Here is a 54,251-nt window from a genome sequence, read left to right as displayed (position 1 = left end):
CCCGCCGTGCCTGCCGTCGTGGTGCCGGCGGCCCGGGCGGCGCTCACGGTGAGCGCGGCCGGATCCGTGACGGCCGCGCCCGACGCGTCGAGGAGCGTCAGCGTGTGCGCACCCGCCTCGGTGCCCGCGGGGATCGTGACGGTGCCCGCGACCAAGCCGTCGGACGCGGCGGTGAGGGTGCCCACGTCGGTCGGCGTCGAGTGGAGCTCGACCCGGTACGCGGCGCCCGGGGTGAGGCCGGACGCGCGGACCGCGACCGTCCCGCCCGCGACGGGCGCGGATGCGCCCGGCAGCTCGATCCGCGCGAGCCCGGCGGTGACGCGGTACGTGCGCGTGCTGCGCCCGTCCGCCGCGGTGACGACGACCGTGACGACGCGACCGGCGACGGTGACGGCCGCGCGGCTGCCGGCGTCGGCCAGGGCCACGTGCACGTCGGCGGGGGCGATCGACGCGCGGCCGACGGGCACGGTGGCGCCCGATGAGCCCGCCGCGTCGGCGACCGGCACGTCCACGCCGCCCACGGTGATGGACGTCGCGGCCGCGTCGTCGGACACGAGGAACTCCGCGCGGAGGGCGCGGATCTCCTGGTCGTCGACGCCGAGCGTGGTGCGGATGTAGGAGTCCATGCCCGCGTAGCGCGAGGCGATGCCGGCCTCGAAGGTGCCCTGGAGGAGCGCGGGCTTCGCCCAGTCCACGCCGAGCTGCGTGTTGGAGAGCAGGTAGTCGTGGAGGATGTCGGAGCTGCCGACGCCGAGGATCCGGTCGAGCAGGTCGACCACGGTGCCCGTGCGGTCCATGCCGTGCGAGCAGTGGATGAGGATCGTGCCGTCGCCCGTGTGCGACGCGATGGCCTGCAGCACCTGGCGGTAGGCGCTGATCATGACACCCGGGTGGGCGGCGTCGACGCGGCCCTTGTCGATGAGGTCCTGGTACATCACGGTGTCGTCGGGGTAGTCGCCGTCCGCGCCGAAGAGCGAGATCGCGACCGTCTTCGCGCCGGGGATCGGCACGTCGGGCTTCTTCTGGATCTGGCCGGGCGTGCGCAGGTCGATCACGAGGTCGACGTGGTGCGCGGTCGCGAGGGTCGCGGCGCCGGCCGCGGTGATCTTGTCGAGCGACTCGGTGCGGATCAGGCGGCTCGCGTCGACCGTGCGCCCGTCGAGGCCCCGGAAGGCGCCGAGCTCGCGGCCGTTGACGAGGCCGGGCACGTCGGTGATGAGGTGGTCGCTCGCCGTGGGAGCCGGCTGGAGCGCGGGGTCGGCGGCGGCGTGCGCGGGCGCGCCGATGCCGACGGAGAGCACCACGGCGGCGGCCGCCGCGGTGAGGGCGCCGATGCGCGCGGGAGCGGCACGGCGGGCAGGGGGGATCGTCACGTTCGTCCTTCTGTGATGGGATGCGCGCGGGGTCGCGCAGGCCGGCGTGCGCAGGCGCGCGGGAGCTCGGCATCAGGATCATCGGCCGTGGCGCGACCCCGTGCGTGAACGCGATGTTCTGCTTCCGTGAACTCCCGGGACGGGGGCGGATCGCTCCTCCGCGCGCGCCGTCCGAGCCCGACCGGGGATCGCGGGGTGCGTACGCTCGGGCCATGACCGACATCGACTGGGACTCCGGCACCTGGACCACCGCGTGTGGACCAAGGCCGGCGTCGAGCGCAGCGACGGCCAGGACGGCCTCGGCGCCGTCGTCACCCGCGGCATGTCCGACTGGTCGCTGGCGCCCGTCCCCGACTGGCACGGCCGGCTCGTGACGATCCGCGCCAGCCGCTCCGGCGACGCGCTGACGGTCCGCGCGCGGGTGGACGACGAGCCGTGGCGCCTCGTGCGGGTGTCGCCGCTGGATCCCGACGCCGCCGTGACCGCGGGCCCCATGTGCTGCGCCCCGACGCGCGACGGCTTCACCGTCCACTTCACCGCGTGGCGGACCGGGCCGGCGGACGCTGGCCTGCACCCCGGCGACTAGGTGGCGACGGCGCTCGCGTCCGCGTCCGCCGTGCGCTGCGGCCAGGACACGTTCACTCCGCGATCGGCACCGTCGCGCGGAACATCGGCCCGGCGAGGCGTGCGCGGAAGCGCGACTGCCCCTCGTCCAGGCCGCCCGCGAATGCACGCTCGCTCCCGATCTCGAAGCCGGACGGGTACGCCTCGCCCCCGGGATCATCGGCCGCCCCGAAGAACTCGACGGCGAGCCCCCGCAGCATCAGCCCGACGGCGTGCTCGACCTGATCGAGGTCGAACTCCCCCTCGCTCGTCTCCACGAAGCGGACCAGCAGGCCGGAGCCGGCCATCGCCCAGAGCTCGTCTCCGCGCAGGGACAGGCGGACCGTGATCTCCGACGACTCGTCCCAGACCATGGCCTCCGTCGGCGCTCCGGAGCACGCATGAGCTCGCGCGGACCTCCCCAGACGATCGAGCAGCACGGCGAACCCCTTGTCAGGTCCAGACTCCATAGACGCCTCCCATCAGGATCACGTCGGCCACGAAGTGGACGGCGCCGATCCACACCACGGACCCTCGGCACATCTCCCGGAGCACGCACATGGCGGCGCCGAACAGGCCTGCGAACAGCATCCCGACGCCGGCCGTCCCGTCACCACCAGAACGGCGGCTGCGTCACGTAGGGGCTCTCGAGCCGGGCGACCTCGTCGTCGGTCAGCTCCAGGTCGAGGGCGGCGACGGCGTCGGTGAGGTGGTGGGGCTTCGTCGCGCCGATGACCGGCGCGGCGACCGTCGGGTTCCGCAGCACCCACGCAAGCGCGACGCGCGCCATGGGCACGTCGCGCTCCGCGGCGACCTGCTCCACCGCGTCGATGACGGGGCCGTCGGCGTCGGTGTCGAACGCCTCGGCGACCTCGTCTGTCGCCGATCGCGCGGTCGTCGCGCCGCGAGGCCGGGTGAGCCGGCCCTTGCCGTTGGGGGAGTACGGCGTGAGGGCCACGCCGGTGTCGGCGCAGAGCGGGATCATCTCGCGCTCCTCCTCGCGCTTGAGGAGGTTGTACTGGTCCTGCATGGCGGCGAAGCCCGTCCAGCCGTTGACCGCCGCGGCGCGCTGGAGCTTCGCGAACTGCCAGGCGTGCATGGACGAGGCGCCGAGGTAGCGGACCTTCCCCGCGCGCACGACGTCGTCGAGCGCCTGCATCGTCTCCTCGACCGGGGTCTCCGGGTCGAAGCGGTGCAGGTAGTGGACGTCGATGTGATCCGTTCCGAGGCGGCGGAGCGAGGCGTCGACCTGCTCGAGGATCGCGGCGCGGGACAGGCCGGATCCGCCGGGTCCGTCGTGCATCCGCCCGGAGACCTTGGTCGCGAGCACGATGTCCTCACGCCGGGAGAAGCGGCGGATGGCCCGCCCCACGTACTCCTCGCTCGTGCCCTGCTGGTACACGTTGGCGGTGTCCCAGAAGGTGATGCCGAGCTCGACCGCCTGGCGGAAGAAGGGCGCCGACGCCTCCTCGTCCATGGTCCAGGAGTGCATGCCCCGGGCGGGATCGCCGTACGTCATGCAGCCGAGGGCGAGACGGCTCACGCGGAGGCCGGTGCTGCCGAGTCGAATGTGCTCCATGTTCCTGCTCCTTCGCGGTCTTCCCTCCACGTTACGACTGCGCGGATGCCGCGGGTCGGGCCGGCCGCGCTGGCCGTCCAGCTAGTCACCCTCCTCGGGCGCCTGCCCAGGTGGCCTCGACCCGGGTGAGGTCTCCGGGCGACCCACCACGCGAGATCGCGACCTCATGCGCGAAGGACCGTGACGTCGATCGAGGTGGACCCGCCGGCCGGCGTCTCGAGGACGACCGCGATGTCCTCGTCGCACGGGAAGACCTGCTCCGTGAGGACCACGGCCCCCTGATCCGCGAACACCTCGACGGATGAGACGTCGACCCAGATCTCGAGCGACACCGCTCCGTCGGCGTCGGCCGGGACGCGTGCCGAGGAGACGCTCGGGAACGCCGGCGAGAAGCCCACCTGTCCCGAGGCCCGCCGGTCGACGGTGAGGACGTCGCCGTCGATCCGGATGGTCGTGCCGCGGGAGCCGTCCGCCGCGGCACGGACCACCAGCGCGACCGCGCCCTCCCGCGGGACGCATCGCAGCCGGATCCGCAGCGCCCGACCGTGGGCCGCCGCGGGGAGGGGACCGGAGGGCGCCTCGCCCTGCGCCGCGAGCCAGTCGGGAGGGCCGGGGTCCGGGACCGCGGGGAGCTGGAGCACCTGCTCCCCGCGGAGCGCGAGGCGCCGGGGCAGCGCCATCGACCCCCGCCACGGCGAGGTCGGCACCGCGTCCGCGTAGTCCCAGTTGCCCATCCAGCCGATGAGCGTCGGCTCCGGGGCGTCGGCGACGGTCACGCCCGCGTAGAGGTCGCGCCCGTGGTCGAGCGGGCCCCAGGACGTGGCCGTGAAGGCGGTGCCGTCGAAGTCGCCGACGAAGCGCTGCATGCCGGATCCGCCGGCCGGGTTGCCGGGGTTGGTGGAGACGAGGAGCACCCACCTCCCGTCCAGCGGGAAGAGGTCCGGGCACTCCCAGATGCCCTCCGTCGATCCGGTGGGGCCGAAGACCGACAGCGGCGTCCACGACCGGAGGTCGTCGGAGCGGAACAGGTGCACCTGCCGGTCGAGCGCCTCGACGGCGACCATGATCCAGTGGTCGCCGTGCCGGAGCACCTTCGGGTCGCGGAAGTCCGTGGTCCCGCGGTCGAGGACGACGCCGTGCTTCGTCCACGTCCGGCCGCCGTCGGCGCTCGACGCGAGGGCCTGCGCCTGGCTGCCGGGGCGCGCGGAGGTGTAGAGGGCGACCAGCGGCGGGCGATCCGCCGTTCCGAGACCGGACGCGTTCCCCGCGTCGAACACGACCGAGCCGGAGTAGACCGCCTCGTCGTCATCGTGCCGGAGGGCGACCGGATGCTCGGTCCACGTGCGGAGGTCGACGCTCGAGGCGTGGCCCCAGCTCATGTGGCCCCAGTCGATCCCGTGCGGGTTGTGCTGGAAGAACAGGTGCCATCGTCCGTCGTGGTGGATGAGGCCGTTGGGGTCGTTCATCCAGTGGCGGGCGGGCGTGAAGTGGGTGACCGGTCGCGCGGAGGTCGTCATCGTGGGGACGTCCCCTTCGTCGCCCGGGGTGCGGCCGCGGGGTCGTGGCGCAGCGCCACCAGCCACACGTCCACCGCATCCTCCCGCTCGACCCGGAACCCGGCCCGCTCGTAGAGGTGACGCGCGGCGCTGCCCTGGAGCACGTCGAGGCGGTACGGGCGGCCGTCGTCGAACCGGGCCATCAGATCGCGGAGCACCTCGCCGCCGATGCCGCGGCCCTGCACCGCGGGATCCAGGTAGAAGTGCTCGATCCAGCGCGCGTCGGGCTCCTCGCGGCAGGCGATGAGGCCCGCGTCGCGGCCGGCGACGCGGATCACCGAGGTGCGCTCGGCGGCCCATCCGTCGAGGAAGCGGCGGCGGACTCGCACCGGATCCCATCTCCCCAGCCGCTCGAGATCGGGCCGGAGCGCGACGGCGCGGAGCTCCGCCATCCAGGTCGCGTCGTCGGGCAGCGCGGGGCGGAGGATCCAGCGGGGGAGCGGCCCGGGCGCCACGCGCAGGTCGCGCTCCATGCAGACGCTCGTCGGATCCGCGCCGTACGGCCCGAAGCGCGGCACGTGCCGGTAGCCGCCGCGCTCGTACATCGCGATGGCCGCGGTCTGGGGCAGGCCCGTCTCGAGCCGCATGACGTGGGCGCCGATCTCGCGCGCCCGCTCCTCCGCGGCGACCAGCAGCGCGCGCCCGACGCCGAGGCCGCGCGCCGCGTCGGTCACGAACACGCGCTTCAGCTCCGCGGATCCGTCGCCGCCGTCCACGACCGCCGCCGTGCCGAGAGCGCGGCCGTCGTCGCGCGCGACGAGGAACGTGACGCCAAGCCGGTCGAGGGCCGCGACGTCGAGGCCGTGGTAGTTCTCGGCCGGGTAGAGGGCGAGCGCGAACTCGTCGGCCTGCCGCAGGAGCGGCAGCACGTCGGCGGTGCGGGGGGACTCGGGGTCGACGGTGAGCACGCCCCAGCGTAGGACGGCCCCGGCGGTGGATACGCTGGACCGGTGCCACGCGGACGAGGCCCCGAGCCCTCCGCGACGGTGCCCCGACCGTGAGGAAGAGCATGCAGATCCACCGCGTCCGCGTCCACCGCAGCGACGAGGCCCTGCCTCCCGGGGAGCAGCTGGCGGGGCGCATCGCCGCCGTCGCCGCGGATCCCGTCGAGGTCGACGCCGAGGTCACCGAGATGATCGTCAACCGCATCATCGACAACGCGGCCGTCGCGACCGCCTCGCTCACCCGCGCGCCCGTCGTCGCGGCGCGCGCGCAGGCCCTGGCGCACGGGCCGTCCACGGGCGGCGCGGGCGCGACCGTCGTGGGCGCGGATCCCGCCACCCGCGTCAGCGCCGAGTGGGCCGCCTGGGCGAACGGCGTGGCCGTGCGCGAGCTCGACTACCACGACACCTTCCTCGCCGCGGAGTACTCGCACCCGGGAGACAACATCCCGCCGATCCTCGCGGCCGCGCAGCACGCCGCCGCGGCCGGCCGTCCCGACGGCCGCGCGCTCACGGGCGCCGACGTGATCCGCGGCATCGCCACCGGCTACGAGATCCAGGTGGACCTCGTGAAGGCCATCAGCCTGCACGCGCACAAGATCGACCACGTCGCGCACCTCGGCCCGTCGGCCGCGGCCGGCATCGGCACGCTCCTCGGCCTCGACGAGGAGACCGTGTTCCAGGCCGTCGGCCAGGCCCTGCACACCACGACCGCCACGCGGCAGTCGCGCAAGGGCGCGATCAGCACGTGGAAGGCGCACGCGCCCGCGTTCGCCGGGAAGATGGCCGTCGAGGCGATCGACCGGGCGATGCGCGGCCAGACCAGCCCCACCCCCATCTACGAGGGCGAGGACGGCGTCATCGCGTGGCTGCTCGACGGCCCCGCGGCCTCCTACGACGTGCCGCTGCCCGCACCCGGCGAGGCCAAGCGGGCGATCCTCGACACGTACACGAAGGAGCATTCGGCCGAGTACCAGGCGCAGGCGTGGATCGACCTCGCCCGCCGCCTGCACCAGGCCCACCCGGTGCTCGCCGACGCGGACGCGATCGACCGCGTCCTCATCCACTCGTCGCACCACACGCACGTCGTCATCGGATCCGGCGCCAACGACCCGCAGAAGTACGACCCGCGCGCCAGCCGCGAGACGCTCGACCACTCGATCCCGTACATCTTCACGGTCGCGCTGCAGGACGGCGCGTGGCACCACGTCGACTCGTACGCGCCCGAGCGCGCCGGCCGCCCCGACACGGTCGACCTCTGGCGCCGCGTCACCACGACCGAGGACCCGGAGTGGACCCGCCGGTACCACTCCATGGATCCGGCCGAGAAGGCGTTCGGCGGCCGGGTGGAGATCCGCCTGACCGACGGCTCGACCATCGTCGACGAGATCGCCGTCGCCGACGCGCACCCGCTCGGCGCCCGGCCGTTCGCGCGCGCCGACTACGTCGCCAAGCTCCGCACGCTCGCCGACGGCGTGCTCGAGGACAGCGAGGTCGACCGCTTCCTCCAGCTCGTCGAGCGCCTGCCGGAGCTCACCGCCGACGAGCTCGCCGGCCTCACCGTGACCGCCCGGCCCGGCCTGCTCGACGGCGCCGGCTCCCCGAAGGGACTCCTCTAGTGCTGCACTCCACCCTCACCTCCGCCGCCAAGCGCCGCGCGTTCCGCGAGCGGCTGGCATCGGGCGAGCTGCTCCGGATGCCCGGCGCGTTCAACCCGCTCTCGGCCCGCCTCATCCAAGACAAGGGCATGGACGGCGTCTACATCTCGGGCGCCGTGCTCTCGGCGGACCTCGGTCTGCCCGACATCGGCCTCACCACGCTCACCGAGGTGGCCGGGCGTTCGCAGCAGATCGCGCGCGTCACCGACCTGCCCTGCCTCGTGGACGCGGACACGGGCTTCGGCGAGCCGATGAACGTCGCGCGCACGGTGCAGATGCTCGAGGACGCCGGCGTCGCGGGCCTCCACATCGAGGACCAGGTGAACCCGAAGCGCTGCGGCCACCTCGACGGCAAGCAGGTGGTGGACGAGTCGACGGCGCTGAAGCGGATCCGCGCGGCCGTCGACGCCCGCCGCGATCCGGACCTCCTGATCATGGCCCGCACCGACGTGCGCGGGGTCGACGGCATGTCCGCGGCGGTCGATCGCGCGAAGGCGCTGGTGGACGCGGGCGCCGATGCGATCTTCCCCGAGGCGATGGCCGACCTCGCCGAGTTCGAGGCGATGCGCGCCGCGGTGGACGTGCCGATCCTCGCCAACATGACCGAGTTCGGGAAGAGCGAGCTGTTCACGACGCAGCAGCTCGCGGACGTGGGCGTCAACATCGTCATCTACCCGGTGTCGCTCCTGCGCCTCGCGATGGGCGCCGCCGAGCGTGGCCTCGACGCGATCCTCGAGGAGGGCACGCTCGCGTCGAAGGTGCCCGAGATGCAGACCCGCGCCCGCCTCTACGAGCTGCTCGACTACGCGGGCTACAGCGCGTTCGACGAGGACGTCTTCACGTTCACGCTCGAGGGGAACCGCGGCGGGGCGTGATCCTCACGCGTCCGTGACCGAGGGGCGCGACTCCTTCCGGCGTCGGCGTCGCGCGTGGCGGGCGACCACGATCGCCGTGGCCCCCGCGGTGATGGCGGCGACCACGCCGGTCGTCCCGAGGGTGGGCGCCAGGGGGAGCGGCTGCCATTCGGCGAGCACGGCCAGCCAGGCGAGGGAGATGACGGCGGTCAGGATGACGACGGCGAGCGCCGACGTGCGCCGCCGGAGCTCCGGGCGGTGCCGCGCGAGGTGATCCGGCAGGCCCGCCAGCGCGCCGGCGGCCAGCCCGACGACGAAGGCCATCACCGCGGCGAAGAGCATCGCCTGCAGCACGACCGGGAGGAACCTGCCGTCGTCCGAGCCGGCCCGGCTGGTGATGCTGCTGAGCGCGACCAATGACCCGGGGATCAGGAGCACCGCCACCGCGCCGCCCACCGCGGTGGTCCACGGGAGCACGTGGAGGAGGGTGCGGGGTTCGTCGTCGTGCGAGGTCGCGTGCGGCATCAGGCGCGCGCCCCGGGCGCGTGCTCGTCGAGGCGCCGGAGCGATCCGTCGAGCGCGAGTCCCCGGGTGAGGACGCCCATCGCGTGCGACGCGAGGACCTGGCCCACGCGGGAACCCGCGCGCACCCCGCCGGATCGGGCGGCGGGGGCGGCGGGCATTCCGCGAGGCTAGCCGCGGGGCGCTGCGGGCGCTGCGGCGTGTGCACAGTGGGACGCGGATCCTCGTGCCTCGCGGCGTGCGGCCGGCGCGAGGTGGCGGACTGCGCGCTCCTCGGTGGGATCCCGGCGTCGGCGCGTCAGAGCCGGACGACGCGGTACGTCTCGTCCACCGCGAAGCCCGCGCGGGCGTAGACGGCGATCGCGCGCGGGCTCGAGTGCACGCGCACGTACCGGCAGCCCGCGGCGCGGGCGTCGTCGAGCAGCGCGGCGACCAGCCGGGAGCCGGTCCCGGATCCGCGCAGCTCGGGGACGACGTAGACCGACTGCACGTCGCCCGCGACGCGGCTCAGGTCGTCCGGCGTCGGCGGCCGGTCCGTGAGGGCGAGCCAGGCCAGGCCCACGACGACGCCGTCCCGCTCGGCGACGACGCAGCGGTGCGTCCCCGCGTGCGCGTCGGCGAAGGCGGTGGTCGCGGCGACGTAGCCGGCGGGATCGGTCACGGGCGCCGTGCCCGACTCGTCGACGGACCACCGCCAGCGCAGCTCCGCGACCGCTCGCATGTCCGCGGGCTCGGCCGCGCGGATCGCGATCTCGTCCGCACCGGGGACGGCGCGGGCCTCGTCGCCGGGACGGTCGGGGAGCGGATCGTCGGCGGTCATGCTCCGACGCTAGGCGACGCCGGATGGCCTGCGCGGAGGGCCCGCCGGATCAGCCGACCGCCGCCAGCACCTCGGCCACGGCCCGCTCCACCTCGGCGTCCACGGCGTCGCGGTCGCCCGACTCGGAGTCGTGCACGACGGCCGTCGCGCCGCGGCGCGCGCCGCAGTAGTCGAGGATCCCGTGGCCGATCTGGGTCTCGAACGACGCGAGGTAGCCGTGCCGGGCGAACGACTCCCGGCTGGTGCCGGAGACGGGCACGAGGTGCACGGTGAGGCGCTGGAGCCGCTTCTCGACGCGCCCCTCGTCGTCGATGCCGAACGCCCAGCCCGCGATGAAGGTGCGGTCGATCCAGCCCTTGAGGAGGGCGGGCATCGACCACCACCACACGGGGAAGACGAGCACGACGTGGTCCGCGGCGTCGAGGCGCGCCTGCTCGGCGACGACGTCCGCGGGCGCGGGGGAGTCGCCGGCGTACGCGGCCCGGTCGGCCATGCCGAACACCGGGTCGAAGCCCTCCTGCGCGAGGTGCGCGACCTCCGTCCGGTCGGCTCCGAGGGCGGCGACGACCCGGCGGGCGACCTCGTGGGTGAGGGAGTCGGGATCGGGATGGGCCGTGACGATGAGGGCGGTCATGCGGTCATCCGACCACGCGCCGCTGGGCGGCCCCGACCGCGCGTCAGTCCAGCTCGCCCGGGCGCTCCTCCTCCTGGAGCAGCCGCCGGGCCGCGATCCCGATGATCGCGCTGTAGGTCGGGTACGCGAACCGCACGTGCGCGAGGGTGGACACGTCGACGCCCGCGGCCATCGCGGTGGTGACCGACTGGATCACCTCGACCGCGTTCTCGCCCACGGCGTGCGCGCCGAGGATCAGCTCACGGCGGCGGTCGGCGATGAGGAGCAGGAAGCCGGCCTCGCGGTCGTCGATCACGGCGCGGTCGACCTCGGCGAACGGCACCCGCGCCACGACGCACGCGCCGTCGCGCTCGCGCGCCTCCGCCTGGGTGAGGCCGACGCCCGCGTAGTCGGGGTCGGTGAAGCCGCCGGCCGGGAGGAGCTGCAGCGGGATCCGCCGGTTGACGCCCAGCACCGCGTTCTCGGCCGCGGCCTCGCCCTCCGACTGCGCCGCCTGCACGAGCATGTCCTTCCCGTTGGCGTCGCCCACCGCGAGGATGTGCGGCACGCGCGTGCGGAGGTAGCGGTCGACCGGGATCGCCGAACTCTCCACCTCCACTCCCGCGTGCTCGAGCCCCAGGTCCTCGACGTCGGCGGGCCAGCCGGTGGCCATGATCACGGCGTCGAAGCTGGAGGACTGCGGGCGGTCGCCCTCGCGCCAGAGCAGGGTGATGGATCCGTCGCCCGTCCGGGTGAGGCCCGTCACCGTGTCGATGCCGGTGCGCACCCGCACGCCCTGGGCGACGAACGCCGCGGCGACGGCCTCCGAGATCGCCTCGTCGGACGCCGTCAGCACGCGCGGCGCGACGTCGAGCAGCGTGACCTCGGAGCCGAACGAGCGGAACACCGTGACGAGCTGCGCGCCCGTGTTGCCCGCGCCGATGACGGCCAGACGGCGGGGGATCCCCGGCAGCGCGAGCACGTCCTCGGGCACGGTCGCGAGCTCGGCGCCGGGCACGGGCAGGCGGCGCGAGTGGCCGCCGACGCACACGATGATCGAGCCCGCCGTGATCCGCCGGCCGCTGTCGAGCACGAGCGTGCGGTCGTCGACGAAGCGCGCGCGGCCCTCGTGGATGAGCGTGATGCCCGCCGCCTCGAAGCGCGCCGCCTCGTCCTTGAGCGAGCGCACGCGGTCGACCTGCGCGTGCACGCGCGCCACGATCGACGGCCAGTGCGGCGCAGGCTCGCTCACGCCGATCCCGCTCTCGCCCGCCGAGCGCACCTCGCGCACGAGCCGCGCGGTCTTCGCGAGCACGCGCGTGGGCACGCATCCGGTGTTGACGCACGTGCCGCCGAGGCGGCCGGCCTCCAGCACCACGACGGATGCGCCCAGCTCGGCGGCGCGGAGGGCGGCGGCGGTGCCCGCGGGCCCGGCGCCGATGACGGCGACGTCGTAGCGGTCGGGCTCGGCCGCGCCGCCGGGTTGCGCGTCGCCTGCGGCTGCGGCATCGCCTGCGGCTGCGGCTGCGGCCTCGGCGGCGCGATCGGCGTGGTCGGTGCTCTCGGGCATGGCGTCCTCCGGGTCGGCGCGGCTGCGCGGCGGCGCCTCGGGTGCGCCTGCTCGTGAGGCTACCGAGCGGATCCCGCGGCGACCCGGGTGCGGAGGAGGTCGTCACCGGCCTGTCGTCCGGCGGCTCCTCCCCAACCCGCCGTCGCGCGTCCACCGCCTCGTCGTCGGCGCCCCTCGCCGCCGCGCCGCCGGCCCCGATACAGTGACGAACGCACCCGGAGGCGACCCGATCCGCCCGACCACCGCGGGTGCGGCATGCCGCGAAGGAGCACCATGGCCGACATCCGCAAGGGCCTCGCCGGGGTCGTCGTCGACACCACCCGCATCAGCAAGGTCGAGCCGGCCACCAACTCCCTCCTCTACCGCGGCTACCCCGTGCAGGAGCTCGCCGCCGAGTGCTCCTTCGAGCAGGTCGCGTACCTCCTCTGGCACGGCGAGCTGCCGACCGACGAGGAGCTCGCCCACTTCGAGAACCAGGAGCGGTCGGAGCGGCAGCCGTCCGCGGCCGTGCTCGGGATCATCGACGCCCTCCCCGTCGACGCGCATCCGATGGACGTCCTGCGCACCGCGGTCAGCGCGATCGGCACCGCGGATCCGACGCCGGAGGACCACTCCGCCGACGCCGACCTCGGGCGGTCCGTGCGTCTGCTCGCGCAGATCCCCGTGCTCATCGCGTACGACCAGCGGCGCCGCCAGGGCCTCGCGCCCGTCGAGCCGCGCGACGACCTCGGCCTCGCCGAGAACCTGCTCCTCATGGTGCACGGCGACCGGCCCACGGAGGCCGACGCGAAGGCGATGGAGGTGTCGCTCATCCTCTACGCCGAGCATTCCTTCAACGCCTCCACGTTCACGGCCCGGGTCATCACCTCCACCCTCGCCGACCTGCACTCCGCGGTCACGGGCGCCATCGGCGCGCTGAAGGGCCCGCTTCACGGCGGCGCGAACGAGGCCGTGCTCGAGACGCTCGACGAGATCGGCGACGCGTCGCGCGTGGAGGCGTGGCTCGATGCGGCGCTCGCCGCGAAGCGCAAGGTCATGGGCTTCGGCCACCGCGTCTACCGCGCGGGCGACTCGCGCGTCCCCACCATGAAGGCGGCGCTCGACGACCTCGTGGCCGCCCGCGTCGCCGACGGCGGGCCCACGGGGGAGTCCGCCACCCGCACCATGGAGCTGTACGACGCGCTCGAGCGCGGCATGGCGGCGCGCACCGGCATCCTGCCGAACCTCGACTACCCCTCGGGCCCCGCCTACGCGCTCCTCGGCTTCGAGACCCGCGCCTTCACGCCGCTGTTCGTCGCCGCGCGCGTGGTCGGCTGGACCGCGCACATCGTCGAGCAGCGGGCGGCGAACTCGCTGATCCGGCCGCTCTCCGAGTACGACGGACCGGCGGAGCGCCACCTCTCCTGACCGGCGCGCGTGGCCCGCTCGGCGCCCCCGTCACACGATCGGGAGCGCTCCCGCCGATCGTTAGGATGGAGCCCATGTCCCGCGGCGAGCCCTTCTACATCACCACGCCGATCTTCTACGTGAACGACGTCCCGCACATCGGGCACGCGTACACGGAGGTCGCCGCCGACGTCCTCGCGCGCTGGCACCGCCAGCGCGGCGACGACACCTGGTTCCTCACGGGCACCGACGAGCACGGGCAGAAGATCCTCCGCACCGCCACGGCGCACGACACGACCCCGCAGGCCTGGGCCGACCGCCTCGTCACCGAGAGCTGGCAGCCGCTGCTCGCCGCCGTCGACATCTCCAACGACGACTTCATCCGCACCACCGACGCCCGCCACGAGGAGTCGGTGAAGGTGTTCCTGCAGCGCCTCCACGACGCCGGGTACATCTACACGGGTGAGTACAAGGGCTCGTACTGCGTCGGCTGCGAGGACTACAAGCAGCCGAACGAGCTGGTCGAGGGCACCGGGCCGTTCGAGGGCCAGCTCGTCTGCGCCATCCACTCCAAGCCGGTCGAGCAGCTCGAGGAGAAGAACTACTTCTTCCGCATGAGCGACTTCGGCGAGCGCCTCCTCGCGTTCTACGAGGAGCGCCCCGACTTCATCCAGCCCGAGAGCGCGCGCAACGAGATCCTCTCGTTCGTGCGCGGCGGGCTGCAGGACCTCTCCATCTCGCGCTCCAGCTTCGACTGGGGCATCCCCATCCCGTGGGACGAGAGCCACGTCGTGTACGTGTGGTTCGAGGCGCTCATGAACTACGTCACGGCCATCGGCTACGGCGTGGACGACGAGCGGTTCCGCCGCCGCTGGCCCGCCACGCACCTCGTGGGCAAGGACATCCTCCGCTTCCACGCGGTCATCTGGCCCGCCATGCTCATGGCGCTCGGCGAGGAGCCGCCCCGCCGCGTCTTCGGCCACGGCTGGCTGCTCGTCGGCGGCGAGAAGATGTCCAAGTCGAAGCTCACGGGCATCGCGCCGGAGACCATCACCGACACCTTCGGCATCGACGCCTTCCGCTACCACTTCATGCGCGCCTTCGCGTTCGGGCAGGACGGCTCCTTCAGCTGGGAAGACCTGTCGGCCCGCTACCAGGCCGAGCTCGCCAACGGCTTCGGCAACCTGGCCTCCCGCGTGATCGCGATGGTCGGCCGCTACTTCGACGGCCGCGTCCCCGAGGGGAACGCGCTCACCGAGGCCGACGAGCGCGTGCTCTCCGTGGCGCGGTCCGCGGCGGCCACCGCCGACGAGGCCATCGAGCGGCTCGCGATCCACGAGGCGCTCGCCGCCGTGTGGACGCTGGTCGACGAGCTCAACGGCTACATCACGAGCCAGGAGCCCTGGGCCCTCGCCAAGAGGGACGACGGCCGCGAGCGCCTCGAGACCGTGCTGCACACCGCGGTCCGCGGGCTCGGCACGCTCGCCGTGCTGCTCGCGCCCGTGCTGCCCGGCGCCACCGCCAAGCTCTGGACCGCGCTCGGCGGCACCGGCACGGTCGGCGGGCAGCGCATCGACCTCGCCGACGAGTGGACCGGATCCGGCCTCGTCACCCCGCTCGAGGCGCCCCTGTTCCCGCGCATCGAGCAGGAGCCGGCGACGCCCGTCGCCTGACCCGTCGCTCGATCGTGCCGCCTCCCGGTCGGCGTCGGCACGCCGGGTGGGGGTCGCGCGGGGCGGCGCCAACGCGGGACGGGTGAGCGGGGCCGGTCCGTCCGGCACCCGCCCACCCACCCGAGGGCTGCTCTCCGCGGATCAGTTGATGCGGAACGTCTGCCACTGCGTGTTGTGGTTGCGGACGCCCGGGGGCAGGTCGTAGCAGGCGCCCGTCGACGCGGCCGTCCACGACGGGCTGTCTCCTCCGTCCGTGTAGATGTACACGCGGGCGTTGCTGACGTAGATGGATGCCGCATCCTCGCGGACCGGCTGTCCCAGGCCGACGGTGCCCCACTGGCTGCTGGTGAAGGTGTCGTTGACCCAGCCCTCCTTGGCGTTGAACCCCGTGTAGACGCGGGACGCCGTCCCGCCGCCTCCGCAGCCGGGCCCGTAGAAGATCTCGAACGCCGGCGTCGCCGCCTGCGCCGGGGTCGCTCCGGCCAGCGTCGCGAGCGCAGCTCCCGCTGTGACGGAGAGGGCCGCGATGACGCGCCTGCGCGTCGTGCTCCGTCTGCCCCCTCGTCTCGTTCCCGTGCTGGTGATCTCCGTCGATCCGTTCATCTTTCGCCATCCTGTCGTGTGTTCATGGTGGTGGGAGCGGGCATGGGAGACCCGCGGCACGGCGGCGTCCGACCGCCTGTAGCGCGGGACGCTAGCAGCCGCATCGGGCCCGGAACGGCTTCGTCCGAAGGCCCCCGGATCGCCCATCCCCGTGGTATTTGCGGGGCGATGCGCAGGCCGATGCGTCGCGTCCCGGCCCCGGGCGACGCGGACGCCGTCGGTAGAGTGAGCGCGATGTCCGACTCCAATCACGTGCGCCAGCGCGACACCTCCTCGGCCCACGGCCAGACGCGCGATCTCTCGTACCCGCCGCTGCCCGAGGCGCTCACGGTCCCGGTCTACGACAACCACACGCATCTCGAGATCGCGGACGGCGAGTCGCCCCTCGACTTCACCGAGCACCTCGACCGCGCGAGCTCCGTGGGCGTCCGCGGCGTGATCCAGGTGGGCGGCGACCTCGAGACCTCCCGCTGGTCGGCGGAGACGGCCGCGCACGAGCCGCGCATGCTCGCGGCCGTCGCGATCCACCCGAACGAGGCGCCTGCCTACGAGGAGGCGGGCACGCTCGACGACGCGCTGGCCGAGATCCACGAGCTGGCCGGGCGCCCGCGCGTGCGCGCCGTCGGCGAGACCGGGCTCGACTTCTTCCGCACGGGCGAGGAGGGCCGCGCGGCCCAGCAGCGCTCGTTCGAGGAGCACATCCGCATCGCCAAGGAGCGCGGAATCGCCCTCCAGATCCACGACCGCGACGCGCACGACGAGGTCGTCGCCACGCTGCTGCGCGTCGGCGCCCCCGAGCGCACCGTCTTCCACTGCTTCTCCGGCGACGAGGACCTCGCCCGGATCTGCGCCGAGAACGGCTGGTACATGTCGTTCTCCGGCACGGTCACCTTCAAGAACTCGCACGACCTCCGTGAGGCGCTCGCGTTCGCGCCGCGCTCGCTGCTGCTGGTGGAGACGGACGCCCCGTTCCTCACGCCCGTGCCGTTCCGCGGTCGGCCGAACGCGCCGTACCTCATCCCGCACACGCTCCGGGCGATGGCCGCGCACCTCGGCACCGACGTGTCGATGCTCGCCGCGCAGATCTCCTCCAACACCGAGCTGGTCTACGGCCGCTGGGACGACGAGCCCGTGACGTCGCCGTCGAAGGACCCGGCCGAGCTCGACCCGGCGGGCCGCGCGTGAGCGACGAGGCGTCGACCGCGCCCGCCGCCGCCCCGGCGCCCACGCTCCTCGGCCCCGCCGAGATCCGCGACCTCGCCGAGCTGCTCGGCGTCGCGCCCACCAAGAAGCTCGGCCAGAACTTCGTCATCGATGCCAACACGGTCCGCCGCATCGTGCGCGTCGCCCGCGTCGAGGCCGGCACGCACGTGGTCGAGGTCGGCCCCGGGCTCGGATCCCTCACCCTCGGCCTCCTCGAGACGGGCGCGAGCGTCGTCGCGGTGGAGATCGACGGCCGCCTCGCCGAGCAGCTCCCGATCACGGTGGGCCTCTACCAGCCGGACGCCGACCTCACCGTCGTGCACGAGGACGCGCTCCGCATCCAGGACCTGCCGGGCGACCCCGCCGCGCTCGTCGCGAACCTGCCCTACAACGTCTCCGTGCCCGTGCTGCTGCACCTGCTCGAGCACTTCCCGTCGATCCGCACGGGCGTCGTCATGGTGCAGGCCGAGGTCGGACACCGCATCGCCGCGGCACCCGGATCCAAGGTCTACGGATCCCCGAGCGTCAAGGCCGCCTGGTACGGCGCGTGGCGCACGGCCGGCCAGGTCAGCCGCCAGGTCTTCTGGCCCGTGCCGAACGTCGACTCCGTGCTCGTCGCCTTCGAGCGGCACGCGGAGCCCTTCGCCTCCGAGGAGCTGCGGAAGCGCACCTTCAAGATCGTCGACGCGGCCTTCCAGCAGCGCCGCAAGATGCTGCGCCAGGCCCTCGCCGAGCTGCTCGGCGGGAGCGAGGCGGCGTCGGCGCTCCTCGAGGCCGGCGGGGTCGCCCCCACTTCGCGGGGCGAGCAGCTGAGCGTCCACGACTACCTCCGCGTAGCCCGTGCCTGGGCGGATCGCGACGGGGTCGGAGTGCCTCCCAGCCTCCGCTAGGTTGGATCACATGACCTCCGCGGCCACCACCTCAGATGTGGTGCACGCGCGGGCCCCGGGCAAGATCAACGTCTCCCTCACGGTCGGCGCCCTGCAGGAGGACGGCTACCACGACGTCGCCACCGCCTACCAGGCCGTGAGCCTCTACGAGGACGTGTACGCCACCCGGTCGGACGGCTTCTCGGTGGAGTTCGGCGGATCCATCGACACGTCGCACCTCACGGTCGGCGCCGACAACCTCGCCATCCGCGCCGCGCGCCTGCTCGCCCGGAGCACCGGGTACCGCGGCGGCGTGCACCTGCGCATCGAGAAGGACGTGCCCATCGCGGGCGGCATGGGCGGCGGATCGGCGGATGCCGCGGCCACCCTCCTCGCCTGCGACACCCTCTGGGGCACCGAGCGCACGCGCGACCAGCTGCTCGCGCTCGGCGCCGAGCTCGGCGCCGACGTGCCGTTCGCGCTCGCCGGCGGCACCGCCATCGGCACCGGCCGCGGCGACCGCCTCAGCCCCGCGCTCGCCAAGGGCACCTTCCAGTGGGTGCTCGCCATCGCGGAGTTCGGCGTCTCCACGCCCGACGTCTACGGCGAGCTCGACAAGCACCGCGAGCGCCACGCGCAGGACATCTTCCCGGCGCAGCAGGTCCCGCAGGTCGACTCGGGCGTGCTCCAGGCGTTGCGCGCGGGGGATCCGCACATGCTCGCCGAGGTCCTGCACAACGACCTCCAGGCGCCCGCCCTCCACCTCGCGCCCGGCCTCGGCGAGGTGCTCCAGCTCGGCGAGGAGAACGGCGCGCTCGCGGGCATCGTCTCGGGATCCGGTCCCACGGTCGCGTTCCTCGCGGCCGACCTCGACAGCGCGCTCGAGCTGCAGATCGCGCTGAGCGCCGCCCGCCTCACGGTCATCCGGGCCACCGGGCCCGTGCACGGCGCCCGCATCATCACCGGCTGACCCGGCCCGCTCCGCACCATGCGCACGATGCTGCCCCGCGCCGTCCGGCCCACGCGGCCCGAGTGGGCCCTCCTCGGCATCACGGCGATCTGGGGCGGCACCTTCCTCGCGGTGCACGTCGCGATGGAGCACAGCGGGCCGCTCTTCTTCGTGGGGCTCCGCTTCCTCGCGGCCGGGCTGATCAGCGCGGTCGTCTTCCGCCGGACGCTCCGCGGCATGCGCCGGGTCGACCTCGGCGCGGGCGCGGCCATCGGCGTCATGATCTTCCTGGGCTACGGCCTCCAGACGTACGGCCTGCAGACCATCCCGAGCAGCACCTCCGCCTTCATCACCGCGCTCTACGTGCCGCTCGTGCCGCTCCTGCAGTGGGCCGCGTTCCGGAAGCGGCCGAGCGCTCTCGCCCTGGTGGGGGTGGCGCTGGCGTTCGTCGGGCTCCTGCTCGTCGCGGGTCCGCAGGAGGGGGTGGCGCTCGGCGCGGGGGAGCTGGCGACGCTCGTGAGCACGCTGCCGATCGCCGCCGAGATCATCCTCATCGGCCTGTTCGCGGGCCGCGTCGACGTGGGCCGGGTGACCGTCGTCCAGCTCCTCGTCGCCGGCGCCCTGTCGCTGGCGTGCATGCCCGTGGCGGGCGAGGCGATCCCGGCGTTCTCGTGGGTGTGGCTCGTCGCGGCGCTCGCGCTGGGGGTGAGCAGCTGCCTCATCCAGCTCACGATGAACTGGGCGCAGCGCTCCGTGTCGCCGACGCGCGCGACCATCATCTACGCGGGCGAGCCCGTGTGGGCGGGGATCGTCGGCCGTGTGGCGGGGGAGCGGCTGCCCGCGCTCGCGATCCTCGGGGCAGCCCTCATCGTCGCCGGCACGCTCGTCAGCGAGCTGCGGCCGCGCGGGGCGCGTGAGCCCGATGCCGCGCCGCGTCCCGAGCCGGGTGAGGAGCGCCGGACCGTCGGCTGACGGGTGCGGCCTCGCGGTGCATCGGAGCGTCCCGGTGCCCGTCTACCGCGCGGCGCCCGTCGCGCGGAGGTGGCGGATCAGGTCCTCCGGCCCGGCGCACATCGCCTCGAAGGCGAGGTGGAGGGTCTCCCTGCGGTCGGCCGTGCCGACCGCGACGCAGCGCTTCCCGAGCCCGTAGGCGATCCCGGCCTCCATGTGCGCGGCGGCCCCCGCCGGGAGGACGAGCACGAACCGATCGGCTGCCCGGAGCGCGGCGAGATCCTGCTCGAACAGCCGGCGGATGCCCGGGTCGTCGAGGTCGGCGTGGTCGGCGCCACCCGGGGCGGCGAACGCGGCGGCGTCCGGGTCGTAGGCGGCGCGGACGAAGCAGTAGGACCGGGCGCCGATGCCGTCGAGCGCGTCGAGGACCTCGGCGACGCCCGGCCTGTTGCGCCAGCTGCCGGCGACGAAGTACGTGATCACGGAGGCGACGGTACGGGGTCCACGGTCGGGATCGTGGAGAACGCCCGCCCCGCGCGGAGCGGTGCCCCTACCCTCGGCGGCGCGTGCGCTCTCGCGCGTGGCTCCGATCCCGCTCGCCATCCTCCGAGGAGACATCATGCACATCATCACTCGCGCCGCCGCGGCGGTCGCCATCACCGTCAGCGCCGGGCTCCCGCTCGCGCTCGTCGCGCCGGCCGCGGCGCAGGCCGCCACCGAGTCGCCCGTCGCGGCGACCGGGCCGGCTGACTCGACCGCCCGCGTCGCGCTGCCCGACCCGCAGCGCATCACGGGGACGGGTCCGCTGACCGTCCACGGCACGCAGCGGGCCGTCTGCGCCGGCACGACCAAGTGCGTGGAGTTCCACGGCACGGGCGTCCCCGGCGAGATCGTCACCGTCACCTACGCCGTCACCCGCGACCCGGCGTACCGGAACCGCGGCGTCGCCGGGCTCACGGTGGTCGCGGAGAAGGCGCACGTCGACGGCTCCGGCGACTGGGCCCTCACCACCGAGTTCCCGAACCCCGTCATCACGACGGACGCCGGCCACCGGGGGCTCGCGTACCACGTGGTCGAGACGCCCGACGGCACGGCGGTCACCGCCCGCTTCGCGGGGACCATCGCGGTCCGCTGATCCGCGACCGCTCCGTCCGCTGCATCCGCTCCACCGCGAAGGGCCCGACGCCACGGCGTCGGGCCCTCGTGCGTCCGCGGGGCGCATCCGCGGGCCGGTCCGCGGGCCGCATCCGCGAGCCGGGTCCGCGGGGCGCATCCGCGAGCTGCACCCGCCCGGAGGGGACGGGGCTCTCGCGACCCGGGTCCGAGCGGGACCGTGGCGACGATCCTGCCGCCGTGGGGCGCGGTCGACGCGACCTCAGCCGAAGGACGCGATGGCGTCGCGGACGGCCGCGGCGTACATCGCGGCGGCGCGCCTGCCGGGGTGGATCCCGTCCTTCGCGAGCAGCCCCGGGTTCGCCGTCGCGATGGCCTGCCAGCGCGCGATCCGCACGTTCGCGTGTGACGCGGCCGCCTGCTGGATCGCGTCGTCGACCCGCGAGGTCCAGGACATGGGGCCGGACACGTCGACCAGGACCACCTTCCGGCCGCCCGCGGCCTGGATGGCCTGCTCGAGGTCGTCGACGCCGCCCATCCCGTTCGTGCCGAGCGCGATGACCACGGTGGTGGCGTCCGGCCGGGAGTCGAGGTGGCTGCGGACGAGCTGCGCGGCCGCGGGCATCTGCCGGCTGACCACCGCGTCGATGGTGATGCCCGGGAGCTGCTGCTGGAGCGCGCGTCCCGAGGCGAGCATGACCGAGTCGCCGATGGCGATCGTCGAGGAGCCGTCCATGGTCGGGGCGTGCGGTGCCGGGGCGGCGGGCGTCGGCGCGGGGGTCGACGTGGTGGGCGGTGATGCGCCGGGCGTCCCGGGGGCGTGGGCGGACGGACCGGGGGTCGCGGTGGGGGTCGGGGTCGCGCGTGGCGCATCCGCGTCCGGGGTGCCCGCGTCCGGCGCGCGGTCCGCGCCGGGAGCGCCCGGGGAGGCGTCGGGGGAGGAGGAGCCGCCCGGATCCGCCGCGACACCGGGGTCGCCGGGGCCGCCCGGGTCCCCGGGGGCGTCGGCACCGGGATCAACGTCGTCGTCGCCGGGGAGGTCGGCGCTGCCCTGCTCGACGAACCGCTGGGCCTCGGTCTCGCCGGGGTCGGCGCGCTCGGCCGCGGTGACCGACGTGCCGAGCCCCAGCACGAGCGCGACCGCCGCCGCGAGAGCCACGGGCTGCCGCAGGAGCCGGCGGAACCCCAGCCGGAGGACGGGCAGCTCGACCCACCGGTGGCTGGCGGCCGCGGCGACGACGGAGATCCCGAGGGCCAGCAGCAGTCCGGGCACGGGGCCCAGGCCCCCGACGTCGGGGAGCGCTGCCGCCGCGAGCACGAGCATCGGCAGGTGCCAGAGGTAGAGGCCGTAGGAGCGGCGGCCGAGCCAGCCCGTCGGTCCGGCGTCGAGGCGCGCGAACGGGGATGCACCGCCCCGGCTGCACGCGAGCACCATGACGCAGCCGAGCCCGGCGCCCAGCACGGTCACGAGGGAGCGCGAGCCCGGATCCGCGGCGTCGGGCGCGAGGGCCAGGAGCCCGAACGCGACGAGCGACAGGTACGAGACGACCGCCCACGCCGTCGCGTGCGCGTCGGCCGCGGGATCCGCGCGCGTCCGTCGCCGCTCGGCCGCCACCGCGAGGGCGGCGCCGAAGAGCAGCCCGAACGCGTGCGCGGGCGTCGCCAGGTAGGCGGCCTCCGTGAGCCCGGCGGCCGTGAGCGCGAGCGGGATGACGGCCGCCACCGCGCCCGCCGCCCACAGCCAGCGGAGCCGGATCGTGCGGCCGCCGCGCGTGAGGACGAGCAGCACCATCGGCCAGACCAGGTAGAACTGCTCCTCGATCGCGAGGGACCAGAAGTTGTCGAAGAGGCCCGTGGTCGAGTGGAGGAAGTAGTCGCCGCCGGCGATGAGCATCTGCCAGTTCGTGCCGAGCGCCGCCATGCCCACGAGCTGGGCGGGCAGCCCGACGAGCACGTCGCCGCCGATCATCGCGGCGACGGCCGTGGCCGCGGTGACGACGATCACGGCGGCCGGCAGGAGCCGGCGGACGCGGCGGACGGCGAAGGCGCCCAGGCGGATCGTGCCCGTCGCGCGTCGCTCGCGCAGGAGCAGGCCCGTGATCAGGAAGCCGCTGATGACGAAGAACACGTCGACGCCGGCGTACCCGCCCGGCACCGCGTCGGGGGCCGCGTGGAAGAGCACGACCGCCAGGAGCCCCAGCGCGCGCAGGGCGTCGAGGCCGGCGTACCGCGCGTGGGATCCGGCGGCGGCGTCGTCCGCGGGACCCGGGTCGACGGGTCCACGCGGATCCGGGGCGGGCTGCGATGGCACGGTGGCGCTCTCCTCGTGCTGGTCGGCGCGTGCGGCGGGATCCCCGCGGCGCGCTGCGGCCGCCCGCCGCGGTTCGCGTGGCGTGCGGTCCCCTCGTGTGGGGGCGCGGCGGGGCGACCGGATGGACCGGGCGTCGCCGAGCCCGTCAGGACCCTAGCCACTCGGGCGTCCGCCGTCGCGGAGGACGGCGGACCGGGGAGGCGCGTGTCGTGCGGCCCGGGCGCGCCGTGGCCGGGCGGGAGCGCTGTGGCGGGCGCCGGATCGGCCGCTCGGCTCAGCGCGTCCGCTGTGCGTGCGCGCGGGCCTTCATCCGGTTCCCGCAGGTCGCCATCGAGCACCACCGGGCCGTGCCGGGGCGGCTGCGGTCGAGGAGGAACAGCCGGCACTCGTCGTTCGCGCACGGGCGGAGACGGCCGGGCAGGCGTGCGGTCACGTCGGACCAGGCGAGGACGACCTCCACGGCCAGGCGCTCGTCCCGCGGCGCGCGGAGCTCCCACGTGACGCCCGCGGCGGTGACGCGCGGCGTGCGGACGACCCCGTCGACGACGTCCGCCAGCGCGGCGACGGGATCGGGATCCGCGATGCCGCCCGCGCCGGCATCGGCCCGGACGACGGCCTGGATCGCGTCGCGCGCGCGGCGGAGGCGCTCGAGCTCGGCGGCGGTGCCGATGCCGCCCCAGGTGCGCGCGAGCTGCCGGCCGGATGCACCGTCGAGGTGGTCCTCGCGCCCGCCGTCGACCACCGGCGCGCTGTTCAGCACGGCCAGCAGCAGCTCCTCGTCCGGGTGCACGGCTCCTCGATCCTCCGCGCTCGGGTGGCGCGATGGATCCATGCTACCGTCTCGCTAACCACCAAAACAACTCAAAGGGGTTAGCCATGGTCACCGTCCACCACCGCACCGTCTCGATCGACGGCCTCGACGTCTTCTGGCGCGAGGCCGGACCCGTCGACGCGCCCGTCCTCCTGCTCCTGCACGGCTACCCGTCGAGCTCGCACATGTTCCGGCACCTGATCCCCGCGCTCGCGGGCCGCTACCGCGTCATCGCGCCCGACCTGGTGGGCTTCGGCCGCTCGTCCGCGCCCTCGGTCGACGACTTCGCGTACACGTTCTCCGCGCTCGCCGACGTGACCGGGCGCTTCCTCGCCGCCATCGGGGTGTCCCGGTACGCGATCTACGTGCAGGACTACGGCGCCCCCGTCGGCTGGCGCCTGGCGCTCGCCGACCCCGGGGCCGTCACGGGCGTCATCACGCAGAACGGGAACGCCTACGAGGAGGGCTTCGTGCCCTCGTTCTGGGATCCGATCTGGGCCGACGGCGCGGAGCGCACCGACGCCACGCGCGATGCGCTCCGCACGGCTCTCGGTCGTGACGCCGTCGAGTGGCAGTACACGCACGGCGTGCCGGACCCGTCCGTCGTGGATCCCGACGCCTGGGAGCACGACCTCGCGCTCCTCGCCCGCCCGGGCCAGGACGACGTGCAGCTGGCGCTGTTCCGCGACTACGCCACCAACCGGGAGCTGTACCCGGCGGTGCAGGCGTGGATCCGCGAGTCGCGCGTCCCGCTCCTCGCGATCTGGGGACGCCACGACGAGATCTTCGGTGCGGCGGGCGCGGAGGCGTTCCGGCGCGACGCCCCGCACGCGCGCATCGAGCTGGTCGACGGCGGGCACTTCCTGCTCGAGTCGCAGCTCGACCTCGTGGTGCGGACCATCGGCGAGTGGCAGGACGCCTCGTGATGCGCGGCCGGGCGGATCAGCCCGCGTCGACCCGCTCGTAGCGCTCGACGTTCGCGTTCATCACGTGCCAGTCGTCGGTCTTCGCGAAGCCGCGCGGCGTGAGCGCCTCGGCGACCTCGGGGCGGATGTCCTGCCTGTCGCTCGTGACGAGCCACACGACGTCAGCGCCGTCGACCTCGTCGACCCGGTCGGCCAGCGGGTGCGTCTGCTCCCAGAGGCCGTCGGTGTCGCCGGGCGGCGTGCGCAGCAGGATGTCGTCCATGCCGCGGAACGCGTCCGGGTAGGAGTACGCGACGATGCGCGAGGTCGCCTTGGGGTGCCGGCGCACCGGGCCGAAGATCACGGCCTCGCTCGTGCCGGGGGCCTCCTGGGCGCGCTCCTCGGAGACGATCCGCGCGATGGCGGCCCAGTCGGAGTCGGCCTTCCGGGTGGTGGTGCGGTCGTGCACGAGCTGCATCACCGAGAGTGCGACGAGCGCGGCCGTCACCGCGGCGACGAGCGGCTTCCACCTCAGCGCGAGGATCCCCACGGCCATGAGCATCGCGAACGCGGGCGCCGTGTAGGCCATGTAGCGCGGCGAGTAGAGCGGCGACATGAGGGTGGACGCGCCGATCAGCAGCAGCGTGGGCACGGCGCACCACACGACCGCGAGCTGCAGGATCGTCGGCGACCATCCGGCGTGCAGGTACGCCGACTCGTACTCGGCGAGGTCGCCCTCGGGCTCGACGCGGGAGGCGCGGCGGGCGCGCACCAGGCGGATCCCGCGGCGCACCAGCAGCGCGAGGCCCAGGAGCGCGACCGCCCAGGCGACCAGCGCGAACACGTCGTTCTCGGAGAAGAGCTGGGTGGACAGCACCTGCATGACGGTGTTCGGCCCGATGGGCTTGATCCAGCCGACCTGGCCCGACTGCTCCGTCACCACGCGCACGAGCGGCAGGCTGAGGAGCCCGGCGGCGATGGACGCGGAGGCCCACCCGAGCAACGACACGACCATGGGGCGGCGGCTGCGGCGGCCGGCGCGCGCGGAGGCGACGGCCCACAGGATCACGACGCCGTGCGCGCCCACGAGCAGCGCCAGGTACACGAACGTGGAGGCGCCGAGCCACGCGAGCAGCCCGTACAGCGCCCACCACCTGGCCTGCACCTGCCAACGCGCGCCCGCCCGGCGGGCCGCGAGCACCAGCGTGATCGTGAGCGCGACGGCGATGAGCGTGCCGAGGGCGAAGGACCGGCCCTCGGTGCCCATCCAGGCCGAGCGGGGGATCACGACGAAGACGATGCCGGCCACGATGCCGGTGGCGCGCGTCGAGACGGTGCGGGTGAGGAGCACGACGCCTGCGGCGGCCAGGCCGATGAACACGGCGCTCGGGAACCGCAGCGACGTGGGGGAGTAGCCGACCAGCTCGAACCACACCTTCATGCCCGCGTAGTAGAGGCCGTGGACGGCGTCGACCGTGCTGAGCTCACGGAGCAGGTCGTCCCAGCCGCGCGTGGCGGAGATCACGGTGGCGGCCTCGTCGTACCAGACCGACGGCGCGCCGGCGAGGGGGAGCGCGAGCAGGAAGCCGAGGAGGCCGATGATCCAGGCGTCGCCCCAGCGGCGGTGGTGGAAGCGGCCGAGGGGGCCGGAGGGGCGGCCGCCGCGGGTCCCGTCGGCGGGCCGTCGTACGCTGGGTCCGGTCGACGCGGGTCCGCGTCCGCCGTCCGTACGGAGGTCTGTCATGGGGTCGTCTCTGCCGCTCGTCGATCGGGAGGGCACCGACCCCGGAGGGCGGGGCCCGGGTGGTCAGGGCTCCGGGCAGGATGCGCACGAGCGGCGCGAACGGCACTCCCGGCACCTCGCCCTTCCCGGCATCGGGATGGGGGGTCAGTCCCGCATCGACCAGGCGCGCGTGCTCGTGATCGGCGCGGGCGGGCTGGGCTCCCCGGTGCTGCAGTACTTGGCCGCAGCGGGGATCGGGACCCTGGGAATCGTAGACGACGATGCTGTGGACCTCTCCAACCTCCAGCGCCAGACCATCCACGGCACGCCCGACGTGGGCCGGCCGAAGACCTCGTCAGCTGCGGATTCCGTGCACCGCACGGACCCCGGCATCGAGGTGATCGAGCACGCCGAGCGGCTCACCAACGACAACGCCCTCCGGATCCTGGGCGGATACGACGTGGTCGTCGACGCCACCGACAACTTCGCCACGAGGTACCTCATCAGCGACGCGGCGGCGCTCGTCGGCGTCCCGTGCGTGTGGGGATCCGTGTACCGGTTCGACGCGCAGGTCACCGTCTTCTGGGACGCGGCGCCCGACGGCCGCGGCATCGACTACCGCGACGTGTTCCCCGAGCCGCCCGCCGACGGCGCCGTGCTCTCCTGCGAGGAGGCGGGCGTGTTCGGCGCGGTGTGCGGCACGGTCGGGTCGCTCATGGCGACCGAGGTCATCAAGCTCGTCACGGGCGCGGGACAGCCGCTGCTCGGCCGGGTCGTGGTGCTCGACGCGCTCGCCGGCACCAGCCGCACCATCGGCGTGAAGCGCGCGAAGGGCCGCCAGCGGGTCACGGCGCTCGCCGACTACGACCTCTTCTGCGGTGTGGGCGCGGCCACCGACGGCACCGAGCTCGACGCGGAGGAGGTGGAGCGGATCCTCGCCTCCGACGAGCAGGTCGTCCTCCTCGACGTGCGCGAGCCCGACGAGCGCCTCGTCGACTCCATCCCCGGCCACGTCGCGGTGCCGGTGCGCATCGTCACGGTGGATCCGGGCGCGGTGCCCGGCGAGATCACCGACCGCGTCATCGTCTACTGCGCGTCGGGCGTGCGCTCGCGGGCAGCCGCGGCGGCGCTCCGCGAGGCCGGGCGCGACGCGGTGAGCCTGCGCGGCGGGATCCAGTCGTGGCGGAGCGTGGCGGGGCGGGCGTGACGGACCCCGTCGACGCCGGTCCGACCTTCGGCCTCGACGACGACGCGTTCCTCGAGCACGTCGTTGATGCGCTGGCCTCCGTGCCCGGCGTGCGGGGAGTGGCGCTCGGCGGATCCCGAGCGCAGGGGGTCGCGCGGCCCGAGAGCGACTGGGACGTGGCCGTCTACTACCGCGGGTCCTTCGATCCCGACGGCCTCCGCGCGCTCGGCTGGCCCGGGTCGCTCAGCCCGCGCGGCGGCTGGGGCCGGATCTTCGACGGCGGCGGCGCGCTGCACGTCGACGGGCGCACGGTCGACGTCCACTACCGCGATCTCGACATGATCGACGCCGTGCACGAGGAGGCGCTCGCCGGCCGCTTCGCCATCGAGCGGCTGCTCTTCCACCAGGCGGGCCTGCCGAGCACGATCCTGCTGGCCGAGCTGGGCGTGAACCGCGCCCTCCGGGGCGAGGTGCCCGCGTTCGAGTACCCGGCCGCGCTGCGGGCGTCCGCGCCCGGCATCTGGTGGGAGCACGCCGCGCTGACCCTGCACTACGCCCGCGAGGGCCACGCCCGCCACGGCCGGATCGCGCAGTGCGCGGGGCTCCTCGCGGAGGCGTCCTGCCAGGCGGCGCACGCGATCCTCGCCCACCGCGGCGAGTGGATCACGAACGAGAAGCAGCTGCTGACACGTGCGGGGCTCCGCGGCGTCGACGCGGTCGTCGCGGGCATGGGCGCGGAGTCCGCTGACCTGCTCCGCGCCGCCGACGCGGTCGAGGACCTCCTGCGGGACGCGGTGCGGCGGGAGGGGATCGCGGCCGGCTCCTGATCCGAGGATCAGGGCTGCGGCTCGTCCGCGGCCTCGAGCTCGCCCGATTCGTCGCCCTTGCCGCGGCGTCGGCGCATGGCCCCCGCGGCGAGCTTGAGGGAGAGCCCGTCGGCTGCTGCGCGGCCTCGACCGAAGGCCGCGGCTCCGAGGCGGCGGGCGGCGTCCACGCCCTCGGCGCCCTGGTCGCGCGCCGAGTCCCAGGTGTCACCCACTGCCGCGAGCCAGCGGCGCGCCTCCAGCGACTCGCGCTCGTCGGCGACGCCGAGCAGCCCGTTGAACCGCACGACGCCGGACGCCACCTGGTTGCTGGATCCCACGACCGCCCGCGAGTCGAACGGGTTGAGCAGCACCTTCGCGTTCGCGGTGCCGGCCGCGGCGTCCATCCGCTCGAGCAGGCGGTCGGTGGTGCGGCCGATCACGGCGAGGCGGTTCTGACGGACCGTGCGCAGCCCGACCCGGTGCTCGTCCAGCTCCTCCGGCGAGGCGTCGAGCACGCGGTCGAGCTCGAGCACGGCGACGGCGTCCTGGAGCTGGAAGCACCGCGCGAGCACGGCGAGCCACTCGCGCACGGTCGACTCCGCGTCCTTCGTCACGCGCACGAGGTCGTCGACCTTGGTCGTCTTCTCCATCTTCTCGGCGAGGGCGTCGAGCTGGCGGAGGGCGTAGCCCTGCGTGCGCGCGAGCGTCTGGGTCGTGCCCTGCACCTTCGACCAGGTGATGTCCGAGACACGGCCCACCTGGGCGCGGATCATCGTGCCCTCGTCGATGACCATCTCCGCGCCGATCATGTCGGCGAGCACGGCGTCCTTCTGGCCGCGGAGGATGTCGTCGACCTTGGCGTCGATGACGGCCAGGTAGTCGCTGATCTCGTCCATGGCCTGCTCCATCGCGAGCTGCGCCATGATGCCGGCGGCGCCCGCGAGGACCGCGGGATTGGCCAGGATCCGACCCGGCCCGGCCGCGAACTCCACGACGTCGACGAAGCGCCCGCCCTGCCCGCGGATCACGCCCAGATCGAGACCCGACTTCGTGCTCTTCACCAGGCCGACGTTGTCCTTGATCAGCTTCACCGACCTGTCGGACAGCTTCACCCACCGCCCGTGGTTCTCCGCGACGACGGATCCCGCCTGCATCGCGGCCGCCGCCATGCCGGCGACGGGCTTCAGCCGCTCGAGCCCCAGATCCCGCCCCTTCGGCAGCTCGTTCGCGGCGAGGAAGCGCTCCACCGCGCTCGGCTCGCCGATGACGGCCAGGCCGTCGCCGTCGCTGATCAGCTGGACGTCGTCATCCACGGGGACTCCTTCGGGTGGGCCGGCCGGCTCGGTCGGGTACGGCCTGAGCCTCTCACCGTGCGCGCCGCGCGGGACGCCCCCGATCGGGGTGGATCACGCGACCGACGCCCGCAGCGACTCCGTCTCCCGCAGCTTCGCGCCCCACCGCTCCGGCTCGCCCTCCGCCGCCCGGACAGCGGACCGGTCGCATGCCCGCGAGGCGAGCGCATCGCCATGCCAGGCTCGTCGCATGACCCACGACCCCGTCATCCTCCGCTCCGACGACCCGCGGCTCGGCGGCCTGCTCGCCGCAGGCTGGAGCGTGGGCGCCCGGTCGTGGGGCGCGCAGCTCGACGCCGACCGCGTCGATGAGGCGCACCTGCGCGCGTGCGTGGCCGGCATCGCGCCCGGCCTGCGGATCCGCGAGCTCGGGCCGGACGACCGGGACCGGATCCTCGAGCTCGACGCCGCCACGATCGACGACTACCCGGGCGGCCCGGCCACCCGGCACGCGCCGTTCACGCCCGAGACCGCGCTCGTGGGCACCCCGGCGCGGCGTGCCTTCGGCGCCCTGGACGCGGACGGGCGCCTCGTCGCCCTCACGGTCGTCGACGTGGACGCGGCCGGCGCCCGGGCCGAGACGGACGTCACCGTCGTCGCGCGGACCCACCGCTCGCGCGGGCTCGGCCGCGCCGTGAAGGCGGCGTCCGTCCTCGCCCTGCTCCACGCCGGCATGCGCGCCTTCCGCACCGGCGGCTCCCGGGACAACGCGGCGATCATCGCGGCCGGCGCCGCGCTCGGCTACCGCATCGACGAGGAGTGGCTCACCCTGCACGCGCCCGATGCCGCGCTTCCGTCGTGAACGTTCACGAGCCCGCTGCGCCCGCCCCCTTGACCGCGCCGGACGCCGGCCCGTAGCGTCGTCGTGAACGTTCACGCCGACGACGCCGCGAAGGGCTCCCCATGACCGACCCCACCCCGACCACCCCGACCGCTCCCGGCTGGGCGGTCCTCGGCCCGGGCAGCATCGCCCGCCGCTTCCTCTCCCAGCTCCCCGCGAGCACGCGCGGCGCCCGCCTCGTCGCCGCCGGCAGCTCGAGCGCCGAACGCGCCGGGGCCTTCGCCGCCGAGGCCGCCGACCACGGCTTCGCCGACGTCACGGGCGGCGACTACGACGCCGTCCTCGCGGATCCGACCGTCGACGCCGTCTACATCTCCACCGTGCACACCGGCCACGCCGACCTCGTGATCCGCGCCCTCGACGCCGGCAAGGCCGTCCTCTGCGAGAAGCCGCTCGCCGTCAACCACGGCACCGCGATGGCGCTCGTCGATGCGGCCCGCGCGGCCGGCCTCCCGCTCGTCGAGGCGTACATGTACCGCTTCCACCCGCAGACCCAGGCGCTCCTCGAGCTGATCCGCGACGGCGAGATCGGCGAGGTCGCCCACGTCGACGCGTCCTTCTCCTTCCGCACCGGATCCCGCACCGGCCGGCTCTACGACACCGCGACCGCGGGCGGCGGGATCCTCGACGTCGGCGGCTACACGGTCACCGCCGCGGCCGCCGTCGTGCAGGCCGCCACCGGGATCGCGGTCGCCGAGCCGCTCACCCTCGAGGTCGACGGCACGGTCGGCCCGACCGGCGTCGACGAGTGGTCGGTCGCGCGCCCCACCTATCGCGGCGGCGCCGGGCGGCCAGGCATCACCGCCACGCTCCGCACGGGCGTCGCGCTCGACGAGCCGCAGGCGCTCACGATCCACGGATCCCGCGGCCGCATCCACCTCAACGACCCGTGGACCCTCGGCGACGCCCCCACCATCGAGATCTCGGTCGTCGGCGAGGAGCCGCGCACGCTCACCTTCACGGGCGCGAAGCCGTACGCGATCGAGGCCGACGCCACGACCGACGCGCTCGCGGCCGGTCTCGGCGAGGCCGCGCAGATGACGCTCGACGAGACGCTCGCCACCGCGCGCACGCTCGACCGCTGGCGCGCCGCGCTCGAGCTCCGCTACCCGTTCGAGGCGGAGGACGCCGACATCCCCACCGTCTCGGGCCGGCCCCTCCGGGTGCGCGACGACAGCCCGATGCTGTACGGCGAGATCCCCGGCGTCGGCAAGCGCATGTCGCGCCTCGTCATGGGCGTCGACAACCAGCCCGACCTCGCCCACGCGTCGGCGATCTTCGACCACTTCGTCGAGCAGGGCGGCAACGCGTTCGACACGGGCTACATCTACGGCGGCGGCGTGCTCGAGGGGCGCCTCGGGAGGTGGATCCAGAACCGCGGCATCCGCGAGGACCTGGTCGTCATCACCAAGGGCGCCCACACCCCGCACTGCGACCCCGATTCGCTCACGCGGCAGCTGCTCGAGAGCCTCGAGCGCCAGGGCACCGACTACGCCGACATCTACCTCATGCACCGCGACAACCCCGACGTGCCGGTGGGGGAGTTCGTCGACGTGATGGACGAGCACCAGCGCGCCGGGCGGATCCGCTCCTACGGCGTCTCAAACTGGACCCCGGAGCGCTTCGACGAGGCGCAGGCCTACGCGCAGGCCAACGGGCGGGCGGGCTTCCAGGCGCTGAGCGACCACTTCGGCCTGGCCGAGGCGTACGACGTGCCGTGGGCGGGGTGCGTGCACGTCACGGATCCGGCCTCCAAGGCCTGGCTCGAGGAGCGGCAGATCCCGCTGCTGCCGTGGTCGTCGCAGGCCCGCGGCTTCTTCACCGGTCGCGCCCGCCCGGACGACCTGAGCGACCCGGAGCTCGTGCGCTGCTACTACGGCGACGACAACTTCGAGCGCCTCCGCCGGGCCGAGGAGCTCGCCGCCGAGCACGGGGTGCAGGCCACGGCGATCGCGCTCGCGTACGTGCTCGCGCAGCCGTTCCCGACCTTCCCGCTCTTCGGACCGCGCACCATCTCGGAGGTCCGCTCCTCGATGCAGGGCCTCTCCGTCGAGCTCACCCCGGAGCAGGTGGCGTGGCTGGACCTGCGCGGCTGAGCGGAGCGGATGCGTCCGGCCGGGAGCCCGCGAGGGACCCGGCCGGCCGCGCCACGATCCACGACGTCGCGTCCGCCGCCGGGGTCTCCCGCCAGACCGTGACGCGCGCGATGAACGCCATGCCGGGCATCAGCGAGGAGACGAAGCGGCGGGTGCTCGACGTCGCCGACCAGCTCGCCTACCGGCCGTCGCGCTTCGGCCGCGGCCTCGTGACGGGCGGCGACCACCAGCTCGGCCTCGTGGTCGACGACCTGCGGAACCCGTGGTCGCCGGAGCTCGCGTCCGCGGTCGTGCGCGTCGCGGCGGCGCGCGGCTGGAACGTGTCGCTCGCCGACGTGGGCCTCGCCGCCGACTCCGACCGCATGGTGGAGGCGCTCGGCGCGCAGACCGACGCGGTCATCGGCACGCTCGGCTCCCGCGCCGGCGAGTGGATCGCGCGGCTCGGCTCCGTGCCCGTCGTGGAGCTGGATCCGCGCGGCGAGCCCCTGCGCGCCGCCGTCCTCCTCGATCCCTCGGGCGCCGTCGAGGCGCTCGCCGACCACCTGCGGGCGGCGGGCGTCGCGCATCCGGTCGTGCTCGACGCCGCCGTGGCCGTCGGTCCGAGCGCGCGCGCCCGGCTGCTGGTCGACGCGTTCGCGGCGCGCGGGATGGAGGCGTCCGTGGTGCGCGCATCCGCACCCACCGCGGAGGCCGCGGCCGAGGCGACCGAGCGGATCGTCGCCCGGCCGCGCACCGCCGACGCGATCGTCGCCTTCAACGACGTGTGCGCCCTCGGCGTGCTCTCCGCGTGCCGCCGCGCGGGCGTCGACGTGCCGGGCGAGGTGCGCGTGGTCGGCATCGACGGCCTGTCGATCGGCCGCCTGCTCGCGCCCACGCTCACGACGCTCGCGGTGGACCTCGACGAGCTCGCCCGGAACGCGCTCGATCTCGCGGTCGCGATGATCGCGGGGGAGCTGCCGCGCTCCGGCCCCGAGGTGATCCGCACGGTGCGGCATCAGCTGGTGGTGCGCGAGTCGGCGTGATGCGCGCCCTCTGGTGCGGACATGCATTGTTCGCATATAATGCGAACATGCTCATCACTGTGGATCCCGCGGCGAAGGCGTCGCTGGCCGACCAGGTCGCCACGCAGATCCGCTACGCCATCGCGCGCGGGGAGCTCGCGAGCGGCGAGCGTCTGCCGTCGGCGCGCGATCTCGCGGCCTCGATCGACGTGAACATGCACACGGTCCTCCGGGCGTACGCGAGCCTCCAGGACGACGGGCTCATCGAGCTGCGACGCGGTCGCGGGGCCACGGTGATCCGCTCGGGCAACGCCTCGTTCGACCGGATGCGCTCGCTCGTCGAGGAGCTGCGCGCGCAGGCCGACACCCTCGGGGTGCCCCTCGACGACCTCCTCACCATGATCAAGGGAGCACGATGACCGCCACGACGCCCCCGTCCCTCCCCCTGTCCCTCGGCGCGCGCGTGGCGGTCGTCGCCCCCGCGGCCGTCATCGCGCTGGTGCTCGGCGTCGCGGCCGTCCTGCTCGCGCCGGAGCTGCCCGCCCGCATCGCCGTCCACTTCGCCGCCGACGGCAGCCCCGACGGCTGGAGCTCGCCGTGGCCGATGCTCGCCGCCGCGCTCGGCCTCGCCCTCCTCGGCACGGCGCTCGCCGTCGCCGCGCTGCGCGTGCGGGACCGGCGCACCGCCGCCACGGTGCTGCTCGTCGTCAACCTCCTCGCGGGGAGCCTCGCCACGGGCTGGATCGGCATCGCCATGGCCGGCTCGGTCGGCGACGGCACGTTCCCCATGTGGTGGAGCGTCGTGTTCCTCGGCGTCGGCGCGCTGGCGGCCGCCATCCCACTGATCGTGCTCGTGCGGCACGCGTCGCCCGTCCCCGCGCACGACGTGCCGGCGCTCCCGGTGACCGCCACGGCCCGGATCGCCTGGCGAGCCCATGCGGGCAGCGCGTGGTTCGCGGGCATCGGCGCGGCTGTCGTGGTCACCGGCATCGTGGCGGGCATCAGCACGTCCGGCATCGACGTGGGCACCGCCGCGCTCTCCTCCATCCCGCTGGTCGTGTCGGGTCTCGCGGTCCTCGTCCTGGCCCGGGTCGACGTCACCGTGGACGCCCGCGGCTTCCGGGTCACGTCGTCGTGGACGCGGATCCCCGTCATGCGCGTGCCCCTCGACCGGATCGAGTCCGGCGGCTGGGAGGACGTGTCGCCCGGCGAGTGGGGCGGCTGGGGTCTGCGGCTCTCGGGGCGCGGCGTCGCGTACGTCACGCGATCCGGATCCGGGCTCGTCGTCCGGCTGCGCGGCGGCCGGGCGCGGCTCGTGACCGTGGCGGACGCGCACCAGGGCGCGGCCGTCCTCGGCGCCCTGCTCGCCGCGCGCGACGCGGCCTAATCCGCAGCCCGGCGCCCCCGTCCTCCTCCGCGGAGCGCCCCCGTTCCGGATTCCGACGTCCGCGGCCCGCCGCCGGGACCCGTCTCCGCGGCCGTGCGCGGCCTGCACGTGCGCCTGGGGAGAATCAGTGCAGCACCTTCGCATTCGCTGGTATTTTCCGGCTGCACCGCCGGGTGCATCAGCGGGCACGACCCGTCGGTGCCCCGGTCTGAGTCGTACAGCAGCCACGCAGAGGAGCACCACGTGTCCGAACCCACACCCGACCCGTCCGCGACGGAGCCCGCCACACCGGAGCCGGTCACGCCGGAGCCCGCCACGCCGCCTCCGGCCTCCGAGACGGGAGCCGCGGCCGGCGGCCCGGCTCTCCCGCCGCCGGCCGCGGCCTCCGCGGGCGTCCCCCCGATCGGCGTCCCCCCGATCGGCGTCCCCCCGATCGGCGTCCCCCCGACCGTCGGCCCCGCGACCGGCGTCTCCCCGACCGGCGTCTCCCCGACCGGCGCCGCACCGCATCGGCCCAACCCCGTGGTCGACGCCCTCCGCGGCCTCACGGTGCGCGATCGCATCGTGGCGGTCGTCGCCGGCGCCGGTGCCTACGTGGCCGCCTACCTGGTGGGCGTCGTGTGCCTCCTCCTCACCATCGCGGTCGCGATCGCCTCGAACAGCGGCTCCGGCTCGGGCTCGGGCGCGTCCTCCGGCTCCTCCGGCGGCATGTCGACGCCGAGCATCCCCGACGCGCTCGGCGCCATCGGCAACATCTTCGCCGGCCCCGCCCAGCTCATCTCGCTCGCCGACCTCGGTCGGCTGGGGGTCTCCGGAGCCCTCCAGGTGATCGTCCCCGTGACCGGATCGCTGTCGGTCGGCGTCCTGCCCGTCACCGTGGGCCTCGCGCAGCTCCTCGCGCTCGTGCTCGTCGCCCGGTACGCCGGGCGCCGTGATCAGCCGTTCCGCGTGCGCCTCGCCGGATCCGTCATCTCGGGCCTCGTGCTCGCGGTCATCAGCCTCGTGCTCGGCCTCCTCCTGGCCTTCCGCATCCCCGCGTCGAGCGGAGTCTCCATCGGCGACATCTCCGCGACCACGGTCGGATCCGTCTTCGTGGCCTTCCTCGTGGGCGTCTCCGCGACCCTCCTCGCGCGTCCGGGATGGCTCACCGGCCTGCACCCCGTGATCGCCGCCGGCCTCGGCACCCTGCGGGTCGCGGCCAGCCACCTCGGAGCGCTCGTCGTCGTCTCGGCCGTCGTCATCGTCATCGGATCCGCCTTCGCCGGCTCCTCGGGACCCGGCGCCGCGCTGCCGCTGTTCCTCGGGAACCTCGCCGTCGTGCTCGCCGCCGTGAGCATGTTCGCCACGGCCTCCCCGTCCGACTTCCTCGTGCAGGTCGCGCAGTCGGCCGCCGGTTCCCGCTACCAGGCCGGCAACACCGACCTCTCCGTCCTCAGCGGCCCGGCGTCGATCTGGCTCCTCGTGCTGCTCTCCGTGCTGCTCGCGTTCGTCGCGGGCATCGCGCTCGCCATCCGCCGCGGTGCGGTGGCGCGCCGGGGCGTCGACTGGGCCGCGACTCCCGCCGCCTACTTCGTGCTCGGCATCCTCGGGCTCGTCCTCGGGACGGCCGTCGTCAGCGTCCACGTCGCGACGGTCAACGGCGACGGATCGATCGGCCTCACTCCGTGGCTGCCGGTCATCCTCGCCCTCTGGGGAGGGGCCATCGAGACCGTGGCGCGCTTCGTGGCGCCGCGGGTCCTCGCCGTCACGCCCGCCCCGCTCACGGGGCTCATCGCGCGACTCGTGGGCAGGGACGCCGCGGCCGTCGCCGCGTGGACCCCGCGTGCGCGTCCCGTGAACGCGCCCGGGGTCGGGGCGGCCACCGCCGCGTCCGCCGCGGGAGCGGTGCAGGCAGGCGACGCACCTGCGGGCGAGCCGACCGACACCGCGCCGGCCCCGGCCGTCGCGGGTCTGCCGGCGCCGCGGGCGCTGTCCCCGCGGGGGCGCCGCATCCTCATCCGCTCCTCCATCGCCGGCGGTGCGGTCGTCCTGCTCATCGTCGCGCTGTCGATCACGGGGGGCGTGCTCCGCTCCACCGTCTGGGGTCCCGGTTCCACGGCGCAGCGCTTCGTCCAGGCCATCGCCGACGGGGACGCCAGCACGGCGGGCACCCTCGCCCAGATCGACGGGATCGGCTCCGGCATGCTCACCGACCAGGTGCTGCAGTCCGCGAAGACGCGCATCTCCGACGTGCAGCTCGGCCTCGTCCACCAGGACGGCGACACGGCGACGGCGACCGTCACCTACAAGCAGGGCACGGATCCTCGGACGACCCAGGTGGGTCTCACGCGCGTCAGCACGTCGTGGCTCATCCAGGACGAGTGGCGCGTCACCTCCTCCCTCGGGGGCAAGGTCGTCGTCCAGGCACCCGCCGCTCTGGAAGGGGCGAAGATCACCGCGGACGGGATCCCCATCGGCCAGGTCGCGCACGCGTCCGGCTACGGCGGCGGCGTCCAGTCCTTCGCGGCCTTCCCCGGTGACTACACGATCGCCGTCGAGGGCACCGACTACTTCGCCGCGCCGACCGCCGACGTCACCGTCGCGGACGCGGGCACGGTGCCCGTCTCGCTGTCGCTGGCGGGTACGGACAAGCTCACGGCCGACGCCTCCAAGCTGGTGCAGGACACCATCACATCGTGCGCGGCCCGCACGGACGCGAAGCTCCCGTCGGAATGCCCCTTCAGCGGTCCGTACTACTACTCGAACGTGTCGAACGTCTCGTACACGGTGACGCGCATGCCCGAGCTGAAGGTGATCGTGCGGGACGACGGCTCCATCGGGGTCATCTCCACCACGAGCGGCCAGGTGGAGGAGAAGTACCAGACCAGCTACTCCTTCGAGCCGACCCCCGAGCAGCACGACTACCAGGACACGTTCCAGGTCGCGCAGCGGCTCAAGGTGGTGAACGGTCAGCTCACGGTGACGGACAGCTACTGATCGACGTCAGCCGCCCGAGAACGGCGGCAGCACGTCCACCGCGCTGCCCGCGGTGAGGGGGGCGTCGCGATCCGTGGTCGCGACGCCCTCCAGGAGGTAGGTGCAGCGGGCCAGCACGGCCGCGGCGTTCGCGGGATCCTCGGACGCCGCGGCCCGGGCGCCGAGCGCGTCCACGAGGTCGCCGAGCACGGCGCCGTCGGGCAGGTCGAGCGCGTCGGTCGTGCGGCCGAGCGCGGCGGACGCGGCGGCGAAGAGCTCCACGGGCACGATCACGTCAGCCGCCGATCGCGCTCATGGAGCGGGCGGGCTGGATGAAGTCGGCCTGGTCCATGCCGTGGCCCTTCGGCTTCGCCCACATCGCGCCGCGCCAGAGGTCGGCGACCTCGGCATCCGAGGCGCCGGAGCGCAGCGGCGCGAGCAGATCGGTCTCGGTGTGCGAGAAGAGGCAGCTGCGGACGCCTCCCGTCGCGGTGAGGCGGGTGCGGCGGCAATCGGCGCAGAACGGCTCGGTGACGCTCGCGATGACGCCCACCCGGCCGAGCATCGCGGTGCCCGGGCCGCCCTCGCGGGAGTGCACGCGCCAGAGCTCGGCCGGGGCGCCGTCGCGTGGATCGTCGTCGGGCACGAGCGTGAAGCGCTCCGACAGGCGCCCGCGGATCTCGGCCGCCGTGATCATCTCGGCCCGGTCCCACGCGTGGTCGGCGTCGAGCGGCATCTGCTCGATGAAGCGCAGCTGGTGTCCGCCGGCGACCGCCCACTCCAGGAGGTCGGCGGCCTGGTCGTCGTTGACGCCGCGCACGAGCACGGCGTTGATCTTGATGGGCGCGAGCCCCGCGGCCGCCGCGGCGTCGATGCCCTCGAGCACGCGGTCGAGGAACGGGCGGCGCGTGATGAGGCGGAACGTCTCGGCGTGCACGGAGTCGAGCGAGACGTTGATCCGGTCGAGCCCCGCGTCACTCAGCGCCTGCGCGCGGGACGCCAGGCCGATGGCGTTGGTGGTGAGCGAGATCTCGGGCCGGTCGGGGAGGGCGGCGCACGCGGCGATGATCTCCAGCAGGTCGCGGCGCAGCAGCGGCTCCCCGCCCGTGAACCGCACCTGCCGCACGCCGAGGTCGCGCGTGCCGATGCGCACGAGCCGCTCGATCTCGGCGAGCTGCAGCGCCTGTCGGTCGGGCGTGAAGGGGAGGCCCTCGGCCGGCATGCAGTAGGTGCAGCGCAGGTTGCAGCGGTCCGTGAGGGAGATGCGGAGGTCGGTCGCGCGGCGGCCGTGGGTGTCCAGGAGCGCCGGGTCGTCGGGCCGGGCGGGACCCGGCGCGGCGGCGGGACGCGGCATGGCCGGCATCCCCAGCGAGGTGCTCATGCGTCCAGGCTACGCGCGCCCCGCCGCGGACCCGACGCGCGGCGGATCGGGCGTCTCGTCGCGCGCCGCGTGCGCGGTCCGTAGGATCGATGCATGACGCAGAACAGGGACAGGACGCCCCGTCGAGCCGCGGATGCCGACGAGGCATCCGGATCCCGCGACGCGGACGCGCCCACCCGCTACCGCGTGAGCGAGGCTGCCGCGCTCATCGGCGTGAGCGACGACACCCTCCGCCGCTGGGCCGACGCGGGGCGGCTCGACCTGGTGCGCGGCGAGGGGCGGCTGATCCTCGTGGACGGCGTGCAGCTCGCGCACCTCGCGACCGAGCTCGCGGCGGACGGGGCGCTCGCCGCGTCCTCCTCGCGCGCGCCGCTCGCGTCGGCGCGCAACCGGATGCCCGGCATCGTCACGCGCGTCGTGCGCGACGGGGTGATGGCGCAGGTCGAGATCCAGGCGGGGCCGTTCCGCGTGGTGTCGCTGATCAGCCGCGAGGCCGCCGACGAGCTGGGCCTCGGGGTGGGCTCGCCCGCGGTCGCGACCGTGAAGGCCACGAACGTGGGCGTCGAGGCCCTCGCGCCGGAGTCGCTGACGGGCGGGCGGGCCTGATGCGCCGCGTGCGCGCGGTCGTCGTGGGGGCGCTCGCCACCGGGGTCCTGGCCACCGGGCTCCTCCTGGCCGGCTGCTCCGCCGGCGGATCCACTCCCGCCGGCGTCCCCGATCCCGCTCCCGACTCGATCTCCGGCGCCCTCGTCGTGCAGGCCGCCGCCTCGCTCACCGGCAGCATGGACCAGGTCGTCGCCGACTTCGAGGCGCAGCACCCGGGCGTGACCGTCACCGTCTCGTACGGCGGCAGCTCGACGCTCGCGCAGCAGATCGTGCAGGGCGCGCCCGCCGACGTGTTCGCGTCCGCCTCCACGGCGACGATGCGGACGGTGGCCGACGCGGGGGAGACCGCGGCAGGCCCGCGCGTCTTCGCCCGCAACGCCCTCGAGATCGCGGTGCCGCCCGGGAACCCGGGACGCATCACGGGCCTCGCCGACTTCGCCGACGCCGGTCGCACGCTCGCCCTCTGCGCGCCCGAGGTGCCGTGCGGCGCCGCGGCGGCGCAGGCGTTCACGAAGGCGGGCGTCGCGCCGCAGCCGGACTCGCTCGAGCAGGACGTGCGCGCCGCCCTCACGCGCGTCGAGCTCGGCGAGGTGGACGCGGCGGTCGTCTACGAGACCGACGTGCGCGCCGCGGGCGATCGGGTGCAGGGCGTGCCCCTGCCGGACGAGGCGAACGTGACGACCGACTGCGTCGTCGCGCCGCTCGCCGGATCCGCGTCGCCCGCCGCCGCCGCGGCCTTCGCCGACTTCGTGGCCGGCGATGCCGCCCGCGTCCGCTTCGACGCCGCGGGGTTCCGTGCGCCCTGAGCGCGTGACGGCCCGCGCGCGGATCCGAACGCGCGTCCACGCCGGCGAGCGCGCCGACCGCGTGCCCGCCCTCCTCTGGATCCCGGCCGGCGTCGCGCTCGCGTTCCTCGTGCTGCCGCTCGCGGCGCTCGTGGTGCGCGCGCCGTGGGCGACGCTGGGGGAGCGGCTGGCGGATCCGGGCATCGCGCGCGCCCTCGGCCTCTCGCTCGGCAGCGCCCTCGCGGCCACGGCGCTGAGCCTCCTGCTCGGGGTGCCGCTCGCGTTCGTGCTGTCGCGCTCGGCGGGCCGGCCGCCCGTGGTGCAGCGGATGCTCCGAGCGCTCGTGACCGTGCCGCTCGTGCTGCCGCCCGTGATCGGCGGCGTGGCGCTCCTGCTCCTGCTCGGGCGCCGCGGGCTCGTGGGCGGACCGCTCGAGGCGCTGACGGGCATCACGATCCCGTTCACGACGCCGGCCGTGGTGATCGCGGAGACCTTCGTGGCCATGCCGTTCCTCGTGCTCGCGGTGGAGGGGGCGCTGCGCGGCGCCGACCGCCGGTTCGAGGACGCCGCCGCGACGCTCGGCGCGAGCCGCTGGACCGTGCTCCGCCGGGTGACCCTCCCGCTCGTCGCCCCCGGGATCGGCGCGGGCGCGGTGCTGTGCTTCGCCCGCGCGCTCGGCGAGTTCGGCGCCACCCTCACCTTCGCGGGCAGCTTCCCGGGGGTGACCCAGACAATCCCGCTGTCGGCCTACCTCGCGCTGCAGACGGATCCGGACGCCGCCGTCGTGCTGAGCCTCGTGCTGCTCGCGGTGTCGGTCGTCGTGCTCGTCAGCCTGCGCGACCGGTGGACCTCGGGGGTGCACGCGTGAGCGGCGCCGCGCACGACCGGGGGCTCGACGCCCGCGTCGTCGTCGAGCGCCCCGCCTTCCGGCTCGACGTCGCGCTGCGGGTCCCGGCCGGATCCACGACCGCCGTCGTCGGCCCCAACGGCGCCGGGAAGTCGACGCTGCTGCGCGCCCTCGCCGGGCTCGTGCCGCTCACCGCGGGGCGTGTCGCGCTCGACGGCCGCGTGCTCGAGGACGCGGATGCGCGCGCCCCGCGGATCCCCGCCGAGGGCCGCGGCATCGGCGTCGTCTTCCAGGACCACCTGCTCTTCCCGCACCTGTCGGCGCTGGCGAACGTCGCCTTCGGTCCGCGCGCGCACGGCGTCCCGCGAGCGGAGGCCGAGGGCCGCGCCCGCGCCCTCCTCGACCGGCTCGGGATCGCGCCCCTCGCCGACCGGCGGCCGGCGGCTCTCTCCGGCGGCCAGTCCCAGCGCGTCGCGCTCGCCCGCGCGCTCGTGCTCGAGCCGCCGCTGCTCCTCCTCGACGAGCCCATGGCGGCGCTGGACGCGGGCACGCGGCTCGACGTGCGCGACCTCCTCGCCGAGGAGCTCCGCCGGTTCGGCGGCGCGGCCGTGCTCGTGACGCACGACCCGGTGGACGCGCTCGCGCTCGCCGACCGGATCCTGGTGCTGGAGGACGGCCGCGCGGTGCAGGAGGGCGCGCCCACGGAGGTCGCGACCCGGCCCGCGACCGCGTACGTCGCCCGGCTCGTGGGCATGAACCGCGTGGAGGGCCGGGACGCCGTGGGGCGCCGGGTCGTGCTGCTTGCCGCGCCCGCCGACGTGCGACTGGCGCGCGGATCCGACGCCGGGCCCGAGCGCGCCACCCACGTCGAGACCACCCACGTCGAGACCACCGACGTCGAGACCACCCACGTCGAGATCGCCGGCGTCGTCCGCCGTGTGGAGGCCGCGGCCGGGCGGATCCGCGTCACCCTGCGCCTCGCCGCGACCGACGCCGCCGAGCTGATGCCGGACGCGGGCGCCGAGGTCACCGCGGAGCTCGACGCCGCCGCGTTCGCCGCGCTCCGACCGGCCGCCGGAGAGCGCCTGCGCGCGCGGATCCCGCGCGGGAGCTGAGTCAGCGCGCGGGAGGTCCGTCGGCCGGCACGCGATCCCGGCCCAGCCGCCGCCGCACGGCCGCCGGGACGAGCCGCCGTCGCCCGTCCGGCCCGAGGCGCACGAGCGAGCCGACCACGACGATCGCCAGCGCGGCCCCGAGCGCGATCTGCCACGCCTCCTCGTCCGGCGCGAAGAGCCGCAGCGCGAGCGCCGCCACCACCGCGAACCACTCGCCGCGGCCCGTCATGGCGATGAACGGGATGAGCAGCAGCGCGTACCAGGGGTAGCGCGGGCTGACGGCGAGGAGGGTGACGCCGATCATCACGAGCTGGCCGAGCCAGGGATCGGCCGGGTCCGTCCGCCGCCAGACGAGCCCGGCGGTCACCGCGAGGATCAGCGCGACCGCGATCAGCCCGAACCGCCCCGGCACCACGAGCTCGATGAGGGGGAAGCGCCCGCCGTCGTCGTAGCCCTCCTCCTGCAGGTAGCCGGGCAGGTAGCCGAGCACCGCGATCCCGGTGCTGATGACGTACGGCACGTACAGCAGCGCGAAGGTCACGACCGCCGCGGTGATCACCTTCCACGGCTGCTTCCGCAGGAGCGCCGGCGCCGCGATGACCGGGATGAGCTTGGTGGCGATCGCCGCCCCGAGCGCGATGCCGCCGCGCCAGCGCATCCCGCCCGCGACGAGCAGCGACGCCGCGAGCGCGAGCAGCACCCCGAGGGCGTCGACGTGCGAGTTGGTCACGACCTCGCTCGCCACGAGCGGGCACCACGCCCAGAGCGCCGCCCACCACAGCGGCTTGCCGCGCTTCCGCAGCGCGCGCAGGAGCAGGAGCGTGACGGCCGTCATCATCACCAGGCCCGCGACCTGGAACGCCGCGTACTCGGCGCCCACGGGCACGACCGCGCGCACGCCCGCGAAGAACAGCTCGGCCATGGGCGGGTAGATGGTCGGCACCTTCGGGCGGTTGAGCGCCGTGCACATGGGCTCGTGCGTCTCCTCCTCGCGGACGCCCATGATCCGCTTCCCCTCGCAGGTGGCGGCCCCGTCCGACCCGACGACGGTCTTCGGATAGAGCCACTCGGGCCGGAGGTCGCGGAGCTCCGGATCGGCCGGCGTGTACCGGTACGGCGACTCGCCCGCGTTCTGCACGATGCCGTCCCACGCGTATCGCGCGGAATCAGTGCTGGTGTTCGGCGGTCCGACCAGCGCGGCGCCGCCGAGACCCACGGATCCGAGGATGATGAGCGCAACGGCGGCTCTCGCCGGCAGCTTCCGCACCAGGAGGACCGCCGCTCCGAACACCACCCAGATGACGACCACGAGCCAGAAGAACGGCGCGGCACCCTCGCGACGGAAGAAGGCCTCGTCGTCGGCGTCGCCGAACAGATCGAACGCGATCACCGACCACCCGGTGAGCACGGACATCACGAGCAGGACGAAGGCGGTGAGGGCGGTGCGCACACCCCATTGTGACGTCGCGCGGCTCGACGACCGCCGACCGGGCGTCACCGGTCGTCCGGCAGGCGAAGGAAGGCCCCCATGCGGACGCTGATGCACGAGGCACGGCGCCGGCTGGCGTCGCCCGCCCGCACGACCCGGATGGCGGTCGTGATCGGCCGCCTGCTGGGCCTCGCCTTCCTGGTCTGCTTCGGCACGGGCCTCTACAGCCACTTCCTCCAGGACCCGCTGCCGTGGATGCGCTTCCCCACCGCGCCCGTCTCGCTGTACCGGGTGACGCAGGGCATCCACATCACCGCGGGCATCGCGTGCGTGCCGCTGCTGCTCGCCAAGCTCTGGATCGTCTTCCCCGAGCTGCTCACGTACCCGCCGGTCACCGGGGTCGTCTCGTTCCTGGAGCGCGCGTCCATCGCCGTGTTCGTGGGCGCATCGCTCCTCGAGGTGACGATGGGCCTCCTCAACACCTTCCAGTGGGTGCCGTTCCCCTTCTACTTCCGGCAGACGCACTACGCGCTGGCGTTCGTGGTGATCGGCTCGCTCGCGATCCACATCGGCGTGAAGCTGCCCGCCATCGCCGGCCACTGGCGGCGCGGGCAGGCCGACGAGTCGCCCATCGTGGACGACGCGCCGGATCCCGCCGCGCGCGACGCGCGCGCTCCTCGCGGCCTCACCGGCCGCGTCACCGCCTGGATCGACGGCGCGCCCGTCGCGCCTGCGCCCGTCGCGCGCCGCGGGTTCCTCGTCGCGGTCGGCGCATCGGTGGCCGCGGTCGTGGGGCTCACGGCCGGCCAGTCCTTCCGGCTCCTCGCCCCGTTCAACGCCTTCGGCCCGCGCGTCATGGGCACCGGCCCGCAGGCGCTCCCCGTCAACCGCACGGCCGAGGCCGCGGGTGTGACCGAGACGGCGGTGGATCCCGGATGGACGCTCACCGTCTCCGCCGGATCCGCGTCGCGCGCCTTCACGATGGACGACCTGCGCGCCATGGAGCTCGTCACCGCCACGCTCCCCATCGCGTGCGTCGAGGGCTGGAGCCAGTCGGCGACCTGGCGCGGCGTGCGCCTGACGGACCTGATGGACGCGGTCGGCGCCGACCCCGGCGCGCGGCTGCGGGTCACGAGCCTCGAGCAGCGCGGCGGCTTCCGCCGGACCGAGATGGGGCCCGAGTACGTGCGCGACCCGCTCACCCTCGTGGCGCTCGAGCTCGACGGCGCGCCCCTCGACATCCAGCACGGCTACCCGGCGCGCATGATCGCGCCCGGACGGCCCGGCGTGCTGCAGACCAAGTGGCTCTCGACCCTGGAGGCGATGTGATGACCGGCACACGAACCGTCCCCGCGCCCGCATCCCGCGGCGTGCTCGCGGCCCGGATCGCGCTCGTCGCGGTGGGCGTCGCCGGCCTCGTCCTCGGCGCGCTCGTGCTCCTCGATTCCCAGCGTCCGGACCAGGTCGTCGGCGTCGCCGTCTTCCTGCTCGTCGCGATCCTCGTGCACGACGCGATCCTGTCGCCCGTCGTGTTCGTCGCGGGCCTCCTGCTGCGCAGAGCCGGCCGCCGGCTGCCACCGGGCGCGCTCGTGATCGTGCAGGCGGGCGTCATCGTGATGGCCGTCATGACCGTCGTCGTCATCCCGGAGATCCGGGCGCGCGCCATCGGGAACGACAACCCGACGATCCTCATCGCCGACTACGCGCCCCGGCTCGCCCTCATGTGGGTCGCCACCGCGGTGGCGACCGCCGTGGTCGCGGTGGTCTACGCGCGGACGAGGCGCGAGAAGGACCGGCCGCCGGTCACCCAGGACTGAGCGGGCGCGAGGCCCGCGTCCTCGGCGAGGCGCGCGACCGCGTCGCGGCCGACCTGCGCCCAGGGGAAGGGATCGCTCGCGCGGCCCTGGCCGTCCTCGACCGTGCACTCGAACGTGCGGTCGCGCGAGGGATCCGGGTGGGTCTCCACCACGAGCGCGCCCTCGTCGTCGAGCAGCTCGCCGCACCGGACGAGGAGCGCGCCCGCGTCGCCGCCGATGCCGATGTTGCCGTCGAGGAGGAGGAGCGTGCCCCAGCCGCCCTCGCGGGGGAGCCGCTCGAACACGGAGCGGTGCAGGACGGGGAGGCCCTGGCCGGCGGCCATCTCGACCACGGTGGGGGAGACGTCGATGCCGAGGGCGCCGAGCCCGGCGTCCATCGCGGCGCGGACCATGCGGCCCGGGCCGCAGCCGATGTCGAGCACCGGGCCGCAGGCGTCGGCGAGCAGGCTCGCGTCCACCGCGTCGGCGTCGGCGCTCCACCGGCTGATGTCGATGACCTCGGCGCTGTCGTCGTCCGCCGTGAGGGAGAGGAACAGCACCTCGCCGGAGTCGCGGAGCGCCCGGGCGTACGGCTCGCCGCCACCGGATCCGAAGGTGCGGTCGCGCGCGGTCGCGCGGTCCTCGGGGTGGTCGACTGCCAGGCTCATGCGGGATCCCTCTGCGGTGCGGCGTGCGATGCGGCGGCGACGGGGATGCCCGGGCCGGTCATCAGGATTCGGAGCGCGGCGGCGAAGCGATGGGCGGGTGCGGCGGCGGCGGCCTCGCGCGCGTCGTCGACGGTGTCCACGTCGGTGAGCTCGGGCAGCATCGCGACGTCGAGCCCGGCGTCGAGGAGGCGGGACAGCTGCACGGCTCCGGTGTCGTCGCGCGACATGGGCACGCCGCGCACGAGCGCGCCGTCCGGCTCGCGGAGGCCGAGCGCCCAGAAGCCGCCGTCGTTCGCGGGGCCGAACCACGCGTCGGGTCCGCGGGCGCCGTCGGCCCACGAGTCGAGCACGGGACGGAGGAGGTCGGCGGTGAGCTGCGGGGTGTCCATGCCGACGAGGAGGACGGGACCGTCGAGCGCGTCGAACATGGCGGCGAGGCGCTCGTCGAGGTCGCCCGCCACCTGCGGGATCACGTCGTAGCCGGCGGCCTCGGCGGGCGGCGTCGTGCCGTCGAAGAGGAGGACGCGGCGCTCGGGGGCCGCGTCGTCGACGGCCGCGAGCGTGTCGGCGAGGGCGGCGGAGGCGAGCTCGGCCGCCTCCTCGAGCGTGAACGGCGGATGCAGGCGCGTCTTCACGCGACCGGGGATGCACTCCTTGGCGATGACGACGACGGCGGTCATGCGGATCCTCCCGGTGCCTGGTGGGCGCCCGCCGCGGCGGCCCGCGCCTCGGCGAGCACGCGCGACATGTCGCGGACGGCGGTGACGGTCCCGCGCACGGTGCCGGTGACCTTGGACCGCCCGACGCGCGGTGCGTACGGCATGTCCACCTCCAGGATGCTCCACCCGGCGGCCGACGCCCGCAGCAGCATCTCCAGCGGATAGCCGCTGCGCCGGTCGAGGATCCCGAGCGCCAGCAGATCCTCCCGCCGGCCGCACCGCATGGGCCCGAGATCGTGCAGCGGCACGCCCGTGATCCGCCGCAGCCGCCGCGCGAGCTCCAGGTTCGCGATGCGCGCGTGAAGCGGCCACGCGCCGCGCGCGGACGGGACGCGGCGGCCGAGCACGAGGTCGCGCTCGCCGTGGCGGACGGGGTCGACGACGCGGGGGAGGAGGGCCGGATCCATCGACGCGTCGGCGTCGCAGAACGCGACCAGCGGCGCGGTCGCCGCCTCGAGCCCGGCGTGCGCCGCCGCCCCGAACCCGCGGCGCGACTCGGCGACCACGAGCGCGCCGTGCTCCCGGGCGACCTCGGCGGAGCGGTCGGTGGATCCGTTGTCGACGACGATCGCGCGGTACCCCTCGGGCAGCCGGCCGAGCACCCAGGGCAGGGCCCCCTCCTCGTCGAGGCAGGGGAGGACCACGTCCACGAGCGCTTCCGTCATCCGTCGAGCCTAGGAGCACGCGGGTGGGCGTCCGCGCAGGGGTGACGGCTCGCTCGCAAGCCGGACACCGCGCGGGTCCGGCCCCAGGGAGCGCGCATAGTCTGGCCGGGTGAGCCCCACCTACGACCCCGCGCGCGCCGACACCGCCCGCCCCGACGCCGCGCGGCCCGATGCGACCCGGCAGGATCCGCTCCGCGGCCGCCGCATCCTCGTGGTGGAGGACGACCCGACCGTGAACGAGGTCGTGTGCCGGTACCTCAAGGCGTCCGGCTTCCAGGTGGAGACCGTGGCCGACGGCCTCGAGGCCGTGCGCGTCGCGACCGAGCGGATGCCCGACCTCGTGGTGCTCGACCGCATGCTCCCCGGGCTCGACGGCCTCGAGGTGTGCCGCCGGATCCGCGCCGAGAACCCCGACTCGCCCGTCCCCGTCGTGATGCTCACGGCGCTCGGGCAGGGCGAGGACCGCGTCAACGGCCTCGACGCCGGCGCCGACGACTACCTCGCCAAGCCCTTCTCCCCGCGCGAGCTCGTGCTGCGCGTGCGCGCCGTGCTCCGCCGCACCGTGCCCGAGGCCGTGCCGGAGCCGCCGTTCGTGGCGGGCCCGTTCGTGCTCGACCTGGGCGCGCGCGAGATCCACCAGGCCGGCGCGATGCTCTCCCTCACCTCGCGCGAGTTCGATCTGCTCGCCTTCCTGCTGCGGAACCCGCGCCGCGTCTTCGGCCGCGACGACCTGCTCCGCTCCGTGTGGGGCTGGGAGATCGGCGACCTCTCCACCGTCACCGTCCACGTGCGGCGCCTGCGGGAGAAGATCGAGGCCGATCCCGCGCACCCCGTGCTCCTCGGCACCGTCTGGGGCGTGGGCTACCGGTTCGACCCGGACGCCGCGGCGCCCGTCGCGGCCTCGCCCGATGCCGCTGCCGCGCCCGATGCCGCTGCCGCGCCTGCTCCCGGGGCTGCCGCCGTCGCCGACGACCCTGCCGCGGACGCCGCCGCCGCATCCGCCCCCGCCGCCGCCGGGGACGACGCGTGACCGCCGACTCCTTCCTCATCGTCGTCCTGACGGCGCTGGTGTGCGCCGCCATCGTCGGCCTCGGCGCGAGCGTGCTGCTGCGCCTGCTCCGCCGCCGGTCGCTCGTGCTCCAGATCTGCGTGGTCGCGCTCGCCGCCGTGCTCTCGGTCGTGGGCGGCATGGTCGCCGTCACCGCCGGCATGCTCGTCGACGACGCCGGCCTCACCGCCTTCCTCTCCGTCGCCGCGGTCTCCGCGCTCGTCTCCCTCGTGATGGCCGCGATGCTCGGCATGACCCTCGTGCGCGGCAGCCGCGAGCTCGGCCGGTACGCCGCGTCCATGGGCGAGGAGGCCGCGGTCGAGCCCGGCCGCCCCACCAGCACCGAGTTCGCGCAGCTGGCCCGCGAGCTGAGCGCCGCCAACCGCCGCCTCGCCGACGCCCGGGACCGCATGGAGGCGCAGGAGCGCAGCCGCCGTGAGCTCATCGCGTGGATGTCGCACGACCTGCGCACGCCGCTCGCCGGCATCCGCGCCATGGCCGAGTCCCTCGAGGACGGCATGGTCGACGACGTGCACCGCTACTTCCGGCAGATCCGCGTGCAGGCGAACCGGCTCAACGGCATGGTGGACGACCTGTTCGAGCTGTCCCGGATCAACTCCGGCAGCCTCGAGCTCGCGGTCGAGCGCGTCTCCCTCTACGACGTCGTGAGCGACACGGTGGCCGAGCTCGGCCCGGTCGCGCAGGCGCGCAAGGTCGATCTCCGCGGTGTCACCGCGCACGACGACCTCGTGGTGCAGGGCGATCCGCGCGAGCTGTCGCGCGTCGTCGGCAACCTCGTCATGAACGCCATCCAGCAGTCGCTGCCGGGCGGCCGCATCGTCATCTCCGCGCACCGCGACTCCGGCAACCTCGCCGTGCTCTCCGTCGAGGACACCGCGGGCGGCATCCCCGAGGCCGACCTCCCACGCGTGTTCGACGCGGGCTGGCGGAGCACCGGATCCCGCACCCCGCGCGCGTACGGCGCGAGCGCCGCCGCGAAGGCCGCCCTCGGACCCGACTTCCCCGCCGCGTCCGCGGAGGCCGCGGCACCGGATCCGGCCGTGCAGGCGGAGGGCTCGCACGACGGCGGCTACGCGTCCGGCGGCGGCGGCGCGGGCCTCGGCCTCGCGATCGTGCGCGGCATCGTCCGCGCCCACGACGGCGACGTCACCGTCCAGAACATCGACGGCGGCTGCCGCTTCGACGTGATCCTGCCGTACAGCAAGCCGGTCGCCTCGTGACCCGCGCCGCCCTCCGCGCGTGGTCGGCGTTCCTGGGGATCGTCGCGGCGCTCGCCGTGCTGGCCGTCGCCGAGATCACGGCGGCGTTCGTGGCGCCGACCGCGAGCCCGGTGCTCGCGGTGGGCGCGCTCGTCATCGACCTCGTGCCCGCGGGCGTCAAGGACGCGGTGATCGCCGTGTTCGGCACGGGGGACAAGGTCGCGCTGATCGTCGTGCTCGGGTTCGTGGTGCTCGCCGCGGCCGCGCTCGCCGGCATCCTGCAGGTGCGGCGTCCGCCGCTCGGCGTGGTGGTGCTGGCCCTGTTCGCCGGGGTCGCCGTGCTCGCCGCCACCACGCGCGCCGGGGCGACGGGTGCCGCCGCGATCCCGACCGTCGTCGGCATGATCGCGGGCGTCTTCGTCCTCCACCGCGGCGCCGACCGCCTCCGCGACTGGCGCGACGCCGCGACCCGCTCGGCCTCCTACTCGGCGCAGACCGCGGAGCCCGTGCGCGGCATCGCCCGCCCGGCCCAGCGCGCGCCCCTCACCCCGGGATCCGGCGCGCGCGTCGAGCGCCGCACCTTCCTCCTCATGACGGTCGTCGCCGGCGCCGCGTCCGTGGTCGCTGGATCCGTGGCCCGCGGCATCAACGCCGCCTCCGCCCGCGTGGACGACTTCCGCCGCACCCTCGTGCTGCCGCGCGCGACGACTCCCGCCGCCGCGATCCCCGCGACCGCCGAGCTCGGCGTGCCCGGCCTCGCCCCCTTCGTCACGCCCGCCGCCGACTTCTACCGCATCGACACCGCGCTGCAGGTGCCGTCGGTCGACGCCTCCTCCTGGACGCTGCGGATCACGGGCATGGTCGAGCAGGAGGTCGAGATCACGTTCGCCGAGCTGCTCGCCCTCCCGCTCGAGGAGCACGTGACGACCCTCACCTGCGTCTCGAACGAGGTCGGCGGGAACCTCATCGGCAACGCGCTCTGGCTCGGCTACCCCATCCGCCTCCTGCTCGAGCGCGCCCGGCCCACCGCGGGCGCCGACATGGTGCTCTCCACGAGCCAGGACGGCTGGACCGCGAGCACGCCGCTCGAGGCGCTCACGGATCCCGACCGCGCGTCGATCCTCGCGGTCGGCATGAACGGCGAGCCGCTGCCGCAGGAGCACGGCTTCCCCGTGCGGATGGTGGTGCCCGGCCTCTACGGCTACGTCTCCGCCACGAAGTGGGTGACCGAGCTCAAGGTGACGACGTTCGCCGAGGACGTCGCGTACTGGTCGACGCGCGGCTGGACCGAGCGCGGCCCGATCAAGACCGGCTCGCGCATCGACACCCCGCGCTCCGGCGCGCGCGTCGACGCCGGCCGCACGGCGATCGCCGGCATGGCCTGGGCGCAGCACACCGGCATCCAGAAGGTGGAGGTGCGCGTCGACGAGGGCGACTGGGTCGAGGCGACGCTCGGCGACGGCGTGGGTGCGGACACGTGGCGGCAGTGGTCGTACGCGTGGGATGCGGCGAGCGGATCCCACAGCGTGGAGGTGCGCGCCACCGACACGACGGGCGCCACGCAGACCGCCGACGAGGCGCCGCCCGCCCCCGACGGCGCGACCGGCTGGCACCGGATCACCGTCAACGCGGGGTGATCCGGGTCCCCGTGCGGCGCTCCCGGGACGCACCGGGCCAGCACGCGCGGAGCCAGGGCGCGTAGCGTCGAGGCACGGCGCCACCGCGCCGCATCGACCAGCAGAGGAGAGCACCGTGAGCGACATCGAGAACCCGCGCGACCCCGCCGACCGCGACCTGGACGACACCGGCATCGACGAGGAGGAGCTCGTCGGCACCGACGCCCGCGAGGCGCAGGAGGCCATCGACGCCGAGCGCGTCGTCCCGCTCGACGACGAGGACGCGACCGCGCTCGACGACGAGGACGCCGACGGCGGGCTCGGCATCGACATCACCCAGTCCGACGGGCCCGACCTGGAGGCCGGCGACGACCTCGACACCGGCGCAGCGATCCGCTGATCCGCCCCGACGCACGACGACGGCCCCCGCTGATGCGGGGGCCGTCGTCGTGCGGGGAGCGTGCGCCCGGGTCAGTCCGCGAGGATCGCGTACAGGGCGCGCCGCGTCTCGTCGAGCTTCGCCGCCGCGGCCTGGCGCTGGGCGTCGGTCGCGTCGTGCATCAGCGGCTTCACGACGCCCATGAGCTTCATGAGGCTCGTCTGGAACGCGTCCTCGCCCTCGGACCTGTCGGTGGTGGCGGCCCAAGCCGCGTCGATCTCGGCCTGGTGCTCCTCGACGTGGGCGCGGCCCTGGTCGGTGAGGGAGTAGACGCTCTTGGCCCCGGTCTCGTCGGCGGCGATGAGGTCCTCGTCGACGAGCTGCTGGAGCGTCGGGTAGACGGATCCGGGGCTCGGCCGCCACGCGCCCTCGGTCTTCGCGGCGATGCCGGTGATGAGGCCGTAGCCGTTCGACGGCGCGTCGGCGAGGAGGGAGAGGATCGCGAGGCGGACGTCGCCACGGCGGGCGCGTCCCCGTCCGCCGCGTCCGCGGCCCGGGCCGAATCCGGGACCGCCGAATCCGGGGCCGCCGAAGCCGCCCATGCCCGGGATGCCCGGGAACCCCGGGAAGCCGGGGCCGTCGCCGGGGCGGAAGCCGCGCGCGAGCGGGTGGCCCGGCATGATGCGCGGGCGTCCGCCGCGGTGGTGCTGCCTGCGGGGCTCGTGGCGGTCGGCGGGGACGCCGTCGCGGTCGTGGTCGTGGTGGTCGTGGTGCGGGTTCTGGTCGTGGGTGCGCATGTCGCGCTCCTTCCGGTCGGGATGCGTGGGGATCGCGGCGTGCTGTCGCGATGCATCGACGATATGTCGCCGACAGTCGGAAGTCAATCCCCGCATCGGCGACGGGGGCGGCGGTTCCCCGTGATCCCGGGGGAGCGCCCCGCGAACCTGGCCAGAACCTGGGAATGGAGAACCCGCCCCAACCCGATCCGCCGCGGCGCCGAAGTCCCTGTGTCGCCCGGGGGAACCGGGTGGATCCCAGCCCACACAGCGAAGGAATCATCATGCGCAACCTCACCAAGTCCGTCTTCGGCCTCGCCACCGCCGGCTTCCTCGTCGTCGGCCTCGCGGCCTGCTCGACCCCCTCCGACTCCGGTTCGTCCTCCTCGTCCTCGTCGAAGCCCGCCGCGACCGCGACGACCGAGGCGAACCCGACCGCTCTCGCCACGATCCCGAAGCTCACCGGCGTCGACACCAAGGTCACGCTCGACTCCGGCTTCACCGGCGCCCTCACGACCCTGGGCCTGACCCCCGGCGTCATCGGCACCGCGACCCTCGACGGCGCCACCGGCACCCTCGCGTTCCCCATCACCGGCGGCAACGTGAAGTACTTCGACCCGCAGCAGTCCTACCGCCCCTACGTCCAGGGCGAGATCGACCACTCCGGCTCCGGCATCAGCCTCACCGCCGGCTCGACCGTCGTGAAGCTCACCGACTTCGTCATCGACCCCGGCACCAGCCGCCTCACCGGCTCGGTCCAGGTCGGCGACGGCGAGGTCATGAAGGACGTCTACATCTTCAACCTCGACGGCACGACCCTGAAGCCCCTCGCGATGGAGGGCGACAAGGCCGTCCTCGAGGGCACCACGGTCAAGATCAGCCCCGACGCCGCATCGCTGCTGAACAGCACCTTCAAGACCGACGCCGTCACCGACAAGCTCGTCGTCGGCATCGCCAAGATCACCGTCAACACCAAGTAGCACCCACCCGG

The 54,251-nt window shown here is 74.7% G+C and carries 53 protein-coding genes and 1 pseudogene; 30 read left to right on the top strand and 24 right to left on the bottom strand.

All coding sequences use genetic code 11. The features are described from left to right. A partial coding sequence (locus AWH51_RS05450; RefSeq protein ID WP_063071093.1) for a tyrosine-protein phosphatase occupies positions 1 to 1,373 on the bottom strand: 1,373 nt, incomplete at its 3' end. A 253-nt stretch (positions 1,374 to 1,626) separates the two neighbouring features. Between AWH51_RS05450 and AWH51_RS05445 the strand changes: the two are divergent. Beyond that, positions 1,627 to 1,959, top strand: a pseudogene (locus AWH51_RS05445) (DUF1349 domain-containing protein); the annotation flags it as partial. Between the two features lie 52 nt (positions 1,960 to 2,011). On the opposite strand, the gene AWH51_RS05440 reads toward AWH51_RS05445, so the two are convergent. From AWH51_RS05440 to AWH51_RS15665, 5 genes are all read right to left on the bottom strand, one after another. Further along, positions 2,012 to 2,350 carry a hypothetical protein gene (locus AWH51_RS05440; RefSeq protein ID WP_063071092.1) on the bottom strand — a complete coding sequence of 113 codons (339 nt, stop codon included), beginning with the start codon at positions 2,348 to 2,350 and terminating at the stop codon, positions 2,012 to 2,014. Between the two features lie 79 nt (positions 2,351 to 2,429). Continuing rightward, on the bottom strand, positions 2,430 to 2,567 hold the full coding sequence (locus AWH51_RS16215; RefSeq protein ID WP_175345469.1) for a hypothetical protein: 138 nt from the start codon (positions 2,565 to 2,567) through the stop codon (positions 2,430 to 2,432). A 19-nt stretch (positions 2,568 to 2,586) separates the two neighbouring features. After that, a complete protein-coding gene (locus AWH51_RS05435; RefSeq protein ID WP_063071091.1) occupies positions 2,587 to 3,555 on the bottom strand; it encodes an aldo/keto reductase in 969 nt (322 codons plus the stop codon). A 164-nt stretch (positions 3,556 to 3,719) separates the two neighbouring features. Then, positions 3,720 to 5,072, bottom strand: a complete 1,353-nt coding sequence (locus tag AWH51_RS05430) for a glycoside hydrolase family 32 protein (protein WP_063071090.1) — start codon at positions 5,070 to 5,072, stop codon at positions 3,720 to 3,722. Then, positions 5,069 to 6,019: a GNAT family N-acetyltransferase gene (locus tag AWH51_RS15665; protein WP_081234890.1), complete on the bottom strand. Its 951-nt coding sequence runs from the start codon at positions 6,017 to 6,019 to the stop codon at positions 5,069 to 5,071. The genes AWH51_RS05430 and AWH51_RS15665 overlap by 4 nt, the downstream gene beginning before the upstream one ends. A 101-nt stretch (positions 6,020 to 6,120) precedes the next feature. Between AWH51_RS15665 and AWH51_RS05415 the strand changes: the two genes are divergently transcribed. Both AWH51_RS05415 and prpB read left to right on the top strand, forming a co-directional pair. After that, positions 6,121 to 7,671: an MmgE/PrpD family protein gene (locus tag AWH51_RS05415; protein ID WP_063071089.1), complete on the top strand. Its 1,551-nt coding sequence runs from the start codon at positions 6,121 to 6,123 to the stop codon at positions 7,669 to 7,671. Further along, positions 7,671 to 8,585: a methylisocitrate lyase gene (gene prpB / locus AWH51_RS05410; protein WP_063071088.1), complete on the top strand. Its 915-nt coding sequence runs from the start codon at positions 7,671 to 7,673 to the stop codon at positions 8,583 to 8,585. Before AWH51_RS05415 ends, prpB begins: the two co-directional genes overlap by 1 nt. A gap of 3 nt (positions 8,586 to 8,588) precedes the next feature. Here the strand turns inward: prpB and AWH51_RS05405 are convergent, their stop codons facing one another. From AWH51_RS05405 to AWH51_RS05390, 5 genes are all read right to left on the bottom strand, one after another. After that, on the bottom strand, positions 8,589 to 9,089 hold the full coding sequence (locus tag AWH51_RS05405) for a hypothetical protein (RefSeq protein ID WP_063071087.1): 501 nt from the start codon (positions 9,087 to 9,089) through the stop codon (positions 8,589 to 8,591). Continuing rightward, a complete protein-coding gene (locus tag AWH51_RS16210) occupies positions 9,089 to 9,247 on the bottom strand; it encodes a hypothetical protein (protein ID WP_175345468.1) in 159 nt (52 codons plus the stop codon). The genes AWH51_RS05405 and AWH51_RS16210 overlap by 1 nt, the downstream gene beginning before the upstream one ends. A gap of 137 nt (positions 9,248 to 9,384) precedes the next feature. Then, a complete protein-coding gene (locus tag AWH51_RS05400) occupies positions 9,385 to 9,906 on the bottom strand; it encodes a GNAT family N-acetyltransferase (RefSeq protein ID WP_081234888.1) in 522 nt (173 codons plus the stop codon). 49 nt (positions 9,907 to 9,955) lie between these two features. Continuing rightward, entirely contained in the window at positions 9,956 to 10,540 is a 585-nt protein-coding gene (locus AWH51_RS05395; RefSeq protein ID WP_063071086.1) for an NAD(P)H-dependent oxidoreductase, read from the bottom strand. 43 nt (positions 10,541 to 10,583) lie between these two features. Then, positions 10,584 to 12,089: a dihydrolipoyl dehydrogenase family protein gene (locus AWH51_RS05390; RefSeq protein WP_063071085.1), complete on the bottom strand. Its 1,506-nt coding sequence runs from the start codon at positions 12,087 to 12,089 to the stop codon at positions 10,584 to 10,586. 255 nt (positions 12,090 to 12,344) lie between these two features. Between AWH51_RS05390 and AWH51_RS05385 the strand changes: the two genes are divergently transcribed. Together AWH51_RS05385 and metG are read left to right on the top strand one after the other, a co-directional pair. Continuing rightward, positions 12,345 to 13,496 (top strand): bifunctional 2-methylcitrate synthase/citrate synthase, encoded by a 1,152-nt coding sequence (locus tag AWH51_RS05385; protein ID WP_063071084.1) that lies wholly within the window; start codon positions 12,345 to 12,347, stop codon positions 13,494 to 13,496. A 74-nt stretch (positions 13,497 to 13,570) separates the two neighbouring features. Next, positions 13,571 to 15,148, top strand: a complete 1,578-nt coding sequence (gene metG, locus AWH51_RS05380; RefSeq protein WP_063071083.1) for a methionine--tRNA ligase — start codon at positions 13,571 to 13,573, stop codon at positions 15,146 to 15,148. A 141-nt stretch (positions 15,149 to 15,289) separates the two neighbouring features. Here the strand turns inward: metG and AWH51_RS05375 are convergent, their stop codons facing one another. Next, entirely contained in the window at positions 15,290 to 15,751 is a 462-nt protein-coding gene (locus tag AWH51_RS05375; RefSeq protein ID WP_063071082.1) for a hypothetical protein, read from the bottom strand. Between the two features lie 234 nt (positions 15,752 to 15,985). Here AWH51_RS05375 and AWH51_RS05370 point away from each other — a divergent pair, with 234 nt between their 5' ends. From AWH51_RS05370 to AWH51_RS05355, 4 genes are read left to right on the top strand one after another with little or no spacing between them, the layout of a single operon-like run. Beyond that, on the top strand, positions 15,986 to 16,936 hold the full coding sequence (locus tag AWH51_RS05370; RefSeq protein ID WP_063071081.1) for a TatD family hydrolase: 951 nt from the start codon (positions 15,986 to 15,988) through the stop codon (positions 16,934 to 16,936). Continuing rightward, positions 16,933 to 17,844, top strand: coding sequence for a 16S rRNA (adenine(1518)-N(6)/adenine(1519)-N(6))-dimethyltransferase RsmA (rsmA, locus tag AWH51_RS05365; RefSeq protein ID WP_063071080.1), 912 nt, complete (start codon positions 16,933 to 16,935; stop codon positions 17,842 to 17,844). Before AWH51_RS05370 ends, rsmA begins: the two co-directional genes overlap by 4 nt. A 10-nt stretch (positions 17,845 to 17,854) precedes the next feature. Then, entirely contained in the window at positions 17,855 to 18,793 is a 939-nt protein-coding gene (locus AWH51_RS05360; protein WP_063071079.1) for a 4-(cytidine 5'-diphospho)-2-C-methyl-D-erythritol kinase, read from the top strand. 27 nt (positions 18,794 to 18,820) lie between these two features. Next, positions 18,821 to 19,744 (top strand): DMT family transporter, encoded by a 924-nt coding sequence (locus AWH51_RS05355; RefSeq protein ID WP_063071099.1) that lies wholly within the window; start codon positions 18,821 to 18,823, stop codon positions 19,742 to 19,744. Positions 19,745 to 19,786: 42 nt separating this feature from the next. On the opposite strand, the gene AWH51_RS05350 is transcribed toward AWH51_RS05355, so the two are convergent. Further along, a complete protein-coding gene (locus AWH51_RS05350) occupies positions 19,787 to 20,206 on the bottom strand; it encodes a hypothetical protein (protein ID WP_063071078.1) in 420 nt (139 codons plus the stop codon). Positions 20,207 to 20,342: 136 nt separating this feature from the next. Here AWH51_RS05350 and AWH51_RS05345 point away from each other — a divergent pair, with 136 nt between their 5' ends. Continuing rightward, positions 20,343 to 20,858: a hypothetical protein gene (locus tag AWH51_RS05345; protein WP_063071077.1), complete on the top strand. Its 516-nt coding sequence runs from the start codon at positions 20,343 to 20,345 to the stop codon at positions 20,856 to 20,858. A gap of 240 nt (positions 20,859 to 21,098) precedes the next feature. On the opposite strand, the gene AWH51_RS05340 is transcribed toward AWH51_RS05345, so the two are convergent. After that, the gene (locus AWH51_RS05340) at positions 21,099 to 23,147 is read right to left on the bottom strand and encodes an acyltransferase family protein (RefSeq protein WP_063071076.1); all 2,049 of its coding nucleotides are present in this window, start codon (positions 23,145 to 23,147) and stop codon (positions 21,099 to 21,101) included. 274 nt (positions 23,148 to 23,421) lie between these two features. After that, positions 23,422 to 23,937 carry a CGNR zinc finger domain-containing protein gene (locus AWH51_RS05335; RefSeq protein ID WP_107490162.1) on the bottom strand — a complete coding sequence of 172 codons (516 nt, stop codon included), beginning with the start codon at positions 23,935 to 23,937 and terminating at the stop codon, positions 23,422 to 23,424. An 86-nt stretch (positions 23,938 to 24,023) separates the two neighbouring features. On the opposite strand from AWH51_RS05335, the gene AWH51_RS05330 reads away from it, so the two are divergent. Then, a complete protein-coding gene (locus AWH51_RS05330) occupies positions 24,024 to 24,884 on the top strand; it encodes an alpha/beta fold hydrolase (protein ID WP_063071074.1) in 861 nt (286 codons plus the stop codon). Between the two features lie 16 nt (positions 24,885 to 24,900). Here the strand turns inward: AWH51_RS05330 and AWH51_RS05325 are convergent, their stop codons facing one another. Beyond that, the gene (locus AWH51_RS05325; protein ID WP_063071073.1) at positions 24,901 to 26,607 is read right to left on the bottom strand and encodes a glycosyltransferase family 39 protein; all 1,707 of its coding nucleotides are present in this window, start codon (positions 26,605 to 26,607) and stop codon (positions 24,901 to 24,903) included. Here AWH51_RS05325 and AWH51_RS05320 point away from each other — a divergent pair. Beyond that, on the top strand, positions 26,606 to 27,793 hold the full coding sequence (locus AWH51_RS05320; RefSeq protein WP_063071072.1) for a ThiF family adenylyltransferase: 1,188 nt from the start codon (positions 26,606 to 26,608) through the stop codon (positions 27,791 to 27,793). The genes AWH51_RS05325 and AWH51_RS05320 overlap by 2 nt on opposite strands. Continuing rightward, the gene (locus AWH51_RS05315; protein ID WP_063071098.1) at positions 27,790 to 28,599 is read left to right on the top strand and encodes a nucleotidyltransferase domain-containing protein; all 810 of its coding nucleotides are present in this window, start codon (positions 27,790 to 27,792) and stop codon (positions 28,597 to 28,599) included. Before AWH51_RS05320 ends, AWH51_RS05315 begins: the two co-directional genes overlap by 4 nt. An 8-nt stretch (positions 28,600 to 28,607) precedes the next feature. Here the strand turns inward: AWH51_RS05315 and AWH51_RS05310 are convergent, their stop codons facing one another. Beyond that, positions 28,608 to 29,891: a hypothetical protein gene (locus tag AWH51_RS05310; protein ID WP_063071071.1), complete on the bottom strand. Its 1,284-nt coding sequence runs from the start codon at positions 29,889 to 29,891 to the stop codon at positions 28,608 to 28,610. A gap of 229 nt (positions 29,892 to 30,120) precedes the next feature. Here AWH51_RS05310 and AWH51_RS05305 point away from each other — a divergent pair, with 229 nt between their 5' ends. The 6 genes from AWH51_RS05305 (at position 30,121) to AWH51_RS05280 (ending at position 38,231) form a co-directional block, all read left to right on the top strand. Beyond that, complete coding sequence (locus AWH51_RS05305; RefSeq protein WP_063071070.1) at positions 30,121 to 30,732, top strand: hypothetical protein; 612 nt, start codon at positions 30,121 to 30,123, stop codon at positions 30,730 to 30,732. A gap of 101 nt (positions 30,733 to 30,833) precedes the next feature. Further along, positions 30,834 to 32,867: an aldo/keto reductase gene (locus AWH51_RS05300; protein WP_063071069.1), complete on the top strand. Its 2,034-nt coding sequence runs from the start codon at positions 30,834 to 30,836 to the stop codon at positions 32,865 to 32,867. Then, positions 32,846 to 33,889: a LacI family DNA-binding transcriptional regulator gene (locus AWH51_RS05295; RefSeq protein WP_081234887.1), complete on the top strand. Its 1,044-nt coding sequence runs from the start codon at positions 32,846 to 32,848 to the stop codon at positions 33,887 to 33,889. Before AWH51_RS05300 ends, AWH51_RS05295 begins: the two co-directional genes overlap by 22 nt. Positions 33,890 to 33,936: 47 nt before the next feature. Continuing rightward, entirely contained in the window at positions 33,937 to 34,287 is a 351-nt protein-coding gene (locus AWH51_RS05290) for a GntR family transcriptional regulator (protein ID WP_063071068.1), read from the top strand. Continuing rightward, positions 34,284 to 35,255, top strand: a complete 972-nt coding sequence (locus tag AWH51_RS05285; protein WP_063071067.1) for a DUF1648 domain-containing protein — start codon at positions 34,284 to 34,286, stop codon at positions 35,253 to 35,255. The genes AWH51_RS05290 and AWH51_RS05285 overlap by 4 nt, the downstream gene beginning before the upstream one ends. A gap of 522 nt (positions 35,256 to 35,777) precedes the next feature. Then, positions 35,778 to 38,231 carry a hypothetical protein gene (locus tag AWH51_RS05280; protein ID WP_081234883.1) on the top strand — a complete coding sequence of 818 codons (2,454 nt, stop codon included), beginning with the start codon at positions 35,778 to 35,780 and terminating at the stop codon, positions 38,229 to 38,231. A 6-nt stretch (positions 38,232 to 38,237) separates the two neighbouring features. Here the strand turns inward: AWH51_RS05280 and AWH51_RS05275 are convergent, their stop codons facing one another. Next, the gene (locus tag AWH51_RS05275) at positions 38,238 to 38,504 is read right to left on the bottom strand and encodes a MoaD/ThiS family protein (protein WP_063071065.1); all 267 of its coding nucleotides are present in this window, start codon (positions 38,502 to 38,504) and stop codon (positions 38,238 to 38,240) included. Between the two features lies 1 nt (position 38,505). Beyond that, positions 38,506 to 39,591 carry a GTP 3',8-cyclase MoaA gene (gene moaA / locus AWH51_RS05270; protein WP_414146345.1) on the bottom strand — a complete coding sequence of 362 codons (1,086 nt, stop codon included), beginning with the start codon at positions 39,589 to 39,591 and terminating at the stop codon, positions 38,506 to 38,508. A gap of 93 nt (positions 39,592 to 39,684) precedes the next feature. Between moaA and AWH51_RS05265 the strand changes: the two genes are divergently transcribed. From AWH51_RS05265 to AWH51_RS05250, 4 genes are read left to right on the top strand one after another with little or no spacing between them, the layout of a single operon-like run. Continuing rightward, positions 39,685 to 40,197, top strand: a complete 513-nt coding sequence (locus tag AWH51_RS05265; RefSeq protein ID WP_063071064.1) for a TOBE domain-containing protein — start codon at positions 39,685 to 39,687, stop codon at positions 40,195 to 40,197. After that, positions 40,197 to 41,003, top strand: a complete 807-nt coding sequence (gene modA / locus AWH51_RS05260; RefSeq protein WP_063071063.1) for a molybdate ABC transporter substrate-binding protein — start codon at positions 40,197 to 40,199, stop codon at positions 41,001 to 41,003. The genes AWH51_RS05265 and modA overlap by 1 nt, the downstream gene beginning before the upstream one ends. A 4-nt stretch (positions 41,004 to 41,007) precedes the next feature. Continuing rightward, positions 41,008 to 41,850, top strand: coding sequence for an ABC transporter permease (locus AWH51_RS05255; RefSeq protein ID WP_254654486.1), 843 nt, complete (start codon positions 41,008 to 41,010; stop codon positions 41,848 to 41,850). Continuing rightward, positions 41,847 to 42,944: an ABC transporter ATP-binding protein gene (locus tag AWH51_RS05250; RefSeq protein ID WP_063071094.1), complete on the top strand. Its 1,098-nt coding sequence runs from the start codon at positions 41,847 to 41,849 to the stop codon at positions 42,942 to 42,944. The genes AWH51_RS05255 and AWH51_RS05250 overlap by 4 nt, the downstream gene beginning before the upstream one ends. A gap of 1 nt (position 42,945) precedes the next feature. On the opposite strand, the gene AWH51_RS05245 is transcribed toward AWH51_RS05250, so the two are convergent. Next, positions 42,946 to 44,394 carry a glycosyltransferase family 87 protein gene (locus AWH51_RS05245; RefSeq protein WP_063071062.1) on the bottom strand — a complete coding sequence of 483 codons (1,449 nt, stop codon included), beginning with the start codon at positions 44,392 to 44,394 and terminating at the stop codon, positions 42,946 to 42,948. A gap of 78 nt (positions 44,395 to 44,472) precedes the next feature. Between AWH51_RS05245 and AWH51_RS05240 the strand changes: the two genes are divergently transcribed. Together AWH51_RS05240 and AWH51_RS05235 are read left to right on the top strand one after the other, a co-directional pair. Next, a complete protein-coding gene (locus AWH51_RS05240) occupies positions 44,473 to 45,702 on the top strand; it encodes a molybdopterin-dependent oxidoreductase (RefSeq protein ID WP_063071061.1) in 1,230 nt (409 codons plus the stop codon). After that, entirely contained in the window at positions 45,702 to 46,190 is a 489-nt protein-coding gene (locus AWH51_RS05235) for a hypothetical protein (protein WP_063071060.1), read from the top strand. The genes AWH51_RS05240 and AWH51_RS05235 overlap by 1 nt, the downstream gene beginning before the upstream one ends. Here AWH51_RS05235 and AWH51_RS05230 read toward each other — a convergent pair. The 3 genes from AWH51_RS05230 to AWH51_RS05220 are packed head-to-tail and all read right to left on the bottom strand — an operon-like array spanning position 46,139 to position 48,221. Then, complete coding sequence (locus AWH51_RS05230) at positions 46,139 to 46,837, bottom strand: methyltransferase domain-containing protein (RefSeq protein ID WP_063071059.1); 699 nt, start codon at positions 46,835 to 46,837, stop codon at positions 46,139 to 46,141. The two genes, AWH51_RS05235 and AWH51_RS05230, sit on opposite strands and share 52 nt — an antisense overlap. Beyond that, the gene (locus tag AWH51_RS05225) at positions 46,834 to 47,517 is read right to left on the bottom strand and encodes a TIGR04282 family arsenosugar biosynthesis glycosyltransferase (protein WP_063071058.1); all 684 of its coding nucleotides are present in this window, start codon (positions 47,515 to 47,517) and stop codon (positions 46,834 to 46,836) included. The genes AWH51_RS05230 and AWH51_RS05225 overlap by 4 nt, the downstream gene beginning before the upstream one ends. Beyond that, positions 47,514 to 48,221 (bottom strand): glycosyltransferase family 2 protein, encoded by a 708-nt coding sequence (locus tag AWH51_RS05220; protein WP_063071057.1) that lies wholly within the window; start codon positions 48,219 to 48,221, stop codon positions 47,514 to 47,516. The genes AWH51_RS05225 and AWH51_RS05220 overlap by 4 nt, the downstream gene beginning before the upstream one ends. A 109-nt stretch (positions 48,222 to 48,330) precedes the next feature. On the opposite strand from AWH51_RS05220, the gene AWH51_RS05215 reads away from it, so the two are divergent. The 4 genes from AWH51_RS05215 to AWH51_RS05200 all read left to right on the top strand — a co-directional run bounded on the left by AWH51_RS05215 (position 48,331) and on the right by AWH51_RS05200 (position 52,505). Next, the gene (locus AWH51_RS05215; RefSeq protein WP_254654485.1) at positions 48,331 to 49,251 is read left to right on the top strand and encodes a response regulator transcription factor; all 921 of its coding nucleotides are present in this window, start codon (positions 48,331 to 48,333) and stop codon (positions 49,249 to 49,251) included. Continuing rightward, positions 49,248 to 50,510 carry a sensor histidine kinase gene (locus AWH51_RS05210; RefSeq protein WP_063071056.1) on the top strand — a complete coding sequence of 421 codons (1,263 nt, stop codon included), beginning with the start codon at positions 49,248 to 49,250 and terminating at the stop codon, positions 50,508 to 50,510. Before AWH51_RS05215 ends, AWH51_RS05210 begins: the two co-directional genes overlap by 4 nt. Continuing rightward, positions 50,507 to 52,126 carry a molybdopterin-dependent oxidoreductase gene (locus AWH51_RS05205; RefSeq protein ID WP_063071055.1) on the top strand — a complete coding sequence of 540 codons (1,620 nt, stop codon included), beginning with the start codon at positions 50,507 to 50,509 and terminating at the stop codon, positions 52,124 to 52,126. Before AWH51_RS05210 ends, AWH51_RS05205 begins: the two co-directional genes overlap by 4 nt. Positions 52,127 to 52,241: 115 nt before the next feature. Next, the gene (locus AWH51_RS05200; protein ID WP_063071054.1) at positions 52,242 to 52,505 is read left to right on the top strand and encodes a hypothetical protein; all 264 of its coding nucleotides are present in this window, start codon (positions 52,242 to 52,244) and stop codon (positions 52,503 to 52,505) included. 71 nt (positions 52,506 to 52,576) lie between these two features. On the opposite strand, the gene AWH51_RS05195 is transcribed toward AWH51_RS05200, so the two are convergent. Next, a complete protein-coding gene (locus AWH51_RS05195; protein ID WP_063071053.1) occupies positions 52,577 to 53,281 on the bottom strand; it encodes a PadR family transcriptional regulator in 705 nt (234 codons plus the stop codon). 263 nt (positions 53,282 to 53,544) lie between these two features. On the opposite strand from AWH51_RS05195, the gene AWH51_RS05190 reads away from it, so the two are divergent. After that, complete coding sequence (locus tag AWH51_RS05190; RefSeq protein ID WP_063071052.1) at positions 53,545 to 54,240, top strand: hypothetical protein; 696 nt, start codon at positions 53,545 to 53,547, stop codon at positions 54,238 to 54,240. Positions 54,241 to 54,251: the final 11 nt, after the last annotated feature.

Source organism: Clavibacter tessellarius, from assembly GCF_001618005.1.
Taxonomy (GTDB): Bacteria; Actinomycetota; Actinomycetes; order Actinomycetales; family Microbacteriaceae; genus Clavibacter; species Clavibacter tessellarius_A.
This window is presented reverse-complemented; position numbering and strand designations above follow the sequence as displayed.

Excerpts from the sequence above, each read along its gene's own strand:
- metG (WP_063071083.1), top strand. The coding sequence starts at position 13,571 with ATGTCCCGCGGCGAGCCCTTCTACATCACCACGCCGATCTTCTACGTG.
- AWH51_RS05285 (WP_063071067.1), top strand. The coding sequence starts at position 34,284 with ATGACCGCCACGACGCCCCCGTCCCTCCCCCTGTCCCTCGGCGCGCGC.
- AWH51_RS16215 (WP_175345469.1), bottom strand. The coding sequence starts at position 2,567 with ATGCTGTTCGCAGGCCTGTTCGGCGCCGCCATGTGCGTGCTCCGGGAG.
- AWH51_RS05190 (WP_063071052.1), top strand. The coding sequence starts at position 53,545 with ATGCGCAACCTCACCAAGTCCGTCTTCGGCCTCGCCACCGCCGGCTTC.
- AWH51_RS05240 (WP_063071061.1), top strand. The coding sequence starts at position 44,473 with ATGCGGACGCTGATGCACGAGGCACGGCGCCGGCTGGCGTCGCCCGCC.
- AWH51_RS05320 (WP_063071072.1), top strand. The coding sequence starts at position 26,606 with ATGGGGTCGTCTCTGCCGCTCGTCGATCGGGAGGGCACCGACCCCGGA.
- AWH51_RS05400 (WP_081234888.1), bottom strand. The coding sequence starts at position 9,906 with ATGACCGCCGACGATCCGCTCCCCGACCGTCCCGGCGACGAGGCCCGC.
- AWH51_RS05385 (WP_063071084.1), top strand. The coding sequence starts at position 12,345 with ATGCCGCGAAGGAGCACCATGGCCGACATCCGCAAGGGCCTCGCCGGG.
- AWH51_RS16210 (WP_175345468.1), bottom strand. The coding sequence starts at position 9,247 with ATGCCCGCCGCCCCCGCCGCCCGATCCGGCGGGGTGCGCGCGGGTTCC.
- AWH51_RS05375 (WP_063071082.1), bottom strand. The coding sequence starts at position 15,751 with ATGAACGGATCGACGGAGATCACCAGCACGGGAACGAGACGAGGGGGC.
- AWH51_RS05360 (WP_063071079.1), top strand. The coding sequence starts at position 17,855 with ATGACCTCCGCGGCCACCACCTCAGATGTGGTGCACGCGCGGGCCCCG.
- AWH51_RS05325 (WP_063071073.1), bottom strand. The coding sequence starts at position 26,607 with ATGACAGACCTCCGTACGGACGGCGGACGCGGACCCGCGTCGACCGGA.
- AWH51_RS05330 (WP_063071074.1), top strand. The coding sequence starts at position 24,024 with ATGGTCACCGTCCACCACCGCACCGTCTCGATCGACGGCCTCGACGTC.
- modA (WP_063071063.1), top strand. The coding sequence starts at position 40,197 with ATGCGCCGCGTGCGCGCGGTCGTCGTGGGGGCGCTCGCCACCGGGGTC.
- AWH51_RS05195 (WP_063071053.1), bottom strand. The coding sequence starts at position 53,281 with ATGCGCACCCACGACCAGAACCCGCACCACGACCACCACGACCACGAC.
- AWH51_RS05440 (WP_063071092.1), bottom strand. The coding sequence starts at position 2,350 with ATGGTCTGGGACGAGTCGTCGGAGATCACGGTCCGCCTGTCCCTGCGC.
- AWH51_RS05395 (WP_063071086.1), bottom strand. The coding sequence starts at position 10,540 with ATGACCGCCCTCATCGTCACGGCCCATCCCGATCCCGACTCCCTCACC.
- AWH51_RS05230 (WP_063071059.1), bottom strand. The coding sequence starts at position 46,837 with ATGAGCCTGGCAGTCGACCACCCCGAGGACCGCGCGACCGCGCGCGAC.
- AWH51_RS05405 (WP_063071087.1), bottom strand. The coding sequence starts at position 9,089 with ATGCCGCACGCGACCTCGCACGACGACGAACCCCGCACCCTCCTCCAC.
- AWH51_RS05355 (WP_063071099.1), top strand. The coding sequence starts at position 18,821 with ATGCTGCCCCGCGCCGTCCGGCCCACGCGGCCCGAGTGGGCCCTCCTC.
- AWH51_RS05415 (WP_063071089.1), top strand. The coding sequence starts at position 6,121 with ATGCAGATCCACCGCGTCCGCGTCCACCGCAGCGACGAGGCCCTGCCT.
- AWH51_RS05370 (WP_063071081.1), top strand. The coding sequence starts at position 15,986 with ATGTCCGACTCCAATCACGTGCGCCAGCGCGACACCTCCTCGGCCCAC.
- AWH51_RS05290 (WP_063071068.1), top strand. The coding sequence starts at position 33,937 with ATGCTCATCACTGTGGATCCCGCGGCGAAGGCGTCGCTGGCCGACCAG.
- moaA (WP_414146345.1), bottom strand. The coding sequence starts at position 39,591 with ATGAGCACCTCGCTGGGGATGCCGGCCATGCCGCGTCCCGCCGCCGCG.
- AWH51_RS05430 (WP_063071090.1), bottom strand. The coding sequence starts at position 5,072 with ATGACGACCTCCGCGCGACCGGTCACCCACTTCACGCCCGCCCGCCAC.
- AWH51_RS05235 (WP_063071060.1), top strand. The coding sequence starts at position 45,702 with ATGACCGGCACACGAACCGTCCCCGCGCCCGCATCCCGCGGCGTGCTC.
- AWH51_RS05305 (WP_063071070.1), top strand. The coding sequence starts at position 30,121 with ATGACCCACGACCCCGTCATCCTCCGCTCCGACGACCCGCGGCTCGGC.
- AWH51_RS05300 (WP_063071069.1), top strand. The coding sequence starts at position 30,834 with ATGACCGACCCCACCCCGACCACCCCGACCGCTCCCGGCTGGGCGGTC.
- AWH51_RS05225 (WP_063071058.1), bottom strand. The coding sequence starts at position 47,517 with ATGACCGCCGTCGTCGTCATCGCCAAGGAGTGCATCCCCGGTCGCGTG.
- AWH51_RS05345 (WP_063071077.1), top strand. The coding sequence starts at position 20,343 with ATGCACATCATCACTCGCGCCGCCGCGGCGGTCGCCATCACCGTCAGC.
- AWH51_RS05265 (WP_063071064.1), top strand. The coding sequence starts at position 39,685 with ATGACGCAGAACAGGGACAGGACGCCCCGTCGAGCCGCGGATGCCGAC.
- AWH51_RS05390 (WP_063071085.1), bottom strand. The coding sequence starts at position 12,089 with ATGCCCGAGAGCACCGACCACGCCGATCGCGCCGCCGAGGCCGCAGCC.
- AWH51_RS05435 (WP_063071091.1), bottom strand. The coding sequence starts at position 3,555 with ATGGAGCACATTCGACTCGGCAGCACCGGCCTCCGCGTGAGCCGTCTC.
- AWH51_RS05220 (WP_063071057.1), bottom strand. The coding sequence starts at position 48,221 with ATGACGGAAGCGCTCGTGGACGTGGTCCTCCCCTGCCTCGACGAGGAG.